The organism is Streptomyces sp. NPDC045955 (assembly GCF_056430805.1).
Genome location: NZ_JBWKKY010000010.1, coordinates 171,324 through 228,784 on the forward strand (window position 1 = coordinate 171,324; position 57,461 = coordinate 228,784).

The 57,461-nt window shown below is 71.3% G+C and carries 49 protein-coding genes, 5 tRNA genes and 1 pseudogene (2 of these 55 cut by a window edge); 20 read left to right on the plus strand and 35 right to left on the minus strand.

The features are described 5' to 3' along the window. The 4 genes from AC07F0_RS22220 to AC07F0_RS22235 form a co-directional block, all read right to left on the minus strand. Positions 1–450, minus strand: the start of a protein-coding gene (locus AC07F0_RS22220) for an ATP synthase F0 subunit B (protein WP_478981224.1). 624 nt of this gene lie to the left of the window's left edge; only the first 450 of its 1,074 coding nucleotides appear in the window; the start codon lies at positions 448–450; its stop codon lies off the left edge, out of view. 121 nt (positions 451–571) lie between these two features. Beyond that, positions 572–1,051 (minus strand): pantetheine-phosphate adenylyltransferase, encoded by a 480-nt coding sequence (coaD, locus tag AC07F0_RS22225; protein WP_436726445.1) that lies wholly within the window; start codon positions 1,049–1,051, stop codon positions 572–574. A gap of 26 nt (positions 1,052–1,077) precedes the next feature. Beyond that, entirely contained in the window at positions 1,078–1,698 is a 621-nt protein-coding gene (gene rsmD / locus AC07F0_RS22230; protein WP_478981420.1) for a 16S rRNA (guanine(966)-N(2))-methyltransferase RsmD, read from the minus strand. 75 nt (positions 1,699–1,773) lie between these two features. Beyond that, on the minus strand, positions 1,774–5,025 hold the full coding sequence (locus AC07F0_RS22235; protein ID WP_478981226.1) for a helicase-related protein: 3,252 nt from the start codon (positions 5,023–5,025) through the stop codon (positions 1,774–1,776). A 188-nt stretch (positions 5,026–5,213) separates the two neighbouring features. Here AC07F0_RS22235 and AC07F0_RS22240 point away from each other — a divergent pair, with 188 nt between their 5' ends. Both AC07F0_RS22240 and AC07F0_RS22245 read left to right on the plus strand, forming a co-directional pair. Then, the gene (locus tag AC07F0_RS22240; protein WP_478981422.1) at positions 5,214–7,052 is read left to right on the plus strand and encodes an HSP90 family protein; all 1,839 of its coding nucleotides are present in this window, start codon (positions 5,214–5,216) and stop codon (positions 7,050–7,052) included. Then, the gene (locus AC07F0_RS22245) at positions 7,049–10,039 is read left to right on the plus strand and encodes a tetratricopeptide repeat protein (RefSeq protein WP_478981228.1); all 2,991 of its coding nucleotides are present in this window, start codon (positions 7,049–7,051) and stop codon (positions 10,037–10,039) included. Before AC07F0_RS22240 ends, AC07F0_RS22245 begins: the two co-directional genes overlap by 4 nt. 26 nt (positions 10,040–10,065) lie before the next feature. Here AC07F0_RS22245 and AC07F0_RS22250 read toward each other — a convergent pair whose 3' ends face one another. Beyond that, entirely contained in the window at positions 10,066–11,769 is a 1,704-nt protein-coding gene (locus AC07F0_RS22250) for a DAK2 domain-containing protein (RefSeq protein WP_478981230.1), read from the minus strand. Between the two features lie 248 nt (positions 11,770–12,017). Here AC07F0_RS22250 and rpmB point away from each other — a divergent pair, with 248 nt between their 5' ends. Then, the gene (gene rpmB / locus AC07F0_RS22255) at positions 12,018–12,203 is read left to right on the plus strand and encodes a 50S ribosomal protein L28 (RefSeq protein ID WP_003993230.1); all 186 of its coding nucleotides are present in this window, start codon (positions 12,018–12,020) and stop codon (positions 12,201–12,203) included. A gap of 108 nt (positions 12,204–12,311) precedes the next feature. Here the strand turns inward: rpmB and thiD are convergent, their stop codons facing one another. Beyond that, complete coding sequence (gene thiD / locus AC07F0_RS22260; RefSeq protein ID WP_478981232.1) at positions 12,312–13,103, minus strand: bifunctional hydroxymethylpyrimidine kinase/phosphomethylpyrimidine kinase; 792 nt, start codon at positions 13,101–13,103, stop codon at positions 12,312–12,314. Next, positions 13,100–14,065 carry a thiamine-phosphate kinase gene (locus AC07F0_RS22265; protein WP_307177682.1) on the minus strand — a complete coding sequence of 322 codons (966 nt, stop codon included), beginning with the start codon at positions 14,063–14,065 and terminating at the stop codon, positions 13,100–13,102. Before AC07F0_RS22265 ends, thiD begins: the two co-directional genes overlap by 4 nt. A 206-nt stretch (positions 14,066–14,271) precedes the next feature. On the opposite strand from AC07F0_RS22265, the gene AC07F0_RS22270 reads away from it, so the two are divergent. Together AC07F0_RS22270 and AC07F0_RS22275 are read left to right on the plus strand one after the other, a co-directional pair. Beyond that, the gene (locus AC07F0_RS22270) at positions 14,272–14,505 is read left to right on the plus strand and encodes an Lrp/AsnC family transcriptional regulator (protein WP_003997603.1); all 234 of its coding nucleotides are present in this window, start codon (positions 14,272–14,274) and stop codon (positions 14,503–14,505) included. Between the two features lie 20 nt (positions 14,506–14,525). After that, the gene (locus AC07F0_RS22275) at positions 14,526–15,047 is read left to right on the plus strand and encodes a DUF3515 domain-containing protein (protein WP_478981234.1); all 522 of its coding nucleotides are present in this window, start codon (positions 14,526–14,528) and stop codon (positions 15,045–15,047) included. Positions 15,048–15,076: 29 nt separating this feature from the next. Here the strand turns inward: AC07F0_RS22275 and AC07F0_RS22280 are convergent, their stop codons facing one another. From AC07F0_RS22280 to AC07F0_RS22290, 3 genes are read right to left on the minus strand one after another with little or no spacing between them, the layout of a single operon-like run. Continuing rightward, the gene (locus AC07F0_RS22280) at positions 15,077–16,234 is read right to left on the minus strand and encodes a D-alanine--D-alanine ligase family protein (RefSeq protein WP_436726418.1); all 1,158 of its coding nucleotides are present in this window, start codon (positions 16,232–16,234) and stop codon (positions 15,077–15,079) included. A gap of 59 nt (positions 16,235–16,293) precedes the next feature. Then, positions 16,294–17,304 carry an NAD(P)H-dependent glycerol-3-phosphate dehydrogenase gene (locus AC07F0_RS22285; protein WP_436726419.1) on the minus strand — a complete coding sequence of 337 codons (1,011 nt, stop codon included), beginning with the start codon at positions 17,302–17,304 and terminating at the stop codon, positions 16,294–16,296. Beyond that, on the minus strand, positions 17,301–18,122 hold the full coding sequence (locus AC07F0_RS22290) for a lysophospholipid acyltransferase family protein (RefSeq protein ID WP_436726420.1): 822 nt from the start codon (positions 18,120–18,122) through the stop codon (positions 17,301–17,303). The genes AC07F0_RS22285 and AC07F0_RS22290 overlap by 4 nt, the downstream gene beginning before the upstream one ends. Before the next feature lie 158 nt (positions 18,123–18,280). Between AC07F0_RS22290 and cofC the strand changes: the two genes are divergently transcribed. After that, a complete protein-coding gene (gene cofC / locus AC07F0_RS22295) occupies positions 18,281–18,919 on the plus strand; it encodes a 2-phospho-L-lactate guanylyltransferase (RefSeq protein ID WP_478981236.1) in 639 nt (212 codons plus the stop codon). Between the two features lie 9 nt (positions 18,920–18,928). After that, positions 18,929–19,132: a hypothetical protein gene (locus AC07F0_RS22300; RefSeq protein ID WP_010044574.1), complete on the plus strand. Its 204-nt coding sequence runs from the start codon at positions 18,929–18,931 to the stop codon at positions 19,130–19,132. Between the two features lie 78 nt (positions 19,133–19,210). On the opposite strand, the gene AC07F0_RS22305 is transcribed toward AC07F0_RS22300, so the two are convergent. The 4 genes from AC07F0_RS22305 to leuC form a co-directional block, all read right to left on the minus strand. Next, positions 19,211–19,849: an HU family DNA-binding protein gene (locus AC07F0_RS22305; protein WP_059421949.1), complete on the minus strand. Its 639-nt coding sequence runs from the start codon at positions 19,847–19,849 to the stop codon at positions 19,211–19,213. Positions 19,850–19,985: 136 nt separating this feature from the next. Continuing rightward, positions 19,986–20,216 (minus strand): SCO5555 family protein, encoded by a 231-nt coding sequence (locus tag AC07F0_RS22310; protein WP_356925915.1) that lies wholly within the window; start codon positions 20,214–20,216, stop codon positions 19,986–19,988. A 276-nt stretch (positions 20,217–20,492) separates the two neighbouring features. Continuing rightward, positions 20,493–21,086, minus strand: a complete 594-nt coding sequence (gene leuD, locus AC07F0_RS22315) for a 3-isopropylmalate dehydratase small subunit (RefSeq protein WP_059421950.1) — start codon at positions 21,084–21,086, stop codon at positions 20,493–20,495. A 5-nt stretch (positions 21,087–21,091) separates the two neighbouring features. Beyond that, positions 21,092–22,522, minus strand: a complete 1,431-nt coding sequence (gene leuC / locus AC07F0_RS22320; RefSeq protein WP_478981238.1) for a 3-isopropylmalate dehydratase large subunit — start codon at positions 22,520–22,522, stop codon at positions 21,092–21,094. Between the two features lie 197 nt (positions 22,523–22,719). Between leuC and ndgR the strand changes: the two genes are divergently transcribed. Continuing rightward, positions 22,720–23,436 carry an IclR family transcriptional regulator NdgR gene (gene ndgR, locus AC07F0_RS22325; protein ID WP_010044585.1) on the plus strand — a complete coding sequence of 239 codons (717 nt, stop codon included), beginning with the start codon at positions 22,720–22,722 and terminating at the stop codon, positions 23,434–23,436. 191 nt (positions 23,437–23,627) lie between these two features. Here the strand turns inward: ndgR and AC07F0_RS22330 are convergent. From AC07F0_RS22330 to AC07F0_RS22370, 9 genes are all read right to left on the minus strand, one after another. Then, positions 23,628–23,700 (minus strand) — tRNA-Glu (locus tag AC07F0_RS22330). A 28-nt stretch (positions 23,701–23,728) separates the two neighbouring features. Continuing rightward, positions 23,729–23,800, minus strand: a tRNA-Gln gene (locus AC07F0_RS22335). Positions 23,801–23,820: 20 nt separating this feature from the next. Further along, positions 23,821–23,893, minus strand: a tRNA-Glu gene (locus tag AC07F0_RS22340). Between the two features lie 39 nt (positions 23,894–23,932). Then, positions 23,933–24,005 (minus strand) — tRNA-Glu (locus AC07F0_RS22345). A gap of 40 nt (positions 24,006–24,045) precedes the next feature. Continuing rightward, positions 24,046–24,117 (minus strand) — tRNA-Gln (locus AC07F0_RS22350). A gap of 91 nt (positions 24,118–24,208) precedes the next feature. Beyond that, entirely contained in the window at positions 24,209–24,940 is a 732-nt protein-coding gene (locus AC07F0_RS22355; protein ID WP_478981240.1) for an HAD family hydrolase, read from the minus strand. 134 nt (positions 24,941–25,074) lie between these two features. Continuing rightward, positions 25,075–26,559: a glutamate--tRNA ligase gene (gene gltX, locus AC07F0_RS22360; RefSeq protein ID WP_478981242.1), complete on the minus strand. Its 1,485-nt coding sequence runs from the start codon at positions 26,557–26,559 to the stop codon at positions 25,075–25,077. Then, a complete protein-coding gene (locus tag AC07F0_RS22365; protein ID WP_478981244.1) occupies positions 26,552–27,328 on the minus strand; it encodes a fumarylacetoacetate hydrolase family protein in 777 nt (258 codons plus the stop codon). Before AC07F0_RS22365 ends, gltX begins: the two co-directional genes overlap by 8 nt. Before the next feature lie 173 nt (positions 27,329–27,501). Further along, on the minus strand, positions 27,502–27,693 hold the full coding sequence (locus tag AC07F0_RS22370) for a hypothetical protein (protein ID WP_356925928.1): 192 nt from the start codon (positions 27,691–27,693) through the stop codon (positions 27,502–27,504). Positions 27,694–28,294: 601 nt separating this feature from the next. Here AC07F0_RS22370 and AC07F0_RS22375 point away from each other — a divergent pair. The 8 genes from AC07F0_RS22375 to AC07F0_RS22410 all read left to right on the plus strand — a co-directional run bounded on the left by AC07F0_RS22375 (position 28,295) and on the right by AC07F0_RS22410 (position 38,973). Next, positions 28,295–32,107, plus strand: a complete 3,813-nt coding sequence (locus AC07F0_RS22375) for a sensor histidine kinase (protein ID WP_478981246.1) — start codon at positions 28,295–28,297, stop codon at positions 32,105–32,107. A gap of 9 nt (positions 32,108–32,116) precedes the next feature. After that, positions 32,117–32,530, plus strand: a complete 414-nt coding sequence (locus tag AC07F0_RS22380) for a roadblock/LC7 domain-containing protein (protein WP_020271453.1) — start codon at positions 32,117–32,119, stop codon at positions 32,528–32,530. 110 nt (positions 32,531–32,640) lie between these two features. Then, entirely contained in the window at positions 32,641–33,036 is a 396-nt protein-coding gene (locus tag AC07F0_RS22385; RefSeq protein WP_010044602.1) for a DUF742 domain-containing protein, read from the plus strand. Next, the gene (locus tag AC07F0_RS22390) at positions 33,017–33,592 is read left to right on the plus strand and encodes a GTP-binding protein (RefSeq protein ID WP_020271455.1); all 576 of its coding nucleotides are present in this window, start codon (positions 33,017–33,019) and stop codon (positions 33,590–33,592) included. The genes AC07F0_RS22385 and AC07F0_RS22390 overlap by 20 nt, the downstream gene beginning before the upstream one ends. 377 nt (positions 33,593–33,969) lie before the next feature. Further along, the gene (locus AC07F0_RS22395; protein ID WP_478981248.1) at positions 33,970–37,308 is read left to right on the plus strand and encodes a sensor histidine kinase; all 3,339 of its coding nucleotides are present in this window, start codon (positions 33,970–33,972) and stop codon (positions 37,306–37,308) included. A gap of 10 nt (positions 37,309–37,318) precedes the next feature. Then, a complete protein-coding gene (locus AC07F0_RS22400; protein WP_004983065.1) occupies positions 37,319–37,732 on the plus strand; it encodes a roadblock/LC7 domain-containing protein in 414 nt (137 codons plus the stop codon). A gap of 94 nt (positions 37,733–37,826) precedes the next feature. Beyond that, the gene (locus tag AC07F0_RS22405; RefSeq protein ID WP_045297456.1) at positions 37,827–38,411 is read left to right on the plus strand and encodes a DUF742 domain-containing protein; all 585 of its coding nucleotides are present in this window, start codon (positions 37,827–37,829) and stop codon (positions 38,409–38,411) included. After that, positions 38,392–38,973, plus strand: coding sequence for a GTP-binding protein (locus AC07F0_RS22410; RefSeq protein WP_014675207.1), 582 nt, complete (start codon positions 38,392–38,394; stop codon positions 38,971–38,973). The genes AC07F0_RS22405 and AC07F0_RS22410 overlap by 20 nt, the downstream gene beginning before the upstream one ends. 149 nt (positions 38,974–39,122) lie before the next feature. On the opposite strand, the gene AC07F0_RS22415 is transcribed toward AC07F0_RS22410, so the two are convergent. The 4 genes from AC07F0_RS22415 to AC07F0_RS22430 form a co-directional block, all read right to left on the minus strand. Further along, positions 39,123–39,317, minus strand: coding sequence for an acyl-CoA carboxylase subunit epsilon (locus AC07F0_RS22415; RefSeq protein WP_086560316.1), 195 nt, complete (start codon positions 39,315–39,317; stop codon positions 39,123–39,125). Between the two features lie 35 nt (positions 39,318–39,352). Beyond that, a complete protein-coding gene (locus AC07F0_RS22420; protein ID WP_478981250.1) occupies positions 39,353–40,936 on the minus strand; it encodes an acyl-CoA carboxylase subunit beta in 1,584 nt (527 codons plus the stop codon). A 154-nt stretch (positions 40,937–41,090) separates the two neighbouring features. Then, entirely contained in the window at positions 41,091–43,508 is a 2,418-nt protein-coding gene (locus AC07F0_RS22425; protein WP_478981252.1) for a polysaccharide lyase 8 family protein, read from the minus strand. Positions 43,509–43,602: 94 nt separating this feature from the next. After that, the gene (locus tag AC07F0_RS22430; RefSeq protein ID WP_478981254.1) at positions 43,603–44,454 is read right to left on the minus strand and encodes an SDR family NAD(P)-dependent oxidoreductase; all 852 of its coding nucleotides are present in this window, start codon (positions 44,452–44,454) and stop codon (positions 43,603–43,605) included. A 276-nt stretch (positions 44,455–44,730) separates the two neighbouring features. On the opposite strand from AC07F0_RS22430, the gene AC07F0_RS22435 reads away from it, so the two are divergent. Continuing rightward, positions 44,731–45,330 (plus strand): YceI family protein, encoded by a 600-nt coding sequence (locus AC07F0_RS22435; RefSeq protein WP_478981256.1) that lies wholly within the window; start codon positions 44,731–44,733, stop codon positions 45,328–45,330. Positions 45,331–45,465: 135 nt separating this feature from the next. After that, positions 45,466–46,251, plus strand: coding sequence for a S1 family peptidase (locus tag AC07F0_RS22440; protein WP_399414695.1), 786 nt, complete (start codon positions 45,466–45,468; stop codon positions 46,249–46,251). A gap of 58 nt (positions 46,252–46,309) precedes the next feature. Here the strand turns inward: AC07F0_RS22440 and AC07F0_RS22445 are convergent, their stop codons facing one another. Then, positions 46,310–46,882, minus strand: coding sequence for a YdeI/OmpD-associated family protein (locus AC07F0_RS22445; RefSeq protein WP_478981258.1), 573 nt, complete (start codon positions 46,880–46,882; stop codon positions 46,310–46,312). A 39-nt stretch (positions 46,883–46,921) separates the two neighbouring features. After that, positions 46,922–47,470, minus strand: a complete 549-nt coding sequence (locus tag AC07F0_RS22450; RefSeq protein ID WP_478981424.1) for a TetR/AcrR family transcriptional regulator — start codon at positions 47,468–47,470, stop codon at positions 46,922–46,924. A 139-nt stretch (positions 47,471–47,609) separates the two neighbouring features. On the opposite strand from AC07F0_RS22450, the gene AC07F0_RS22455 reads away from it, so the two are divergent. Then, positions 47,610–48,548 carry a DMT family transporter gene (locus AC07F0_RS22455; RefSeq protein ID WP_478981426.1) on the plus strand — a complete coding sequence of 313 codons (939 nt, stop codon included), beginning with the start codon at positions 47,610–47,612 and terminating at the stop codon, positions 48,546–48,548. A gap of 156 nt (positions 48,549–48,704) precedes the next feature. Beyond that, positions 48,705–49,878 (plus strand): annotated as a pseudogene (locus tag AC07F0_RS22460) (Cmx/CmrA family chloramphenicol efflux MFS transporter). A gap of 578 nt (positions 49,879–50,456) precedes the next feature. On the opposite strand, the gene AC07F0_RS22465 reads toward AC07F0_RS22460, so the two are convergent. From AC07F0_RS22465 to AC07F0_RS22490, 6 genes are all read right to left on the minus strand, one after another. Beyond that, positions 50,457–51,800: a hypothetical protein gene (locus AC07F0_RS22465; protein ID WP_478981260.1), complete on the minus strand. Its 1,344-nt coding sequence runs from the start codon at positions 51,798–51,800 to the stop codon at positions 50,457–50,459. A gap of 142 nt (positions 51,801–51,942) precedes the next feature. Continuing rightward, on the minus strand, positions 51,943–53,547 hold the full coding sequence (cimA, locus tag AC07F0_RS22470) for a citramalate synthase (RefSeq protein ID WP_478981261.1): 1,605 nt from the start codon (positions 53,545–53,547) through the stop codon (positions 51,943–51,945). Positions 53,548–53,848: 301 nt separating this feature from the next. Then, complete coding sequence (locus AC07F0_RS22475) at positions 53,849–55,096, minus strand: TolB family protein (protein ID WP_478981262.1); 1,248 nt, start codon at positions 55,094–55,096, stop codon at positions 53,849–53,851. A gap of 125 nt (positions 55,097–55,221) precedes the next feature. Beyond that, complete coding sequence (locus tag AC07F0_RS22480) at positions 55,222–55,821, minus strand: TetR/AcrR family transcriptional regulator (protein ID WP_478981263.1); 600 nt, start codon at positions 55,819–55,821, stop codon at positions 55,222–55,224. A gap of 15 nt (positions 55,822–55,836) precedes the next feature. Next, positions 55,837–56,913 carry an agmatine deiminase family protein gene (locus tag AC07F0_RS22485; RefSeq protein WP_478981264.1) on the minus strand — a complete coding sequence of 359 codons (1,077 nt, stop codon included), beginning with the start codon at positions 56,911–56,913 and terminating at the stop codon, positions 55,837–55,839. A gap of 6 nt (positions 56,914–56,919) precedes the next feature. Further along, positions 56,920–57,461, minus strand: partial view of an urease subunit alpha gene (locus tag AC07F0_RS22490; protein ID WP_478981266.1) — the final stretch only. It continues 1,168 nt past the right edge of the window; 542 of the gene's 1,710 nt are visible here — the last part of the coding sequence; the start codon falls outside the window, past its right edge — the gene reads right to left on this strand; the stop codon is at positions 56,920–56,922.

The window sequence follows — 57,461 nt, forward strand, 5'->3', positions numbered from 1 at the left end:
GCCGGGGCCGGTGCCGAGGAGCTTCTCGCGGCCGCGGCCCACGGAGCCGAGGGTCTTGGTGAGGACGACCTCGAAGTTGGCGAGCTTGGAGTCGACGTACTCGTCGGCCTCGGCGCGGATCTCCTCGGCCTCCTGGCGGGCCTCGGCGAGGATCCGGTCGGCCTCGGCCTGGGAACGGCGGGCGACCTCGGTGTCGGAGATCAGTGAGCCGCGCTCGGCGTGCGCGGCCTGAATGATCCGCTCGGCCTCCTGGCGGGCCTGTTCGACCATCTGCTCGCGGTCGCCGATCAGCTCCTGGGCCTGGGCGAGGGAGCCGGGCAGCGCCGCGCGCACCTCCTCCAGCATGGAGAGCAGTTCGGCGCGGTTGACCACGCACGAGGCCGACATGGGCATGGACCGGGCGCCGGAGACCGCGGCGACGATCTCGTCGAGCTTCTTCTGCACGTCCACCGTGTGCTCGCCACTCTCTACAGATGCGTTGGAGACGGACGGGACGACTGTACGGCCAGGGGGATGCCGGGGAACACCGGGTGACGGCCTGTCAGGGTCCGGTGGGGCGCCCGGGGCGGGTTCAGTCCTGCCTCAGGCGCTCGCCGAGGGCCTGGAGGACCTCCGCCGGAACCAGGTGCGAGACGTCGCCGCCCCAGGTCGCGACCTCCTTGACCAGGGAGGACGACAGGAAGCTGTAGGTGGGGTTGGTGGGGATGAAGAGGGTCTCCACGCCCGAGAGGCCGTTGTTCATCTGGGCCATCTGCAGCTCGTAGTCGAAGTCGCTGACCGCGCGCAGGCCCTTGACGATCGCGGGGATGTCGCGCTGCTTGCAGAAGTCGACGAGCAGGCCGTGGAAGGCTTCGACGCGGACGTTGCCGTACTCGGCGGTGACCCGGCGGATCAGGTCGATCCGCTCGTCGATCTCGAACAGGCCCTTCTTCGACTGGTTGATCATCACCGCGACGTAGACCTCGTCGTACAGCCTGGAGGCGCGGGAGATGATGTCGAGGTGTCCGTTGGTGATCGGGTCGAACGACCCGGGACATACGGCGCGGCGCACTTGTGATCCCTCGCTCTCCGGTCCGGTCATCGTGCGTCTTCGCACGTAGAGGCGGCGCGACCGTACCAAAACGTTCCCTCGCCGTAGCGACGGGCCCGGAGGGCTTCGAAGCCCTCGGGCCAACGGAATTCACCGCCTCTGGTGCTGCGCTCCACGGTGACGAGGGCTTCTTCGGTGAGCCAGCCTTCCGTGCGGAGTGTGAGCAGGATCTCGCGAAGATCGTCGTCCGTGACGGCGTACGGCGGGTCGAGGAAGACCAGGTCGTAGGGGTCGCCGGGGGGTGATGTCCGGATGATCTGTTCCGCTTTGCCTGATCTGACCTCGGCGCCGGGGAGGCCGAGGGACTTCACGTTGCCGCGAACCGTCCTGACGGCCTTGGCGTCGGCCTCGACCAGGAGGGCGTGACCGGCGCCGCGGGAGAGCGCCTCCAGGCCTACCGCGCCGGAGCCGGCGTAGAGGTCGAGGACGCGTTCGCCTTCCAGCGGGCCGCCGAGGAGGGACTGCCAGGTGGAGAAGAGGCCCTCTCGGGCGCGGTCCGATGTGGGGCGGGTTCCTGTTCCTGGCGGGACGGCCAGGCGGCGTCCGCCGGCCGTGCCGGCGATCACGCGGGTCATCTGTGGTCCTTGGTGGTGGGCGGCTTCAGGTATCAGTGTGGCTGGTCACGCCCGCGTGGCGGTAGCCGCATTTGGACTACGGCCCCGCGCCCCTGAGGGCAACTTGCATCACCCCTTTTCCAAGTACTGCTCCCTCTCCTCGTCCAAGAGGGCGTCCAGTGCCGTCCGCAGGGCCGGGAGGTGGGTCAGCTCCGGGTCCTTGGCCACCACCGCTGCCGCCTCTTCCCTCGCCTCGGCGATGATCTCCTCGTCCTCGATGACCGCGAGCATCCTCAGGCTGGTGCGGGCGCCCGACTGGGCCTGGCCGAGGACGTCGCCCTCCCGGCGCTGTTCGAGGTCGATGCGGGAGAGTTCGAAGCCGTCGAGGGTCGCGGCGACGGCGTTCAGGCGCTGGCGGGCCGGGCTCGCCTCGGGCATCTCGCTGACCAGGAGGCACAGGCCGGGGGCCGAGCCACGGCCCACGCGGCCGCGCAGCTGGTGGAGCTGGGAGACGCCGAAGCGGTCGGCGTCCATGATCACCATGACCGTGGCGTTGGGGACGTTGACGCCGACCTCGATGACCGTCGTGGCGACCAGGACGTCGGTCTCGCCGGCGGCGAAGCGGCGCATGACGGCGTCCTTGTCGTCGGGATGCATCCGGCCATGCAGGACCTCGACGCGGAGGCCCTGGAGGGGGCCCCTGGCGAGCTGGTCGGCCACGTCCAGGACGGCGAGGGGCGGGCGCTTCTCCGCGGCGTCCTCCGGGGGCCCGGGGGCCTCGGAGGACTTCTTCTTGCCGGCCTTCTTCGGATCGTCCTCCTCGTCGCCGATGCGGGGGCAGACCACGTACGCCTGATGGCCGTTGCCCACTTCCTCGCGGACCCGTTCCCAGGCGCGGGACAGGAAGTGGGGCTTGTCGGCGGCCGGGACGACATGGCTGGCGATCGGCGAGCGGCCGGCCGGGAGCTGGTCCAGGACGGAGGTCTCCAGGTCGCCGAAGACCGTCATGGCGACCGTGCGCGGGATCGGCGTGGCCGTCATGACCAGGAGGTGCGGGGGCTGTTTGCCCTTGCCGCGCAGGGCGTCGCGCTGCTCGACGCCGAAGCGGTGCTGTTCGTCGACCACGACCAGGCCCAGGTCGTGGAACTGCACCTTGTCCTCGATCAGCGCATGCGTGCCGATGACGATGCCGGCCTCGCCGGTGGTGAGGTCGAGCAGGGCCTGGCGGCGGGCTGCCGCTCCCATGGAGCCGGTGAGCAGCACCACCTTGGTGGCCTGGTCGGCTCCGCCCAGCATGCCGCCCTCGGCCAGCTCGCCCATCATCTCGACGATCGACCGGTGGTGCTGCTGGGCGAGCACTTCGGTGGGCGCGAGCAGGGCGGCCTGGCCGCCGGCGTCGACCACGGCGAGCATGGCGCGCAGGGCGACCATGGTGTTGTGGGTGACGGTGAAGTTGTCGGTGACGTACGCATGGCTCGGGTGGGCGACGCTGATGCACTGGACGGGCTTCCGCCCCACGTACTCGACCGCCCGGATGCCGCGCCGGAACGTGTGGTACTTCGGCCTCGGACGCACGCGTTCTGCTTTGCGGGTGAGCCGGAACGGGGGGTAAGCGTCCGGCAGGGACACCTGCACGTTGTACGCGGCCTTCTTCGGCAGCACTCGCGCCCGGCCGCCCAGAGAACGTACGAGCCATGCGACGTCCTCCGCGAGTCGGCGCGAAGCCGAGCAGAGGGAGATGTTCATGCCGTCGGCTTGGACAGTGCCGTCCGTGTCCAGAAGTCCCTGCAACACAGCGAGACGGTCCTTGATCGGAGCGTTCTTGAAAGCCTGAGGGACGAACTTGTCGTGGGACGTCGTTCCCCAGAGGCCCAACTCGCGCAGGACCTGGATCACTGGGTTGCGCACTCCTCCGGCACGCTGCTTGAGCTGGATCGTGTAGTCGCAGTGCGATCCCTTCACCGGTACCAGCCGGCATTCGGGCGCTACTGCCGCCGCTACCGCGTCATGGATCTCGTCGTCGATGGTGGAAAGACGGAGAGTGTGCCGGAACGAACCGTCCCCCAGCAGCAGTCCGATCAGGTACGGGTCGAGGGGCAGCCCGGTGTCGCCACCGAGATCGACCGGCTTTGCCGGCGGGATGTACCACTTCGACGACCCGTTGGCCTTGAACGTGTCGAGACGGATCTCCCGGGTCGTCATGACCTTGGGAGCCTGGCCACGGTGCCAGCCACAGCTCGTACCGACGATCCAGAGATGCTCGTCGTCGCACTCGACGGAACTCCCGTCGGACAGAACCAAGCGCCACACATCGCGCTCCCCCTGAGGAAAGACGCCATCGATCAGCGCGATGTCCCCGTCCGGCACCACCACCTCGTCGCCCACCCGCAGATCCCCCATGGCTCGGAAGCCCGTGGGTGTGAGCACCAGCGAGTCGAGGGGCTGGGCCTTGCCCGATCCGACCTCCCCCTGCAACAGCCGGTGCATCGGGTGGTCGGTCGCCAGGTCGTCGAAGATCTCCCGGGAGACGCGCTGCTGGCCCTCGGTGAGGGTGAAGGGGAGGCGGGCGTCGAAGGCCGTGAGGAGGCCGTCGGGGCTGGGTTCGCGCGGGACCGCGGGCAGCTGGGCGTCCGCGTGGCGGCGGCGGGCGAGGGCGACCTGGAGGACGAAGGCCTCGTCCCATTTGAGGCGGGCGCGGGCGTCCTCGATGTCCGCCTTGGTGTGCGGGCGGTGGATCTTCAGGAGGGCCTCGGGGAGGGAGACCAGGCCGCGGCCCTCGCGCAGCGAGTCCGGCAGCGGGTCGACCGCTTCCTGGGCGGTGGGCAGGACCGTCTGGAGCGCCTTGCCGATCTTCCAGGACTCCAGCTTGGCGGTGGCCGGGTAGATCGGGATCAGGGCGCCGGCCCATGTCTCGACGGACTCCTCCGGGTCGCCTCGCAGCAACTCGTAGGCTGGGTGGGCCAGTTGGAGGCGGCGGTTGAAGACGGAGACCTTGCCCGCGAACATCGCGCGGGTGCCCGGCAGGAGCTCCTTGTGGGGCTTGTGAACGCCGTTGCCGAAGAAGACGAGTTGGAGGCGGCCGCTGCCGTCCGTGATCGTGACCTCAAGGCGCTGACCCTTGCCGCGCGGGGCCCTGGCGGAGGCGAAGGTGTGCAGGCGGGCGTCGGCGACCTGGGCGACCACTGTGACGTGCTCGTCCATGGGGAGGTCGGCGAGGTGTGTGAGCTGGCCGCGCTCCTCGTATCTGCGCGGGTAGTGGTGGAGGAGGTCGCCGACGGTGAGCAGGCCGAGGTGCTCGGCCATCACCTTCGCGGTGGCGGGGCCGAGCACCGACTTCAGTGGTTGTCGCAGCGGTTCGTGAAGTGCGGGCACGAGATCCATTGCACACCACCCCACTGACAATGCCGTAGAGGCCGTGGCGCAGGTCGCCGTATACGTCCCGGAAATCCCTGGTCAGGCGGCTGGTTCGGGCCTTAGGATGACGCGCTCCCGGCCCTCTTTCGCGGTCACCGCCTCACCGGGACCGCCCGACCCCGCGCCGTCGCGAGTCCCCCACCGGCGCCGTGAAGATGGACTCCCAGACCTCACAGGCATCCCAGGCATCCCATCCGCCCCAGCCACCTCATACGTTCCAGGTCGACCTGCGTGGTCTGGTGGACCTGCTCTCCCACCACCTCTACTCCAGCCCCAAGGTGTACCTGCGGGAGCTGCTGCAGAACGCCGTGGACGCCATCACCGCCAGGCGCACGACGGAACCCGACGCTCCGGCCCGGGTGCGGCTGACCGCGGAGGGCGGCGCCCTGCGCGTCGAGGACACCGGTGTCGGACTCACCGAGGCGGACGTGCACGACCTGCTCGCCACGATCGGGCGCAGTTCCAAGCGTGCCGAGGGCCTTCAGGAGGCGCGTTCCGAGTTTCTCGGGCAGTTCGGCATCGGCCTGCTGGCCTGTTTCGTCGTCGCCGAGCGGATCCGGGTGGTCAGCCGCAGCGCCCGTACGCCCGGGGCGCCGCCGGTGGAGTGGACGGCGTCCGACGACGGCTCGTACACCGTGCGGACGCTTCCCGACGCCGAGCGTCCCGAACCGGGCACGACCGTGCATCTGGTGGCCCGGGCGGGGGCGGCCGAGTGGCTCACGCCCGAGCGGGTCGAGGCGCTGGCCCGGGACTTCGGGTCGCTGCTGCCGTACGACGTCCGGGTGGGCGACGAGCCGGTCACCGACCTCCCGGCGCCCTGGGACCGGTCGTATCCGGGCCCGGCCGCCCGCCGCGTCGCCCTCGCCCGGCACTGCCACGAGCTGTTCGGCTTCACCCCGCTGGACACGATCGACCTGTCCGTGCCGCTGGCCGGCGTCCGCGGGGTGGCGTACGTGCTGCCGTCGGCGGTCAGCCCGGCCCAGCGCGCGGGGCACCGCGTGCATCTCAAGGGCATGCTGCTGACCGAGCGGGCCGAACAGCTGCTGCCCGACTGGGCGTTCTTCGTGCGCTGCGTGCTCGACACGGACAGCCTGCGGCCGACGGCGTCGCGCGAGGCGCTGTACGAGGACGAGACGCTGGCCGCCGTACGGGAGGCGCTGGGCGAGCGGATCCGGGCCTGGCTGACCGGTCTGGCCGCCGGTGATCCGGAGCGGCTGGCCGCGTTCCTGGCGGTGCACCACCTGGGTGTGAAGTCCCTGGCCCGGCACGACCGGGAGATGCTGCGCACGATGCTGCCGTGGCTGCCCTTCGAGACGACCGACGGGCGGCTGTCGCTGGAGGAGTTCGCGCAGCGGCACCCGGTGGTGCACTTCACGCGGACGGTCGAGGAGTACCGGCAGGTCGCGCCGATCGCGTCCGCGCAGGGCATCGGCGTGATCAACGGCGGCTACACGTACGACAGCGAGCTGGTTCAGGCGCTGCCGTCGGTGCGGCCGGGGACCGTGGTCGCCGAGCTGGACGCCGAGACGGTGACCGCGCATCTGGACGCGGTCGACCCGGCCGAGGAGCTGGCCCTGTCCGGCTTCCTGGCGGCGGCGCGGGCCCGGCTCGACCCGCTGGGCTGCGATGTGGTGCTGCGGGCCTTCCACCCGCTCTCCGTGCCCGCGCTGCACCTCGACGACCGCGACGCCCGGCACGAACAGGCCCGGGCGGACGCCGAGGCGCAGGCCGACGACCTCTGGGCGGGCATCCTCGGCTCCCTGCGCGGCAGCGCTCCCCGCGCGCGTCTGGTGCTCAACCATCTCAACCCGCTGGTGAGGCGGATCAGTTCCCTGCACGACCCGGAGCTGATCGGCACCGCCACGGAGTCGCTGTACGGGCAGGCGCTGCTGATGGCGCAGCGGCCGCTCAGGCCCGCCGACTCCGCGCTGCTCAACCGGGCGTTCATCGGCCTCCTGGAGTGGGCCACGCACAGCGAGGACGGTCGGCCATGAGTGAGATCACGGACTTCGACGCCCTGCGCCGGGCGATGGCGGAGAACGCCGAGCAGCCGGAGGGCCCGGCCCGCAACGCGCGCGCGGAGGAGCTGCTGACGGCGGCCGAGAAGCTGAACATCCCGCTCGCCGTGATCGAGGCGCTCGGACACCAGCTGAAGGTCTACAACTACAGCTCCGAGAAAGGGAAGATGTTCGTCCCCTTCGCGCGTCTGCTGCGCATGTGGGACGAGCGGCCCGAGGACTTCGACGAGTACGAGACCCACTCGCTGCACTGGGTCTTCAAGTGGGTGTCGTCCGGCATGCTCGACCAGCCGCACATCCCCCTCGCGTCGATCGAGAAGTGGCTCGGCGAGATGGAGCACCGCTACCGGCTCGCCGGGCACTCCGAGCGGGCCGTGCGCAGCGCCGAGCACAGCGTGGCCGCGCATGTCGGGGACCTGCCGCGGGCCGAGCGGGCGTATGCCGCGTGGCTGGCCGCCGACCGGGACAGCATGGCCGACTGCCACGCCTGCGAACTGCACGGGCAGGGCTGGTGGCAGGCGGAGCAGGGCCGGGACGCCGAGGCCCTGGAGCTGTGGCGGCCGGTGCTGGAGGGCGAGTACGCCTGCGCCCACGAGCCGCACACGGCCCTCGCCTCGTCCCTGGTGCCGCTGCTGCGGCTGGGCCGCCTGGACGAGGCCCGCGCGAACCATCTGCGGGGCTTCCGGCTCGTACGGGCCATGGAGAGCATGCGCGGCGCGTACGCGGAGCACGTGGAGTTCTGCGCGCTGACCGGCAACGAGGCCCGCGGTCTGGAGCTGCTCGCGCAGCGGCCGGCGTATTTCACGGACGAAGGGCAGCCGCAGAGCAAGCTGGAGTTCATGAGCGTGGTGGCCCTGCTCATGGACCGTCTGACCGGGCTGGGACTGGGTGACCGGCAGGTGCCCGGCCCGGCCGGCCGGACGTGGAGCGCCCGGGAACTGGCCACGCACGCGCGTGCGGAGGCCCTCGCCCTGGCGGCCCGCTTCGACGAGCGCAACGGCACCACGTACGTCAGCGAGCGGGCACGCGCGCGGATGGAGCGGCGCCCGCTGGCGGAGCGGCTCCCGCTGGGGCTGCGGTCAGTGCGGCCGGTGCCGGCGCCCGCTTCCCCGGTGGTCACGGCCGCCGCGACCGGGCAGCCGGACCTGCCCGCCCTGCTGGCCGAGGCGCGGCGGCTGTCGGACGCCCTGCGGCCGGGCGCCGTGGAGGCGTGGGCGGCCGTCGCCGAAGCCGCTCAGGGCGTGGAGCTGGACCCGCGCGACCGCGCCGAGATCGCCGACCACGAGGCGATGGGCCTCGGCCCGCAGGGCACGGCGCTCTTCGAACGGGCCGCGGAGCTGTACGCGGCGGCGGGCGACCCCGGGGAGGCCCTGGCTGCACGCGCACGTGCTGCGTACGTACGTGCTCTCGCGGGTGACGTGGACGCGGCGCTCGCGGCCGTCTCCGGCCCCTACGACGAGATCCTCGCGCTGTACGCCGCCGGCGACACGGGGATACGGCAGACGGCGTCCGTCCTGATGGCACGGGCCCGGATCCTGCTGCGCCGGGCGCACGAGGCCGGGGAAGGCCGCGCAGAGGGGGACGCCGAACGCGACGGCCCCGAGGCGGTTCTCGGCGAGGCCGAAACCGCTGTCCGGGAAGTCGTCGCGCTCGTCGAAGGGCGGGCCGGGGAAGACGTGCGGCTGGCCGCGCGGGGCGCCGAGGCGCAGGCGATGCTCGCCGAGCTGGCCGGACTGGGCGGGGACCTGGAGACGGCCGCGCGGCTGTTCGCGCGGGGCGCGGCGGCGTTCGTCGCGGCGGGACTGCCGTGGTACGCGGTGGAGTACGAGGCCCGGCTGGCCTCCCTGGCCCACCACCTCGGCGACATGGCGGAGGCGGAACGGGCACTGCGCGCGGCCCTGGAGCACGGCGGAGCCCAGCTGGAGGCGCCCGGACGGGCCCAGCTGCACCTCCAGCTCGCCGAGTTGACCGGCGGCCGGGGCGAGATCGTCGAGGCCGCCCGGCATGCCCTGGAGGCCGCGCACTGGGCCGACGAGGCGGGCGAGGGCGCGACGTTGGGCGCCTGGGCCCGGCAGCAGCTCGGCGGGTTCTTGCTGCGGCAGGGACGGTGGGCCGAGGCCGCTGAGGTCCTGGAGTCGGCGCTGCCCGACCTGACCGCCGAGACGCACGGCGACGGGGCGGTCGTGCAGACGCAGTGGTGGCTCGGCGACTGCCTGAGCGAACTCGGCGAGCACCGCGCTGCCGCCGAACGGCGGCTCCAGGCCGCCGAGATCGCCCGGCACTGGCCCGAACAGCACGACCACGCGACCCTCGCCCACCTGGCCGGGGAGTCCCTCGGGCAGGCCGGACTGGCCGACGAGGCGGACCGGGCCTACGCACGCGCGGGCGGCCTGTGGCGCGAACTCGGCAACGTCCACGGGCTGGTCCGGGCCCTGCGCGCCCGCGCGTGGCTGGCGTTGCACACGGAGGACGGCCCCGCGGCGGCACGCCTGCTCATGGCGGACGCGGTCCGGGAGTGCGAGGCCGCGCGGGACGAGGCGGCCGACGAGGAGTCCCGGCAGCGGTTCGTCGCCGAACTCGGCCACACCCACCGCCAGTTCGGCGACCTGCTGGCCCGGTCGGCCGAGGGCGACGCTCAGGGTTCGCTCCCGGCCGTGTTCGAGGAGGCGCTGTCCCAACTGCTGCGATCGGCCGACGTGTTCGCCTCGCTCGGGGACGGCGCCCTGCACAGCCGCACCGGCGCCGAACTCACCGCGGGGTGGCTGGAGATCGAGCTGGGCCGTCTCACCGACGCGAGGGCACGCGCGCGTGCGGTGCTGGCGGCATACGACGGTTACGACGGCACCGACTCCGGCGGCACGGGACCCGAGGGGATGGACGACGACGATGACGGCGAGGCGGTGCGAGCCCGGCGGGCAGAGGCCGAGCACATGCTCCGCGTCGCGGCGGAGGACCCGGACTGAATCACCCGGCAGCCGCCCTGTTCGGCCTACTCCACGCCGATGAGCAGCACGGCCCCCTGCCGCCCGCCCCGGTACACGACCGTGTCGACGGCGAGGTACCTCTCGCGGACCCGGCCCTCCAGATGCTCGGCGATGGTGTCGGGGGCCTCGTCGCCGAGCACCAGGGTGACCATCTCGCCCCCGGCCGCGAGCATGCGGTCCAGGACGGTCCGGGCGGTGGCCGTGACGTCCGAGCCGATCACGGCCACATCGCCGTCGATCAGGCCGAGGACGTCGCCGGCCTGGCAGATGCCGGCCATCGTCCAGGCCTGGCGCTCGGCGACGGTGACCTCGGCGTAGCGGGTCGCACCGGCCGCCGAGGTCATCGACACCACGTCCTCGTCGAAGCGGCGCTCCGGCTCGTGCACGGCCAGCGCCGCGATGCCCTGGACCGCCGAGCGGGTCGGGATGAGAGCCACCCGGATGCCCTCGGTACGGGCCTGCTCGGCCGCCGCCGCGGCGGTGTGGCGCAGCTCGGCGTCATTGGGCAGCAGCACGACCTCGCGCGCGTGGGCCCGTCGTACGGCCTGCACGAGCTCGCCGCTCGCGGGCGGCTCCCCGGGGCGTGCGAGCACGGTGGTCGCCCCGGCCTCGGCGTACAGGCCGGCCAGGCCCTCGCCGGGGACCACGGCCACGACGGCACGCTGGGCGCGCTCACGGGGAGGCCGCTCGGCGCCGGTGGTGTGCACGTCGCCGGCGGCGAAGTGCGTGATGCGGATGCGGTAGGGCCGCCCGGCCTCGATACCGGCCTCGACGGCGGCGCCCGCGTCGTCGACATGGACATGGACGTTCCACAGCCCGTCGCCGCCGACCACGACGAGCGAGTCCCCGAGCCCGTCGAGCCGCTCCCGCAACCGCGCCACGGCCGTGTCCTCGGCCTCCAGGAGGTAGATCACCTCGAAGGCGGGGCCGTCCTGGCCTGCCACGGCGACGGTGTCGGCACACTCGCCGTGCGGGCTCGCGTCCTCGCCCGCCCGCGACGCACCCGCCACCGTCGCCGCCCGGTCCCGCGGCCTCTCCCCCGTGAACGTCTCCACCAGCGCCCCGAGCACCGCCACCAGCCCCCGGCCCCCGGCGTCGACCACTCCGGCGCGTTCCAGGACGGGCAGCTGGCCGGGGGTCGCGGCCAGGGCCGCGCGCGCTCCCTCGTAAGCCGCCCTGGCCACCGTCCCGCAGTCGCCCTCGGCGCCGCAGGCCGCGTCGGCGGCGGCCGAGGCGACCGTGAGGACGGTGCCCTCGACAGGGTGGGCCACGGCCTGCCGGGCGGAGTCGGCCGCATGCCGCAGGGCCAGCCGCAGGCCCTGGCCGCCGGCGTGCGCGATCTCGCCGTCGGCGTGCCCGGTCTCGTGGTCGGCCAGCACCTGGGACATGCCGCGCAGCAGCTGGGCGAGGATCGTCCCGGAGTTCCCACGGGCCCCGATGAGCGCCCCGTGCGCCATGGCCCGGACCGCGTCGGCCAGCGTCGGCCCCTCGGGGCCCGACCTCGCCGCATGCCCGGCGAACACGGCCTCGACCGCCGCGACGGCGGACTCCACGGTCAGATACAGATTCGTGCCGGTGTCCCCGTCCGCCACGGGGTAGACGTTGATCGCGTCGATCTCCTCACGCGCCCGCCCCAGCGTCTCGAGTGCGAGACCGCACCAGGTGCGCACCGCGAGAGCATCGAAGAATGTCTGCGGCACCTGCGCCACCACGCCTCCCTGAGCTGCTGGACGTGGCACGCAGCGTAGACCCCGGGGCCGTGCCCACCGGAAGTGGGCCGGGAGGGGGCGTGGGCCGACCATGGTAGTTTCATTGCACGGGCGCAGTCGTTGTATGCTGCTCCGGTTGCCCGATCCACATCGGGCCATTCCCCTGGCAGCGCCACTCAGATCCTCTGATCCGGATCCCGGCATGCCGGGATCAACCGTAAGTGCATCTGAAGTCTTTGGAGTGACCCGTGGCTGCCAACTGCGACGTCTGCGGCAAGGGGCCGGGCTTCGGCAACAACATCTCGCACTCGCACCGCCGTACGTCCCGTCGCTGGAACCCGAACATCCAGCGTGTGCGTACCGTGGTGGGCGGGACGCCGAAGCGCGTGAACGCTTGCACCTCGTGCATCAAGGCCGGCAAGGTCTCGCGCTGACGCTCAGCTAGCGCGCGGCCACTGCTGGTTCGCTTACAGAGCCGGTCCACCTCGGGTGGACCGGCTCTTTGCCGTGTCCTGATGTCCAGGAACGCCGTGTCTCGATCTTCAGGAACCGGCCCGGAACCGCCAGCCGTGATCCACCGGCCCGATGCCCCCGCCGAGCGCGAACCCGGCCGCGATCGCCCCGGTGACGTACTCCTTGGCCGCCGCCACCGCCTCCGGCACCGAGTCCCCCTTCGCCAGCTGTGACGCGATCGCGGAGGCCAGCGTGCAGCCCGTGCCGTGGGTGTGCCGGTTGTCGTGGCGCGGCGCCCGCAGCCAGTGCTCCTCGGAGCCGTCCGTGAGCAGGTCCACGGCGTCTCCGGACAGGTGGCCGCCCTTGATCAGCACCCACCGCGGCCCGTAGCCGAGCACGGCCGCCGCGGCCCGCCGCAGCTGCTCCTCCGACTCGACGCGGACGCCCGTCAGCTGGGCCACCTCGTCGAGGTTCGGAGTGGCGACCGTGGCCACCGGCAGCAGCTTCGTACGGACGGAGTCCAGTGCGGACGTGGCGAGCAGGGAGTCGCCGTGCTTGGAGACTCCCACCGGGTCGACGACCGCCGGGGCGTCCGTGCCCGCGATCAACTCGGCGACCGTCTCCACGAGTTCGGCGGAGGCCAGCATCCCGGTCTTGACCGCCTGGACGCCGATGTCCTCGACGACACTGCGGTACTGGGCCCGCACCGCCTCCACGGGCAGCTCCCAAGCACCCTGCACGCCGAGGGAGTTCTGCGCGGTCACCGCCGTGAGGACGCTCATGCCGTGCACGCCGAGGGCGAGCATCGTCTTCAGGTCTGCCTGGATGCCGGCGCCGCCGCCCGAGTCGGAGCCCGCCACCGTGAGGACGTGGGGAATCATGACTCCATGTCCCCGAAGTGGTCCCAGCCGCCCTTGCTGGTCCACGGCGCCCCGTCGACCGTCACCTGGGGCAGCGCCGAGGGGTTGAGGACCTCGCCGATGACCTTCCAGCGGGCGGGCAGCTTCACGTCCGGCGGGAAGGTCGCCACGATCGCGTGGTCCTCTCCCCCGGTCAGCACCCACTGCATGGGGTCGACGCCGACGGCCTGCCCGATGTCGTTCATCTGGGAGGGGATGTCGATCGCCCCGGAGCGGATGTCGATCCGCACCTTGCTGGCCTCGGCGATGTGCCCGAGGTCGGCGATCAGCCCGTCGCTCACGTCGCACATGGCGGTCGCCCCGAGCCCGGCGGCGGCCGGACCCGCGTGGTACGGCGGCTCGGGCCGCCGGTGGGCCTCCACGAAGGCGCGCGGCGAACGGAACCCGCGCGACAGCACCGCGTACCCGGCCGCCGACCAGCCCAGCCAGCCGGTCACCGCGACGAGGTCGCCGGGCTGTGCGCCCGCCCGCGTCACCGGCTCCTGGTTGCGCAGATCGCCAAGCGCGGTGATCGACACCATGATCGAGTCGCCGCGCACGACGTCACCACCGACCACGGCCGCGCCGGCCACCTGGCATTCGTCGCGCAGGCCGTCCATCAGCTCGCTCGCCCACGTCACCGGCAGCTCGGCCGGAACGACCAGACCGAGCAGCAGCGCCGTCGGTACGGCGCCCATGGCGGCGATGTCGGCGAGGTTCTGCGCCGCCGCCTTGCGGCCCACGTCGTAGGCCGTCGACCAGTCCCGGCGGAAGTGCCGGCCCTCCACCAGGATGTCCGTACTGGCCACGACCCGGCGGTCGGGCGCGGCCACCACGGCGGCGTCGTCGCCGGGGCCGACCCGGACCGCCGGGGTGGTGGTCAGACGGGAGGTGAGCTCCCTGATGAGCCCGAACTCCCCGAGCTCACCAACAGTGCCCTTCATTGCCCTTTCTCCCCTTCTGTCCCTGTCCGTGCCCGGTCGCGAGGCCTCTCGGTCCTCGCTACGGTCGAAGTGACCGTCAAGTTCTGGCGGACCTGCACCCCGGCGCGCAAGACCCGGTCCCCGCAGGTCTCCCCGCGGCGAGCGGCGACGCGATACCGTGGCGTTCCTTTTCCCCACATGATCCTCGTGGCCGCCCTGGAGGTTCCGTGGTACAGGCGTACATCCTGATCCAGACGGAGGTCGGCAAGGCGTCGACCGTCGCAGAGACGATCAGCAAGATTCCTGGGGTCATCCAGGCCGAGGACGTCACAGGACCCTACGACGTGATCGTGCGGGCCCAGGCCGACACCGTCGACGACCTCGGACGCATGGTGGTCGCCAAGGTCCAGCAAGTGGACGGCATCACCCGCACTCTGACCTGCCCGGTCGTCCATCTGTAGCCCCCGTCTACCCTGTGCCGGTGAACTCTTTCCGTCACCGGCACCGTTCTGTGTTCCGTGTTTTCTTCCGCCTGCCCGCTCTCGCGCTGTTGATCACTGCCGCGGGCTGCTCCTCGGCAGACGACAGCGCGTCGGCGGCGGTTCCCAGTCCGGACGCGAAGGCCACGGAACTGTGCCGGAACCTGGACAAGGTACTGCCCACGAAGGTGGACGGAGAGCGTCGCGAGGATCCCGAGCCCACGTCGGCGCTGACGGCGGGCTGGGGCAGCCCGGCGATCATACTTCGCTGCGGTGTGCCGCAGCCGCCCGAGATGGTCGATCCGAAGGTGGCGTCCGGACAGGATCCGGACGCGGTCGCCGGCGGTGTGAACGGGGTCGACTGGCTGATGGAGAAGCAGAACGACGGGGGGTACCGGTTCACCTCGGCGAACCGTGAGGTCTACGTCGAGGTGGCCGTGCCGGAGGGTGTGGACAGCTCGGGGGTTCTCATCGATCTGGCTCCTGCTGTGAAAAAGGCGATCCCCGAGGGGATCGCCTCCTGAGCGTGCCGTGCGGGTCGTCCTGGGCCGGCCTAGCGCAGGCCCGTGGAACGGCGAAGTGCCGCCTGCACCAGACGGTCCACCAGCTCCGGGTAGCTCACCCCGCTCGCCTGCCACATCTGCGGGTACATCGAGATGGGCGTGAAGCCGGGCATCGTGTTGATCTCGTTGATCACGAACTCGCCGTCCTCGGTGAGGAAGAAGTCCGCGCGGACCAGGCCCTCGCAGGACGCCGCCTCGAAGGCGTCGACCGCCAGGCGCTGCACCTGAGCCGTCTCCTCCGGCGTCAGGGGCGCCGGCACGATCCCCGGCGTCGAGTCGATGTACTTGGCCTCGAAGTCGTAGTACGCGTGTGCCTCGGGCGAGGGGATCTCGGCGGGGGCGGAGGCCCGGGGGCCGTCCTCGAACTCCAGGACGCCGCACTCGATCTCGCGGCCCCGCAGCGCGGCCTCCACGAGGATCTTCGGGTCGTGCCGCTGGGCCTCGGCGATCGCCTCGTCCAGGCCGGAGAGGTCGTCGACCTTGGTGATGCCGATCGACGAACCGGCACGCGCGGGCTTCACGAACAGCGGCCAGCCGTGCTCGCCCGCGAAGTCGACGATCTTCTTGCGGGCGCCCGGCTCGTCCTGCTGCCACTCGCGGGGCCTGATCACCAGGTACGGACCCACCTTCAGCCCGAACGAGGTGAACACCCGCTTCATGTACTCCTTGTCCTGGCCGACGGCCGAGGCGAGCACACCCGAACCGACGTACGGGACGCCGGAGAGCTCCAGGAGGCCCTGGAGGGTGCCGTCCTCGCCGTAGGGGCCGTGCAGCACCGGGAAGACCACGTCGACCTCGCCGAGCGCCTTGGGGACCGATCCCGGCTCGCTGTAGACGACTTCGCGGCTGGCCGGGTCGACGGGGAGGATGACTCCGCCCTCGGCGGACTCGGCGAGCAGGTCGACGCTCGGCTGGCGCCGGTCGACGATCGCCATCCGCTCCGGTTCGTCCGCCGTGAGCGCCCAACGGCCGTCCTGAGTGATGCCGATCGGAAGGACGTCGTACTTCGTCCGGTCGATGGCCTTGAGGACGGCGCCGGCCGTGACCACGGAGATCCCGTGTTCGGAGCTGCGCCCGCCGAACACGACGGCCACACGCGGCTTGCGAGGCGGCTGCTCGGGGCTCTGGGGGAGGTTCTCGGTGCTCATATCGCGTTGAGAGTACCCGTTGGTAAGGCCGGGATACAGCGCCCGCGAAGCTGCGTCGCTCAGCGTCGTTCCGGCTTCGCGCTGCGCGACATCAGCTCCTTGAGAGCCACCACCGGAGGCTTGCCCTCGTGCACGATGCCGACGACCGTCTCCGTGATGGGCATGTCGACGCCGTGCCGGCGGGCCAGATCCAGCACCGACTCGCAGGACTTGACGCCCTCGGCGGTCTGCTTGGTGACCGCGATGGTCTCCTGGAGGGTCATGCCCTTGCCGAGGTTGGTGCCGAAGGTGTGGTTGCGGGACAGCGGCGAGGAGCAGGTGGCCACCAGGTCGCCCAGGCCCGCGAGTCCGGAGAAGGTCAGCGGGTCGGCGCCGAGCGCCATGCCGAGCCGGGTGGTCTCGGCGAGGCCGCGGGTGATGAGCGAGCCCTTGGCGTTGTCGCCGAGGCCCATGCCGTCCGCGATGCCGACGGCCAGGCCGATGACGTTCTTGACCGCGCCGCCGAGTTCACAGCCGACGACGTCGGTGTTGGTGTACGGACGGAAGTACGGCGTGTGGCAGGCGGCCTGGAGCCGCTGGGCGACCGCCTCGTCGGTGCAGGCGACCACGGCGGCGGCCGGCATCCGCGCGGCGATCTCGCGGGCCAGGTTGGGCCCGGTCACCACCGCGATGCGGTCCGGGCCGACCTTGGCGACATCGTCGATGACCTCGCTCATCCGCATCGCGGAGCCGAGTTCGACGCCCTTCATCAGGGACACCAGGACCGTGCCGGGGGCCAGCAGCGGCGCCCAGTCGGCGAGGTTGCCGCGCAGGGTCTGCGAGGGGACCGAGAGGACCGTGAAGTCGGCGTCCGCGGCGGCTTCCGCGGGATCCGTGGTGGCCCGGACGTTCTCCGGGAGCTCGACGCCCGGGAAGTAGTCGGGGTTGGTGCGGGTGGAGTTGATCGCCTCCACCACCTCCGGGCGGCGCCCCCACAGGGTGACCTCGCACCCGGCGTCGGCGAGCACCATTCCGAAGGCCGTGCCCCACGAACCGGCGCTCAGGACCGCCGCCTTGACCGGCTTGCTCACTTGCCCAGCCCCTCTTCCGTTGCCGACTGTGCCGAGGACGCCGACTGCACCGGCGATGCCGCCTGCTGCCCGCCCCGCTGTGTCTGCGCCTGGGTGCGGCGCCGCTGTTCGATCCGCTCCCGGCGCGGGTCGTAGGGCGTCTCGGGCGCCTTCTCGCCGCGGATCTCCTCCAGCTGGCGGGTGATGGCGGCCATGATGACCTCCGTGGCCTCCTTCAGGAGGTCCGCGGTCATCTCCCGGTCGTAGAACCGCGTGAGGTCCACCGGCGGCCCGGCGAGCACGCGGTGCGTCTTGCGCGGCAGGAGGTGCGGCTTCTTCGCGTACGGCGGCAGCAACTCGTTGCAGCCCCACTGGGCGACGGGGATCACCGGGCACTTGGTCTGCAGGGCGACGCGCGCGGCCCCGGTCTTGCCGGTCATGGGCCAGCCCGCCGGGTCGCGCGTGAGGGTGCCCTCGGGATAGAAGGCTACGCATTCCCCGCGGTCCACGGCGTCGATAGCGGCCCGGAAGGCGCTCAGGGCGTCCGTGCTCTCGCGGTAGACGGGGATCTGCCCGGTGCCCCGCATCGCGGCGCCGACGAATCCCTTCTTGAAAAGCCCGCTCTTCGCGAGGAATCGCGGGACGCGCCCGGTGTTGTACTGAAAGTGCGCGTAAGCGAAGGGGTCGATGTGCGAATTGTGATTCACCGCGGTGATAAATCCACCCTCGGCCGGAATGTGCTCCATTCCGCGCCAGTCCCGCCTGAGCAGAACCACCAGCGGCGGTTTGCAGATCACCGCGGCGAAGCGGTACCAGAAGCCGATTCTGCGGCGGGGCACGCGGACACCTTCCTCTAGGGCCTGAAGCGGGGGCCACGGGGGGCCGCACAAGTGTCGCCCCAGGCCGCCGGTCTGTCGAGAACACCGTACGCCCCGACACGCCGGGCACCGGCGGCCCCGGGTGACAATGACCGCGACAAGAGAGGGACGGAACACCTGTGCAGTGGACCTTGGTCGTACCCCTGAAGCCCCTGGCCCAGGCCAAGAGCAGACTCGCGGACACCGCGGACGACGGGCTGCGGCCGGACCTGGCGCTGGCCTTCGCCCAGGACACGGTGGCGGCCGCACTGGCCTGCCCGGCGGTGCGGGATGTGGCAGTCGTCACGGACGACGCCCGGGCCGGCCGCGAGCTGGCCGCACTGGGGGCGGCGATCATCCCCGACGAGCCGGGAAGCGGCCTCAACGCCGCCCTCGCACACGCGGCGGGGGCCGTCCGGGCCGCACGTCCCGAAAGCCCGGTGGCCGCGCTGAACGCCGACCTGCCGGCACTGCGTCCGCCGGAATTGGCCCAGGTACTCGATGCCGCCGCTGAATTCCCGCGCGCTTTTCTCCCGGACGCGGCCGCAATCGGTACGACCCTGCTGGCCGCCACCCCCGGCCGGCGATTGTTCCCGGCATTCGGTATCGATTCCCGCGCCCGGCACCGAGCGTCCGGGGCGGTGGAACTGTCCCTCGCCGCCGTGGATTCCGTACGCCAGGACGTGGACACCGGCGACGACCTGCGCACCGCGCTGGCCCTGGGGGTCGGCCCTCATACGGCCGCGGCCGCCGCGCGGTTGCTGATACCCGGGCAGTAGGCTGCGGCCATGCAGGCGACCGCGTACACGTACGACCCCGAAAGCCGCAGCGGGCAGGTGCTGCTGGACGACGGCACCCCGGTGCCCTTCGACGCGGCGGCGTTCGACGCGGGCGGCCTGAGGCTGCTGCGTCCGGGACAGCGGGTGCGGATCGAGGTGGAGGGCGCGAAGGAGGACCTGCGGATCACTCTGGTGACCCTCCAGACCCTCTGAACCCCCTGCCCACTCCTGAACACACCGCGGGCCGGACTCCGTACGGAGTCCGGCCCGGCGCGTGAGTGCCCAGCGCCCTTACTTCTTGCGGGCGGTGGTCTTCTTCGCGGTGGTCTTGCGCGCCGTCGACTTCTTGGCGGGCGCCTTCTTGGCGGTCGCCTTCTTCGCCGGTGCCTTCTTGGCGGTGGTCTTCTTCGCGGCGGTGGTCTTGGCCGTCGTGGTCTTCTTGGCCGGGGCCTTCTTCGCCGTGGTCTTCTTCGCGGCCGCCGTCTTGGTGGTGGCCTTCTTCGCCGGGGCCTTCTTCGCCGTGGTCTTCTTCGCGGCGGCGGTCTTGGCGGTCGCCTTCTTCGCGGCGGCCTTCTTGACCGTCGCACCGGCGCCGCCGGTCAGGCTGCCCTTGGGCGCCTTCTTGACGGAGACCTCGCCGCCACGCGGCAGCTTCTTCGAGCCGCTGACCAGGTCCTTGAAGCCCTGGCCCGCGCGGAAGCGCGGAACGGAGGTCTTCTTGACCCGAACCCGCTCGCCCGTCTGGGGGTTACGGGCGTAGCGGGCCGGACGGTCGACCTTCTCGAAGGAACCGAAGCCGGTGACGGAAACCCTCTCACCAGCGACGACCGCGCGGACGATGGCGTCCAGTACATGGTCGACAGCATCGGCGGCCTGCTGTCGGCCGCCCATCTTGTCGGCAATCGCTTCTACGAGCTGCGCCTTGTTCACGTCTTCCCCTTCGGAGACATCGCCAGAACGAAAGTGTTCAAGCTTTTTCGCACGTTAGGCAGATATATACCGCAAATCAAACACGAAACGGGCTTATCACCCTTGTGCCGCAACGAACTCGGCGGTGTTGTCCGGTTCAGCGTTCCTCGTCGGGGAGACGTCCCTCGTCGAGGTCCGCGGTGAACCGATCCAGCCGCCTTGCCGCGTCGGCGAGATCGTGCTTGGCCGCGGCCGTAATGACCAGCAGCTTCCGGGTCAGCGCCATCCGTACGCCCTCCGGGACTTGCAGTGCGCGCACTTTTGCGTGCGCTTCCTTGAGTTGGTCCGCGACTGCCGCATAGAGCTCGAGTTGGCCGTCGTGTTCCATGCACAGATTGTGCCATCTGGGGCGAGTTGTCGCCTGCGCAGGGGACAACTACCGCCTCAAACGGCCTTCCGGGCGCACACGGAGGTCACGGCTGTACCACTCGCGTACCCCAACAACCACCGGCATAACGTGGGAAGTTGAGTGCCCGGCTCAACCGAGGCAGGGCCGTTCGGGTGCAGAAACGGCTGTACCCCCGATCGGGCTGATCGGGGGTACAGAGGGGTGTTGCGGTGGCCGAAAGTCGCCTTGTTCAGGGGCGGCGGATCGTGCTCCGGATCAGACCGGGAGCGTCCGCGGCTTGAACGACGGGCGCTTCGCCTCGTACGCGGCGATGTCCGCCTCGTTCTGCAGGGTGATCGAGATGTCGTCGAGGCCGTTCAGCAGCCGCCAGCGGGCGTTCTCGTCCAGCTCGAAGGAGGCGGTGATGCCCTCGGCGCGGACCTCGCGGGCGACCAGGTCGACGGTGATCTCGGCCTGCGGGTCCTTCTCGGTGAGCTCCCACAGCGCGTCCACGATCTTCTGCTCCAGGACGACCGTGAGCAGGCCGTTCTTGAGCGAGTTGCCGCGGAAGATGTCGGCGAAGCGGGAGGAGATCACGGCCTTGAAGCCGAAGTTCTGCAGCGCCCAGACGGCGTGCTCACGCGAGGAGCCGGTACCGAAGTCGGGGCCGGCGACCAGGACGGTCGCGCCCTGCCGCTCGGGCTGGTTGAGCACGAACGACGCGTCCTTGCGCCAGGCCTCGAACAGCCCGTCCTCGAACCCGTCGCGCGTGACCTTCTTGAGCCAGTGGGCGGGGATGATCTGGTCGGTGTCGACGTTGCTGCGGCGCAGCGGGACGGCCCGGCCGGTGTGGGTGGTGAAGGCTTCCATGGTTCTCAGACTCCAGCGGGCGTACGGGTGTCGGCGGCGGACAGGTCGGCCGGGGAGGCCAGGTGACCCAGGACGGCGGTGGCGGCCGCGACCTGCGGCGACACCAGGTGCGTCCGGCCGCCCTTGCCCTGCCGGCCCTCGAAGTTGCGGTTGGACGTGGACGCGGAGCGCTCACCCGGGGCCAGCTGGTCGGGGTTCATGCCCAGGCACATCGAACAGCCCGCGTGCCGCCACTCGGCGCCGGCCTCCTTGAAGACCACGTCCAGACCCTCGGAGACGGCCTGGAGGCCGACCCGCGCGGAGCCCGGGACGACCAGCATCCGTACGCCGTCGGCGACTTTGCGGCCCTTGATCAGCTCGGCCGCGGCGCGCAGGTCCTCGATGCGGCCGTTGGTGCAGGAGCCTACGAAGACGGTGTCCACCTTGATGGAGCGCAGCGGCTGGCCGGCCTCCAACCCCATGTATTCCAGGGCCTTTTCGGCGGCGTAGCGCTCCGATGCGTCTTCGTACGAAGCAGGGTCGGGGACGGACGCCGAAAGCGGCGCGCCCTGGCCGGGGTTGGTGCCCCAGGTGACGAACGGCGACAGTTCGGTGGCGTCGATGACGACCTCGGCGTCGAACTCGGCGTCCTCGTCCGTCCTGAGCGTCTTCCAGTACGCGACGGCCGCGTCCCAGTCAGCACCCTCGGGGGCGTGCGGGCGGCCTTTGAGGTACGCGAAGGTGGTCTCGTCCGGGGCGATCATGCCCGCGCGGGCGCCGGCCTCGATCGACATGTTGCAGATGGTCATGCGCGCTTCCATCGAGAGCTTCTCGATGGCCTCGCCGCGGTACTCCAGGACGTAGCCCTGGCCGCCGCCGGTGCCGATCCGGGCGATGATCGCCAGGATCAGGTCCTTGGCGGTGACGCCGTCGGGCAGTTCGCCGTTGACCGTGATCGCCATGGTCTTCGGGCGGGACATCGGCAGCGTCTGGGTGGCCAGCACGTGCTCCACCTGGGAGGTGCCGATGCCGAACGCCAGCGCGCCGAAGGCGCCGTGCGTGGAGGTGTGGGAGTCGCCGCAGACGACGGTCATGCCGGGCTGGGTCAGGCCCAGCTGCGGGCCGACCACGTGCACGACGCCCTGCTCGACGTCGCCCAGCGGGTGCAGCCGCACGCCGAAGTCGGCGGCGTTCTTGCGCAGCGTCTCCAGCTGGATCCGGGAGACCGGGTCCGCGATCGGCTTGTCGATGTCGAGGGTGGGGGTGTTGTGGTCCTCGGTCGCGATGGTGAGGTCGAGGCGCCGGACCTTGCGGCCGCTCTTGCGCAGGCCGTCGAAGGCCTGCGGGCTGGTCACCTCGTGCAGCAGGTGCAGATCGATGAAGAGAAGGTCGGGCTCGCCCTCCGCGCGCCGGACGACATGGTCGTCCCAGACTTTCTCCGCGAGTGTCCTACCCATCGCTGTTCCCTCCGGCCGACGACGGTCCGCCGGCCCAACTAGAGATCTTGAGGAGGCGGGCCCGCGCCCCTGCGTTTCCGGGCAACCGCCGCCAGGCCCGTACGTCACGGGCCGCTGTGACTTCGTGTCTTCCAGAGTGGCGGGTTCCACGAGAATTTGAACTTGCGTTTCACAGAGTGAGACGCGAGTATCGTTTCATGGACAACAGTAGCGGCGTCGGCGTTCTGGACAAGGCGGCCCTCGTCCTGAGCGCTCTGGAGTCCGGTCCGGCCACCCTCGCGGGCCTGGTCGGCGCCACCGGACTGGCACGACCCACGGCCCACCGCCTGGCCGTGGCGCTGGAACACCACCGCATGGTGGCGCGCGACATGCAGGGCCGTTTCATTCTCGGCCCTCGCCTGGCAGAACTGGCCGCGGCAGCGGGTGAGGACCGTCTCCTCGCCACCGCGGGCCCGGTGCTCACCCACCTCCGTGACGTCACGGGCGAGAGCGCGCAGCTCTACCGCCGCCAGGGCGACATGCGCATCTGTGTGGCGGCGGCGGAGCGTCTGTCCGGACTGCGGGACACCGTCCCGGTCGGTTCGACGCTCACGATGAAGGCCGGCTCCTCGGCACAGATCCTGCTGGCCTGGGAGGAGCCGGAGCGGCTGCACCGCGGCCTCCAGGGCGCGCGCTTCACGGCGACGGCCCTGTCGGGCGTACGGCGGCGGGGCTGGGCTCAGTCGATCGGTGAGCGCGAGCCGGGTGTGGCCTCTGTGTCCGCGCCGGTGCGGGGGCCTTCCAACCGCGTGGTCGCCGCCGTGTCGGTGTCCGGGCCGATCGAGCGGCTGACGCGACACCCGGGCCGGATGCACGCGCAGGCTGTGATCGATGCGGCAGGGCGTCTCTCCGAGGCGTTGCGGCGCACCGGCTGAACCGTCTGATCGTCTTCGGAAGAGCAGGCCTCAACGCCGCGGCAGGCTCTTCCCGACCAGGCGCCATGGCAGCTTGCGATGTCATGCCGAGTGCCGGCCGTACGCGGCCGATCGCGCAGTTCCCCGCGCCCATGAAGAGCAGGGACATGCACAGGAGGCCCTCCACCGAAGTGGAGAGCCTCCTGTATGCGTACCCCCGACCGGATTCGAACCGGCGCTACCGCCTTGAGAGGGCGGCGTGCTAGGCCGCTACACAACGGGGGCGTGGACTCTGCGTTTCCGCAGGTCCGAGCTGGTCTACCTGGACTCGAACCAAGACTAACTGAACCAGAATCAGTCGTGCTGCCAATTACACCATAGACCAATGTGGTTTAGACCAGTCAGTACCCCCGACCGGATTCGAACCGGCGCTACCGCCTTGAGAGGGCGGCGTGCTAGGCCGCTACACAACGGGGGCCCTAGCAGTCCCGAGATGATCGTCGATCTTTCGGAACCGTACCCCCGACCGGATTCGAACCGGCGCTACTGCCTTGAGAGGGCAGCGTGCTAGGCCGCTACACAACGGGGGCTTGCGGATCGGAATCCGCTGGTGCAGATGAGCTCTGCGAGCTGGCCTACCTGGACTCGAACCAAGACTAACTGAACCAGAATCAGTCGTGCTGCCAATTACACCATAGGCCACTGGAACGCAAGCCCCCTCGGGGGATTTTGTTCTAGTAGTGCGCCTGAGGTTCCTGCCTTCCGGCCCGCTCCCCGCGGCGCAGGAAGAACATTACCTGAAGGTGGACGGGGCTCCAAAACGAGTATCCGCGCCGAGCAGAGACGGCAGTTCGGCGAGGGAGGCGATGCGGTGCGGCCCGACCGGCGGCTCGATCGTGGCGTACGCGCGCCCGCGGTCGATCCACACCGACAGCAGCCCGGCGTCGGCGGCGCCCCGCCCGTCGATCTCCGGGTGGTCGCCGACGTAGGCGACCTGGTGCGGTGGCAGGGCGAGGGCCTCGCAGGCCGCGAGGAACGCCCCGGCCTCGGGTTTGGAGACCCCGAGCTCGGCCGCGCACAGGATGCTCTCGAAGCGGTCGTGGACGCCGAGGACGCGCAGTTTGCGGTCCTGGACGTGGATGCTGGAGTTGGACAGCACGGCGTGCCGGTGGCTGGCGGCGAGGGCGTCGAGGACGGGCAGGACGTCCGGGAAGAGGGCCCAGACCGCCTCGTAGTGCGCGCGGTACCGCTTGAACCACGCGTCGGCTTCGGCATCGGTGAGGTCCTGGCCGAGGAAGACCCTTACGCGGTCGCGCCGCTGGTCCTCGAACGTGGCCTCACCGGCCGCGTAGCGCGCCCATTGCAGGTCGGTGATCTCCCGCCAGCGGGTGATGGCCTGCTCGACGGTGTCGTAGTCGTCGAGCAGGCCCTCGGCCGTCAGGTGGGCGCGCATGCCGAGGCGGTCGGCGGTGGTGTAGTCGAAGAGGGTGTCGTCGACGTCCCAGACCACGGCATGGATGCTCATGGTCCGACCGTACCCACTGCCCGGTGTTCTCAGCCCAGGGTGAGCGGTGGGTCCCGTCCCCGGTGACGGGGGTACGGAAGGCGGAAGGCGGCGCCCGAAACCGGACGCCGCCCTCGCCATGCGGGTGCTGCGCGTTACGCGGCCAGCTTCGCCAGCGCCGCGTCGATGCGGGTCAGGGTCTTCTCCTTGCCCAGGACCTCCAGCGACTCGAAGAGCGGCAGGCCGACCGTGCGGCCGGTGACGGCGACACGGACCGGGGCCTGGGCCTTGCCGAGCTTGAGGCCATGGGCCTCGCCGGCGGCCAGGACGGCCTCCTTCAGCGACTCGGCGGAGGTCCAGTCGGCGGCCTCCAGCTTCTCGCGGGCCGTGCGCAGCAGGGCGTCCGAGCCCTCCTTCATGGCCTTGTTCCAGGAGGCCTCGTCCTCCACCGGCTCCGGCAGGAACAGGAAGTCGACGTTGTCGGTGATCTCGGAGAGCACCTTGAGGCGGGTCTGGGCGTGCGGGGCGATGGCCTGCCACTTGGCCTCGTCGAAGGCCTCGGGGGCCCAGGGGGCGAACGGCGCCTGGAGCCACGGGCGGCAGCGCTCGGTGAAGTCCTTCACGTCGAGCATGCGGATGTGGTCGCCGTTGATGGCCTCGCACTTCTTCAGGTCGAAGCGGGCCGGGTTGGGGTTGACGTCCTCGATGTCGAAGGCCGCGATCATCTCGTCGATCGTGAAGACGTCCTGGTCGGCCGAGAGGGACCAGCCGAGCAGCGAGAGGTAGTTGAGCAGGCCCTCGGGGAGGAAGCCGCGCTCCCGGTAGAGGTTGAGGGACGACTGCGGGTCGCGCTTGGAGAGCTTCTTGTTGCCCTCGCCCATCACGTACGGCAGGTGGCCGAAGGCGGGGATCTGCTTGGCGATGCCCAGCTCGATCAGCGCCTTGTACAGGGCGATCTGGCGCGGGGTGGAGGAGAGCAGGTCCTCGCCGCGCAGGACGTGGGTGATCTCCATCAGGGCGTCGTCGACCGGGTTGACCAGCGTGTAGAGCGGGGCGCCGTTGGCGCGGACGATGCCGTAGTCCGGGACGTTCTCCGGGGTGAAGGTCAGCTCGCCGCGGACCAGGTCGGTGAAGGTGATCGTCTCGTCGGGCATGCGGAAGCGGACGATCGGCTCCCGGCCCTGGGCCTGGTACTCCTCGACCTGCGCGTCGGTCAGCTCGCGGCAGTGGCCGTCGTAGCCGGAGGGCCTGCCGGCGGCGCGGGCGGCCTCGCGGCGGGTGTCCAGCTCCTCCTGGGAGCAGTAGCAGCGGTAGGCGTGGCCGGCGTCCAGGAGCTTGGCCGCGACGTTCTTGTAGAGGTCCATGCGCTGCGACTGGCGGTACGGCGCGTGCGGGCCGCCGACCTCGGGGCCCTCGTCCCAGTCGAAGCCCAGCCAGCGCATCGAGTCGAGCAGCTGGGTGTACGACTCCTCGGAGTCGCGGGCCGCGTCGGTGTCCTCGATGCGGAAGACCAGGGTGCCCTGGTGGTGCTTGGCGAACGCCCAGTTGAACAGGGCGGTGCGCACCAGGCCCACGTGGGGGTTACCGGTGGGCGACGGGCAGAAACGGACGCGTACGGGAGTGCCGGATGCGCTATCCACGCTTGACAACCTTGTTAGTGAGAGTGCCGATGCCTTCGATGGTGACGGCGACCTCGTCGCCGACGTTGAGGGGGCCGACCCCAGCCGGGGTGCCCGTGAGGATCACGTCGCCGGGGAGCAGCGTCATGGCCTCGGAGATGTTGACGATCAGGTCCTCGATGGAGTGGATCATCTCGCTGGTGCGGCCCAGCTGGCGCTGCTGGCCGTTGACCGTGAGCTGGATGGTGAGGTCGGCCGGGTCCAGGTCGGTCTCCACCCAGGGGCCGAGCGGGCAGGACGTGTCGAAGCCCTTGGCCCGGGCCCACTGCTTCTCGCGCTTCTGGACGTCGCGGGCGGTGATGTCGTTGGCGCAGGTGTAGCCGAAGATCACGTCCTTGACGCGCTCGCGAGGGACCTCGCGGCACATCCGGCCGATCACCACGGCCAGCTCGGCCTCGTGGTGCACCTCCGCGGAGAAGGAGGGGTACTGGATCTCGTCGCCGGGGCCGATCACCGAGGTGGACGGCTTGAAGAAGGCGAAGGGGTCCTGCGGGACCTCGTTGCCCAGTTCCTTGGCGTGCTCGGCGTAGTTGCGGCCGAAGGCCACGACCTTGTTGGGGAGCACCGGCGGCAGCAGCCTGACCTTGCCGACCGGCACCTTCGTGCCGGAGAGCTCGAAGTCCGCGAACGGGATGCCCTTGATGATGTCCAGGACGAGCTCGTCCTGCTTCTCGCCCTCGATGGCGCCGAAGGCGACGTTCCCGTCGATGGAGAATCTGGCGATGCGCACGGGATGCTTTGCCCCTTGACTGAAGCGGCTGGAGTCTGACGCTCCAGGCTAACGCGGGGAGGGGTCCGGGCCGCGCGCATTACGCAGGGGCGCCACCGTCGCCGGCGGCGCCCCTGGAAGTTCCCGTCCCGCCGCCTTGAGCATCCGGCGGCCGGTGCGCGTATTACCCGGTGTCACTCCGCGGCAGCGGCGGCCGCGACGGGGACCTCGGTGAGGATGGTGCGCTTGGGGTTGGCAGTCTGGGTGGGGAGTTCGACGCGGTGCTCCTGCTGTTCCGGCGTCTGCAGTTCGTCGGCGTCGTCCAGGTGCGCCAGCGTCGTGCGTCGCGGGTTGGCGATCTTGTGGAACATCGTCGTCGTCTTCACTGTTTACTTGACCCTGTTCTGTGACGGGCGCCGGGAGGGCACGTAGGCCCTCGCCCGGGCGCGGGTTGTCGGTTTTGCCAACTCTGTAAAGCGTCAGGCTAAACATGGGATTCCCGGCGTAATCGCGAGGAGACCATGATCAGCATGTGAGTTTTCTCACGACTCAGGGGGCAAATCGGTCAATTCACGCTTGCGTTCCAACCCAACGAAACGGACATTGACCCACTGAAGCACTCATTCCGCTGCTGATCATGGCGACTGGGACACCCATTGCACCGCGGCGACTCGCGGACATACGTCCGAAATGGGTGAACTCACTTTCTACATCCCGTGATTCGTCACTCACGTGGTGTCACCTATGTCACGGCCTGGCCTACGAGCCTTGTTGGAGATCCTGTGCTGTGCTGGAATGCCACGGACCGCCGCGGGATCGAGCCGGCGCACAGGGGGCGCACAGACGCGCCGAGTGGCGGCCAGAAGGGGGAGCCAGCGCCGGTCACTCAAGACCACCACGGGGGCGTACTCAGGGCGTCCCCAGAACGCCGACACCGTGCCCCGCCGTTCACACGATGGGGCGCCTGGTCCAGAGGTTGCGACGCTAGTGCAGGGACGTTTCAAGAGGGATGGCAGCGCTTCGGCGGAGCCGGAGCCGCACGGCGGGACCGACCGAGGTCCCTCGGCCCAGCACGCCCAGAACCAGGGTCCGGCGGGTGACGGCGGGGAGCGCCCCGGCGCGTCGGCCCCCACGGGGCCCGTGAGCCCGGCTCCGGCCCTGAAGCCGCCGGCGGGTCCGGCAGGCCCCGGCCCGCGAATAGCCCTGCGCAACTGGCGCATCTCCACCCGTCTGGTGTCGCTGCTCGCGCTCCCGGTGGTCGCGGCCACCTCGCTCGGCGCGCTGCGCATCAACCAGTCCATGGACGACATCCAGCAGCTCGACAACATGAAGCTGCTGACGGACATGACCAAGCAGGCCACCGAGCTGTCCGCCGCCCTCCAGGAGGAGCGCGACCAGTCGGCCGGCCCGCTGGCGCACGGCGGCAAGGCGACCGACTTCACGGTCAAGGGCCTGCGGGAGAAGACCGACCGGGCGAGGAAGAACTTCCTCGACAGTTCCGAGCAGATCGACAGCGCCAGCAAGGACGGCAACCTCAAGGGCGTCCGCGAGTACCTCATCCAGCTCGCCGGCGAGCTGGGCGACCTGGAGCAGATCCGCAAGGGCGCCTACACCTCCGAGGGCAACTCCACGCAGACGATCGAGGCGTACCACCGTCTGATCGAGAACCTGATCGACCTCTCCCAGGACATGGCCGAGGCGACCAGCAACCCGGACATGATCCAGCGCACCCGCGCCCTGGCGGCGTTCAGCTCCGCCAAGGAGTACTCCTCGATCCAGCGCGCGGCCCTCGCGGCGGCGCTGCCCGCGAGCAACACCACGACCGGCAAGCTCTCGCCGAACGACCGGCTCTACGCCGAGTCAGCCCTGGAGAGCCAGAAGTCCGAACTCCGCAGCTTCAAGAGCATCTATGGCGAGGACTCCGCCGCCGAGCTGCTCAAGCCCATCGAGGACGGCGGCAACTCCACGATCAAGGCGACCGACACCTACGCGGGTCGGGCCCTGGTCTCCGCGAGCGGACTCGCGCAGCAGGACAAGCGGTCCTACCGCGACTGGCTGGACGACAGCTCCACCAAGATCCAGCAGATGAAGAACATCGAGCACACGCTGCTCGAGGAGATGGAACAGAAGGCCCGCGAGCTGCGCAGCGCCACCGAGCGCGACGCGATCATCTCCGGTGCGCTGATCCTCATCGTGCTCGGTGTGTCGCTGGTCGGCGCCTTCGTCGTGGCCCGCTCCATGATCCGCTCGCTGCGCCGTCTGGAGGAGACCGCGACCAGGGTCGCCTCCGACCGGCTGCCCGAGCTGGTCAAGCAGCTGTCCGAGTCCGACCCGCAGGACGTCGACACGTCCGTGGAGTCGGTCGGTGTGCACTCCCGGGACGAGATCGGCCGGGTGGCCGCGGCCTTCGACGACGTGCACCGCGAGGCGGTCCGCCTCGCCGCCGAGCAGGCCCTGCTGCGGGGCAACGTCAACGCGATGTTCACCAACCTCTCGCGCCGCTCCCAGGGCCTCATTCAGCGCCAGCTGTCGCTCATCTCCGAACTGGAGTCCCGCGAGGCCGACCCGGACCAGCTGTCCTCGCTGTTCAAGCTCGACCACCTCGCCACGCGCATGCGCCGTAACGGTGAGAACCTCCTCGTCCTCGCCGGTGAGGAGCCCGGCCGCCGCTGGACCCGCCCGGTCCCGCTGGTCGACGTGCTCCGCGCCGCCGCGTCCGAGGTGGAGCAGTACGAGCGCATCGAGCTGGCCTCCGTGCCGACCACCGAGGTGGCCGGCCGGGTCGTCAACGACCTCGTGCACCTGCTCGCCGAGCTGCTGGAGAACGCGACCTCGTTCTCCTCGCCGCAGACCAAGGTCAAGGTCACCGGTCACGCCCTGCCCGACGGCCGGGTGCTGATCGAGATCCACGACACCGGTATCGGTCTGTCGCCGGAGGACCTGGCGGCGATCAACGAGCGACTCGCCTCTCCCCCGACGGTGGACGTCTCCGTCTCCCGCCGCATGGGTCTGTTCGTGGTCGGCCGGCTGTCCCAGCGGCACGGCATCCGCATCCAGCTGCGCCCGTCCGACTCCGGTGGCACGACCGCGCTGGTCATGCTGCCCGTCGATGTCGCCCAGGGCGGCAGGAAGCCCCAGCCCAAGCAGGGCGGTCAGCCGCCGGTCGGCGGTGGCGGTCCCGCCGCCGCGCAGGCCGCCGCCGGTGCCGCCGCGGCCCGGCGTGCCGCCGGTGCCGGCCAGGCGGGCGGCGGTGCCCTCGGGGCCGGCGCGTCCGGCGGCGGTGGCTTCGGCGGCGGTGCGTCGTCCGGCGCCGGCCGGCTCGGTGCCGGCCAGGGCCCGCGGGCCGCGCTGCCCGGGCGGGACGCGGACGGTGGCCGTCCCGGCGGCGGGCGTGGACCCCAGGGTGCCGACAAGGCCCCGTCGCTGTTCGAGCAGAGTGGTCCTCCCGCGCCGCCGCAGGGCCGTCCGGCTCCCGCCGGCGCCGGGTTCGGGCAGGCGCCCGGCGCTCCGCAGGGTCTGCAGGCCGCGGGCACGAACGGGCCGCAGGGCCAGGACGGTTACGGCGGTGGCCGGGGCTCCCAGCGCCCGGGCAACTCCGGGCAGGGCCAGGGCCGTACGCCGCAGCTGCCGCCGCGCGGCGGTCCGCGGGCCGAGCTGCCCGGCAGCGGTGACGCGCAGCAGCGCGTGCCGAGCTGGAGCGACGAGAACGCCCAGCCGCCGGTGCCGCGTGCCTCCCTTGACTCCCCGCGCGGGCACGAGGAGCCGGACGTCTCCCGGACCTCTCAGATGCCGCGGATCGACGACCGGCAGGGCCCGGGCTCGACCGCGGAGATCCCCGCCGTCCCGCGCGACGACGACCGGCAGGGCCCCGGCTCTCCGGCCGACTTCTCCGCGCGCGGCCCGCAGCACGCGGACCGGTTCGGCCTGCCCGGCTCGGACGACTCGCAGGGTTCGGGCCAGTTCGTCCGCCCGGACGTCTTCGGCGCCCCGGGCGGTCGCCGCGACCCGTCGTCCGCAACCGGCCAGTACCCGGCACCGCAGTCCTACGACAACGGCTCGACCGGCCAGTACCCCGCGCCCCGCCAGGACAGCGGCTCGACCGGGCAGTACCCGGCTCCGCAGTCCTACGACAACGGCTCGACGGGCCAGTACCCGGCACCGCGCCAGGACAGCGGCTCCGGCCGGCCCACCCTCCCCGGCCCGGCCACCCCGGCCGACCCGACGGGCACGGGCCAGTTCGAGCGGCCGCAGGTCAACGGCGCCCGGGGCCCGGCCGACTTCGGCGCCCCGCGTCCGCCCGCCCCGCAGGCACGGCCGGCGCGGCAGGAGCCCGAGGCCCTGCCGCCGGCGACCGGCCCGGGCGACGGCCGTACGCCGCTGTACGACACGCTCGAGACCAACTGGTTCCACGGCCAGCAGGAGCAGCAGCAGCCGTCGCAGGGCAACGGCTCGGCTCCGGCCCCGCAGCAGCCGGAGGGATCCGGCGGTCCTCAGCGGTCCGCCTCCGCCGGCTGGCGCAGCTCGCCGAACGACGACCTCGTCCGCCAGGCCGAGCGCGTCCGCCAGCCCGCCGCCGGCGGTGTCACCACCTCCGGCCTGCCGCGCCGGGTGCCCCGGGCGAACCTCGTTCCGGGCACGGCTCAGCAGCAGCCCCAGCAGAGCGGTCCGCAGATCTCGCGTGCCCCCGATGACGTACGCGGTCGGCTGACCAATCTCCGCCGCGGTATTGCACAGGGTCGTCAGGCCGGGTCCACCCAGACCGGCAGCTTCCCTCGGCCCTCTCACCAGCAGGAGCGTTAGTTGAGTCCGATGAGCCAGGCGGCACAGAATCTCAACTGGTTGATCACCAACTTCGTGGACAACACCCCAGGGGTGTCCCACACCGTCGTCGTGTCCGCCGACGGACTCCTCCTGGCGATGTCGGAGGGCTTCCCGCGCGACCGCGCGGACCAGCTCGCGGCCGTCGCCTCGGGTCTGACGTCCCTGACGGCAGGCGCCTCCCGGATCTTCGAGGGGGGCGACGTCGCGCAGACGGTCGTGGAGATGGAGCGGGGATTCGTCTTCCTCATGTCCGTCTCGGACGGCTCGTCGCTCGCCGTCCTCGCTCACCCCGAGTGCGACATCGGCCTCGTCGGCTACGAGATGGCGCTCCTGGTCGACCGCGCGGGCGCAGTCCTGACCCCCGACCTGCGAGCTGAGCTCCAAGGCAGTCTGCTCCATTGATCGGCCCCGGCACCACCCGTCTCACCACATCACCGTCCGGCCGCCACACACCCCACACAGGCCTCGTCAGACGGCTCGACTGACCGCTTGCTGTCCCGCCCGGAGGACCCATGACCCCGCCCCCCGCCTCTCATGATCCGTACGCGGAGCCGTACGAGGACGAGGGCGACCAGCCGCTGGTCCGGCCCTACGCCATGACCGGTGGCCGGACCCGGCCGCGTTACCAGCTGGCCATCGAGGCACTGATCAGCACGACCGCCGATCCCGCGGCGCTCATGGGGCTGCTCCCGGAGCACCAGCGCATCTGCCATCTGTGCCGTGAGGTGAAGTCGGTCGCCGAGGTCTCGGCGCTGCTCAACATGCCGCTCGGTGTGGCCCGGATCCTCGTCGCGGACCTGGCGGAGGCCGGTCTCGTCGCGATCCACCAGCCGGGCGGCGACGAGGCCACCGGCGCACCGGACGTGACACTGCTCGAAAGGGTGCTCAGTGGACTTCGCAAGCTCTGACGCGGGTCGTTCCACCACCTCCGCGAAGATCGTGGTGGCGGGCGGCTTCGGCGTGGGCAAGACCACGTTCGTCGGCGCCGTCTCGGAGATCAACCCGCTGCGCACGGAGGCCGTGATGACCTCCGCCAGCGCGGGGATCGACGACCTCACGCACACGGGGGACAAGACCACCACCACGGTGGCCATGGACTTCGGCCGTATCACCCTGGACCAGGACCTGATCCTGTACCTCTTCGGTACGCCGGGCCAGGACCGCTTCTGGTTCATGTGGGACGACCTGGTGCGCGGCGCCATCGGCGCCGTCGTGCTGGTGGACACCCGCCGTCTCGCCGACTGCTTCCCCGCGGTCGACTACTTCGAGAACAGCGGCCTGCCCTTCGTCATCGCCCTCAACGGCTTCGACGGCCAGCAGCCCTACACCCCCGACGAGGTCCGAGAAGCTCTCCAGATCGGCCCCGACACCCCGATCATCACGACGGACGCCCGCCACCGGGCCGACGCGAAGTCGGCACTGATCACGCTGGTCGAGCACGCCCTGATGGCACGGCTGAGGTAGCACCCAATTCAGAAGCGCCATACGGCAGTTGTCGTAGATGTACCGGAGCCGACTGTGTCCTTTGACACGGTCGGCCAAGGTGTTCATAACGTTTCGGCAGAGGAATCAGGTGGTACGGCCACGCGTCGCGCACATCCGGTCTCGCTGCGCGCACAATCGCCCCGCCTTTTGGCGGGGCTCGCTCTTTATGACCGTTTTATCTGGGGCTTACATCCCTCGGAATCCCCACCTCGGACTGTTTGGAAGAGCGCAGGTCGTCGTGCTGGAATGCCTGAACTGCCCAATAGTCAATGGCGTACACGTCAGTCGATGGCGTACCGGGCTCTGAGAAACTGCGGCACAACGTTGGTGCCGACCGCCGAGAGGTTGTTGGTCGAGTGAGGCGAAGCAAGAACAGTCCCGAGCCGTCGGCCCGGGGCAACTTCACCCCGCCGCCGCGCACAGCGGCGCCCGCCCCCGTGCCCGGTTCGGAGCCGACGGCCGCGCCCGCCCAGAGCGGTGGCCGTCTCTCCCCGCGCAACTGGCGTGTGGCGACCAGGCTCAACGCGATCCTGCTCATACCCGTGCTGGTCGGCCTCGTCATGGGCGGCTTCCAGGTGAAAAGCTCGATCGACACCTGGCAGGAGGCCGAGGACGCGGAGAACACCGCGCGTCTGGTACGGGCCTCACTGCTGTACGCCAATGCCCTCTACAACGAGCGCGACACCTCCGCGGCGCCCCTGCTCAAGGGCAGCGCCCAGACCTCCCAGGACAAGGCGACCGTCGCCCAGGTCCGCAAGGCCACCGACGAGGCGGCCGACGCCTTCGACGCCGCCGCCCAGAGCATGCCGGCCAAGCCCGGCCTGGAGCGCCGTCTGAAGCTGTTCCGCGAGGCGGAGCCGAAGCTCCAGACCCTGCGCCAGGTCGCGTACACCTCCAAGCTCAAGGGTGTGCAGACCGAGGAGGGCTACGTCGAGGTCGCCCACCCGCTGACGGAGTTCGCCAACGAGCTGGGCCTCGGCACCGGCAACATCACCAGCTACGGCCGGACCGTCTACGCGATCGAGCTCACCAAGGCGGCCCTGTCGCTCCAGCGCTCCATCGGCATGCACATCCTCACGAAGCCGGGCCCGGACGAGGGCAACCTCGCCAGCCAGCGCATCGCCCTGTCCTCGTACGCCTACCTCGAGCGCATCGCCATGCAGGAGTACGTCGGCGGTGGCACCGAGCAGGACGTGGCCAAGCTCAAGGCCGCCGAGGCGAAGATGAAGACCGACGGTGCCGCGATGGCCCGGGAGGCCAAGGCCAAGAACCCGGACTACGTCGCCCCGCCGTCCAAGCCGGAGACGATGGTCTCGGCCGTCGCGACGCTCCAGACGACAGACCCGAGCGCCCGCGCCGCCCTCGCCGAGCAGGGCGTCACCGCCGAGAACTGGTGGGCGGTCAACACGCTCAAGTTCAACGCCTACGAGAAGATCGAGACGGACCTGGCCGACAAGGCCGTGAGCGAGGCCTCCGACATCGCCGACGGCGCCCAGCGCGACGCCTACATCACCGGTGCCGCCGTCGTGGTCGCCCTGCTCCTGGCCTTCATCCTGGCCGGCGCGGTCGCACGCCAGATGAGCCGCTCGATGCGCCAGCTGCGCAACGCCGCGTTCGGCATCGCCGAGCAGCGCCTGCCGATGCTGGTCGACCAGCTCTCACGCACCGACCCCGGTCGTGTCGACACGCGTGTCCAAGCCATCCCGATCACCACCACGGACGAGATCGGCGAGGTCGCCCGCGCCTTCGACCAGGTCCACCGCGAGGCCGTCCGGCTCGCCGCCGAGCAGGCCCTGCTGCGGGGCAACATCAACGCGATCTTCACCAACCTGTCGCGCCGCAACCAGTCGCTGATCGAGGGCCAGCTGACCCTGATCACCGACCTGGAGAACAACGAGGCCGACCCGGACCAGCTGGAGAACCTCTTCCGGCTGGACCACCTCGCGACCCGTATGCGCCGCAACGGCGAGAACCTCCTGGTCCTCGCCGGCGAGGAGCCCGGCCGCCGCTGGGACCAGCCGGTCCCGCTGGTCGACGTGCTGCGCGCCGCCTCCTCCGAGGTGGAGCAGTACGAGCGCATCGAGCTGTCCGGCGTCCCCGAGGCCGAGATCCACGGCCGGGCCGTGACCGACCTCGTGCACCTGCTCGCCGAGCTGCTGGAGAACGCGACCACGTTCTCCTCCCCGCAGACCAAGGTCCGCGTCACCGCGACCCGTCTCCCCGACGGCCGCGTGATGATCGAGATCCACGACAAGGGCATCGGCCTGACCGCCGAGGACTTCGCGGACATCAACCACAAGCTGGCCAACCCACCGACCGTGGACGCCGCGATCTCGCAGCGCATGGGCCTGTTCGTGGTCGGCCGACTGTCCGACCGGCACGGCATCCGCGTCCAGCTGCGCCCGTCGGGCGAGCAGGCCGGCACCACCTCGCTGGTCATGCTGCCCGACGCGATCACCCACGGTGGTGGCGGCGAGCAGCACGTGGACCGGGACGAGTTCACCGTCTCGCAGATCATCCCGGAGCAGAACTTCGGCGGCGAGAACTTCAACCAGCAGCCGATGCGCACGGCGGCGGAGCTCGGCTTCGACGACAGCCGGTACGCCGACGTCCCCGACGACATACGCGAGCTGGACCCCGTCGGCCGCTCCCTGATGCGCGAGGAGCGCCGGGCGGCCCTGGAGGCCCAGTCGCCCCAGCAGCCCGAGCTCCCCGGCCGCCAGAGCAACCAGGAGCCCACCGAGGCCCCCGGATACGCCGACGAGTACAACGGACAGCAGGGCTACGACACCGGCCAGGCCTACGACACGGGCCAGACCGGCTACCCGGAGCAGCAGCCGTCCGCGTACGACCGTCAGGCGCCGTACGAGGACCAGCAGGCGTCGTACCAGGAGCAGCAGGGGTCGTACCAGGAGCAGCGGCAGACGTCGTACGAGGAGCCGCAGCGGGCCGCGTACGACGAGCAGTACTACGCGCCGAACGGCGGTCTGCCGCAGCACGACACCTTCTCGCCGAACGGCGGCTACCCGGACCCCTCCTCCTATGCGGAGCCGGCCCAGGAGGAGCCCTCGGCACAGGGTGCGGGTTCGCCCGGCAGCTTCGCCGCCTTCGAGCAGCGGCGCCACCAGGACGACTGGCCCCAGCAGGACGGTTACCAGAACGGCTACCCGAGCCAGTACCCTTCTCAGGCCCAGGAAACGGAATCTGCGCAGGCCGCTGACGCGAGTGAGCAGGACCGCGTAGGCTTCGACCGTCCGGGACAGGCCCAATCCGCCGCACCCTCGCTGACCGACGCCGGGCTTCCCCGCCGTGGGGCCGCCGCGAGCGGTGCGAACGGCGCGGGCGGCGCCCGGCACGCGAGCCAGGAGCCTCCGGCCTCCACCCCGGAGAGCGACGGCGACCGCGACTGGCGCTCGGCGAACGACGAGCGGTGGCAGCAGGCCTCGCAGCTCCGCAAGCCCAAGGCGGGTGGGGTCACCTCCTCCGGCCTGCCGAGGCGGGTGCCCAAGGCCAACCTGATCGAGGGTTCCGCCGAGAGCACCCCCCAGGGAGGCCCGCAGGTCTCCCGCGCCCCGGAGGACGTCCGGGGCAGGCTGAGCAACCTGCGCCGCGGCGTACAGCGTGGTCGCAGCGCAGGCAGTGAAACGAACGGCCAGGGCTTCGGTCCTGACAGCACCTACAACCAGGAGCGTTAGTGTGAGCCCGATGAGCCAGGCGGCACAGAACCTGAACTGGTTGATCACCAACTTCGTGGACAACACCCCGGGGGTGTCCCACACGGTGGTGGTCTCCGCCGACGGACTCCTTCTGGCGATGTCCGAAGGCTTCCCCCGCGACCGCGCCGACCAGCTCGCGGCCGTCGCCTCCGGTCTGACGTCTCTGACGGCAGGCGCCTCCCGGATCTTCGAGGGTGGAAGCGTCAATCAGACGGTTGTGGAGATGGAGCGGGGATTCCTCTTCATCATGTCCATCTCCGACGGCTCGTCGCTCGCGGTTCTCGCACATCCGGAGGCGGACATCGGCCTCATCGGATACGAGATGGCGCTGCTCGTCGACCGAGCCGGTACGGTCCTGACACCGGACCTTCGCGCGGAGCTCCAGGGGAGCCTGCTCAACTAACAGACGGACGGTGCGTTTTAGCGTCCCGGGGCCGTAAGGTTTCGGGACGCGGCTCCACAGCGATGGGTGCCCGGCACAGTCGGAGGAGGAGAAAGTGGCAACACCCCCAGGCGGTTCGTCTTCGGGCAACTGGTCGTACGGCCCTGCCCAGGGCCAGGGCGACGGTGGACAGAACCCGAACCGTTACAACTTCCCCTCCGCACCGAGCCACCGGCAGCCGTACGCGCCACAGGGCCCCGGCCCGTCGCCGTACGACCAGCCGCCGGCGCCGCGCATCCAGCCCGTGCAGCCGCAGCGCCGCACCCCAGAGCCGGCGCCCGGTGGGGCGTCGAACAACCACAACCCGTTGGTGCGTCCGTACGCCATGACCGGTGGCCGGACCCGCCCGCGTTACCAGCTCGCCATCGAGGCGCTGGTGCACACCACCGCGCAGCCGCACCAGATGCAGGGCCAGTTGCCCGAGCATCAGCGGATCTGCAACCTCTGCCGGGAAATCAAGTCGGTCGCCGAGATCTCGGCGCTCCTCACGATCCCTCTCGGCGTGGCCAGGATCCTCGTCGCCGACTTGGCGGAGGCGGGACTGGTCGCCATCCATCAGCCCGGCGGCGACGAGAACGCCGGCGGCCAGCCAGACGTGACACTGCTCGAAAGGGTGCTCAGTGGACTTCGCAAGCTCTAGCGGAGGGCCTTCCCGCTCCACCACGTCCGCGAAGATCGTGGTGGCTGGCGGCTTCGGCGTGGGCAAGACCACGTTCGTCGGCGCCGTCTCGGAGATCAATCCGCTGCGCACAGAGGCCGTCATGACGTCCGCTTCTGCGGGGATCGACGACCTCACCCACACCGGGGACAAGACCACCACCACGGTGGCCATGGACTTCGGCCGTATCACCCTGGACCAGGACCTGATCCTGTACCTCTTCGGTACGCCGGGCCAGGACCGCTTCTGGTTCATGTGGGACGACCTGGTGCGCGGCGCCATCGGCGCGATCGTGCTGGTGGACACCCGCCGTCTCGCCGACTGCTTCCCCGCGGTCGACTACTTCGAGAACAGCGGCCTGCCCTTCGTCATCGCCCTCAACGGCTTCGACGGCCAGCAGCCCTACACCCCCGACGAGGTCCGAGAAGCTCTCCAGATCGGCCCCGACACCCCGATCATCACGACGGACGCCCGCCACCGGGCGGACGCGAAGTCGGCACTGATCACGCTGGTCGAGCACGCCCTGATGGCACGGCTGCGTTAGTTCTCTCGCTGTGGGACAGCCCCTGGCGGCCTCTGGGCTGCCGGGGGCTGTCGTATGCCGGGTGCGGGTCGTATGCGGCTTGTCGCGCGATTCCTCGCGCCCCACAAAAAGAAGGCCCCTCCATGAGGGGCCTTCTTTTTGGTTCGGGGTCAGCGCCAGCTGTGCGGGGCGCGGAAGCCCGGCTCGCGTTCCAGGCGGCGCCAGCCCGCCTTCACGCGGCCGCGGTGCGTCGGGGTCGGGTCCGTGGGGCGGGCGGCGGCGCGGGCCAGGAGGATCGCCGTGATGGCGGCGACTTCCTCGGGCTCGGCGTGGCCCTTCTCGACGCGGATGTCAGGGATGTCCATGGGTCTCAGTCTCCATGAGAGAGATGTCCGCCAGGTTACTGCGGAGGGTTGCCGTGCTTGCGGGAGGGCAGGTCGGCGTGCTTGGTCTGGAGCATCGCGAGGGACTTGATCAGCACCTCGCGGGTTTCCGCCGGGTCGATGACGTCGTCGACCAGGCCACGCTCCGCCGCGTAGTAGGGGTGCATCAGCTCGGACTTGTACTCCTTGACCATGCGGGCCCGCATGGCCTCGGGGTCCTCGGCGTCGGCGATCTGACGGCGGAAGATGACGTTGGCCGCACCCTCCGCGCCCATGACGGCGATCTCGTTGGTCGGCCACGCGTAGGTGAGGTCCGCACCGATCGACTGGCTGTCCATGACGATGTACGCACCTCCGTAGGCCTTGCGCAGGATCAGCGAGATCCTCGGCACGGTCGCGTTGCAGTACGCGTAGAGGAGCTTCGCGCCGTGGCGGATGATGCCACCGTGCTCCTGATCGACGCCCGGGAGAAAGCCGGGGACGTCCAGAAGAGTGACAATCGGGATGTTGAAGGCATCGCACATCTGGACGAAGCGGGCCGCCTTCTCGGAGGCCTCGATGTCCAGGACACCGGCGAGCACCTGCGGCTGGTTGGCGATGATGCCGACGACCTGGCCGTCCATCCGGCCCAGCGCGCAGATGATGTTGCGGGCCCAGCGCTCGTGGACCTCCAGGTAGTCGCCGTCGTCGACGATCTCCTCGATGACCTTGGTCATGTCGTACGGCCGGTTGCCGTCCGCCGGGACCAGGTCGAGCAGGACGTCCGAGCGGCGATCGACCGGGTCGGAGGCCTCCGCGCGGGGCGGGTTCTCGCGGTTGTTCTGCGGCAGGAGGGTGAGGAGGTAGCGGACCTCGGCGATGCAGGTCTCTTCGTCGTCGTAGGCGAAGTGGCAGACGCCGGACGTCTCGGCGTGCACGTCCGCGCCGCCCAGGCCGTTCTGCGTGATCTCCTCGCCGGTGACCGCCTTGACGACGTCCGGGCCGGTGATGAACATCTGCGAGGTGTCGCGGACCATGAACACGAAGTCCGTCAGGGCCGGGCTGTAGGCCGCGCCGCCCGCGCACGGGCCGAGCATCACCGAGATCTGCGGGATGACCCCGCTCGCCTTGGTGTTGCGCTGGAAGATGCCGCCGTAGCCGGCGAGCGCCGAGACGCCCTCCTGGATGCGGGCGCCCGCGCCGTCGTTCAGGGAGACCAGGGGCGCACCGGCCGCGATGGCCATGTCCATGATCTTGTGGATCTTCGTGGCGTGGGCCTCGCCCAGCGCGCCGCCGAAGATGCGGAAGTCATGGGCGTAGACGAAGACCGTCCGGCCCTCCACCGTGCCCCAGCCGGTGATCACACCGTCGGTGTACGGCTTCTTGGCCTCCAGGCCGAAGCCCGTGGCCCGGTGCCGGCGCAGTTGCTCGACCTCGCGGAAGGAATCGGGGTCGAGGAGAAGGTCGATGCGCTCCCGCGCGGTCAGCTTGCCCTTGGCGTGCTGCGCTTCGGTCGCCTTCTCGCTCGGTCCGGCCACTGCCTGCGCACGGATCTCGTGCAGTTCGGCCACGCGTCCGTGCGCGTCGGTCGGCTCACTCGGCGCCTCATCCAAAACGGTCATGTAGCGACCTTACGAAGCCAACCAAGGATTGCGGGCCGTCGACTCCTCACAGTCTCCGGCGTGTTTTCCTGGTGCCCCTGAACAGAACCACGGCGGGGTGCAGCCCTTCTGACTGCTCAGGGGGCGTGTCGCTTGTGGGGGTCCGACAAAGCCATCAGCCGAGAGTCACCTCACAGACGTGGGTGGCACATGCCTTCCCGGGGGTGACGCGCACGCGCAGCCGGCGGCCTGTGGAGAGTACTTCGACCGTCTCGTCCGCGTGGGTGACGTGGCGGACCGGGCGGTTCCAGGTGATCTCCAAAGGTTCGCCCGTACGGGGCGGTTCGCTCAGGCAGAGGGTGGCGGCACGGCCCCGGCGGACGGTCAGCACGCTCGCGCCGGCGGAGGCGGTGAGCGGGCCCGCCGTGCCGGCCTGCCAGAAGTTCGCGGCCGTGAGGCCGAGGGAGGGCACGCTCACCGCCTGGCGGCCGGCGTCGTTGGCGAGGACCGACATCCAGTGGCGGTCGGCGGCACGGCACGCGACCGCACGGCGGGACGCGCCGGGCATGAGCACGTAGGCGTACGTGGCGTCCTCGGGATCGGTGCCGTGGTCGAGCCGGAGGGTCTGCCAGCGGCGGGTGCGCCGCTCCGGCGTGCCGCCGGTGTTGATGTCGGACCAGGCACCGGTGCGGTCCTCGCGCAGCGCCTTCGGCTCGCCGTCGAGCAGGACCCAGCCGCCGTGACCCTCCAGGTGCGCCCAGCCCGGGCCTTCCGCGAAGGTCTGGGTGCCGGACTCGCCGAGGTTGCGGTTGTCGACGATCGTCTCCACCGGGACGCCGTCGGCGCAGCTGATCCCGGCGCCCAGGCAGATCACCGCGTCCGCGACGCAGAACCAGGACTTGCGGGCCCGGAGGGTGGAGCCGAGGCCCTTGAGGTGCTGGCCGAGCGCGGCGTACGCGCCGTCGGTGGTGCCGCCGACCCACCGCGCGTCGGGGCGCGCCGTGCCCCACTCGCCGCCTTCCCGGTCGGCCAGGCGCTTGGTGGAGACGGTGGTGCCGGGCAGGCGGTACCAGTCCACGGTGGGCCAGAACCAGTCCGTGTACTGGTCGCTCGCACCGGCCCACCAGGTGACCATCCCGGCACCGGTGTGCCAGCCGCGCGGGTTCTCGCCGTTGCCGCACTCGTAGTGGGCGATGCGGTCGCTGGCCATCGCGATGCTCACGGTGAAGCCGGGGCGGCGGTGGACGGCGCGGTCCATGGCGGCGAAGAGGCGGTGGCCGGTGGGTTCGGGTGCGGCCGGGAGGGGCGAGGCGGCGATCGTGTGCAGCCGGGCCAGCTCGGCGACGCCGTACTGGCGGGCCGTCAGGATCGGGGACACGCTGTCCCGTTCGATCCAGCCCTTGATCCGGGCGTGCCAGCGGTCGCGTTCCGCGGGGGTCGCGCCGGCCGCGAGGAGGGCGATGGCCGCGATGAGCTGCTGGCCGTGGAAGTGGTCGCTGCGCATGACCTGGCGGTCGTCGGCGGTGAGGAGACCGCGGCTGATGGCCCGGCCGTTGACGCTGTCCATGACGAGTCCGTCGTGGATGAGCGGGGCGTAGGCGTGCTCGACGCTGTCGAGGACGATCTGCCGGTTCGGGTCGGTGACCTCCCAGCCGGATCCGGCGAGCAGGGCGAAGAGCCGGCCGAGGCCGTCGAGCACGACCTGGCCGTACGTGCCCGAGTAGGCGACCCAGGTGTGCTGGACGAAGGAGCCGTCGGCGTAGAGCCCGTCGCCCCGGGTGACGTACGGGAAGACCGGGGAGAGCGCGTCGCGGGCCAGGGCGATCCTGTCCGGGTCGCGGCCGAGGATGCCGCGCAGGGCGACGGAGCGGCACAGGTCGACCCGGTTGGCGCCGGTGGACGTGCCGGAGTAGTCGCCGAGGGCCGAGTCGGGCACGAAGTGGTCGACGGCGGCGCAGGCGGCCCGGATCCGGGCGTCGCCGAGCCGGTCGTACAGGGCGGCCGTGATGTCCATGAGCAGGCGCGGGCTGCCGATCTGCCACTCCCACCAGTTGCCGTAGCGGGTGGTGGAGGGGTTGTAGACGGTGGCGGAGAGGTGGTCGAGGCCGCGCAGGATGCCGGCGAGGAGGTCCGGGTCGGCGGTCGAGCCGGTGCCCTGCTGGACGTGGGCCCGGGTCATGGTCCACAGGCGGCTGTAGCTCAGGGTGATGCCGGCCGGCGGGTCGAAGGGGTGGCCGGGCCACAGGGAGTCCGCTGCCGGGGCCATGGCCGCGTGCAGGGCACGGGCGAGTTCGCCGGTCTCGGCGAGGCGGGAGGCGTACGGCTGCGCGGCCGGGTCGTATCCGGTGCCGAGGGCGATGCCGAGCCAGCGCCGGCGGAGGGTGTCGTACGGGTCGGTGTCGGGGCCGTGAGCGCCGAGGCCCTCAGCGTCCTGCGCGCCGGCGTCCTGTGCGCCGGTGCCGCGGGGCGTGGGCCTCGCGGCACCGGTCGCCGCCAGGGCCGCGGCCGCGAGCAGCAGGGCGCGGCGGCCGGGGCGGGGCGGGGCGGCGGCCTCGGCCGTACGGCGGGAGAAGACGCGACGCGGGGGAGCCATGCCCCTGCCCTACCACGGGGAGACGGTCACCTGAACGGAGGATCCGGCCGGAGTGACCGGAACGGCGCAACGACACCCCGGATGCGAGGCGGCGTCAGCCGAAGCGGTTCAGCAGGCGTCTGGACATCCCCGGCGCCAGGGCGCGCAGGCGGTCCGGGAGGGCCAGCCAGGCGGGGACGTAGACCTGGTCGCGGTCGTCGCGTACGGCCTCCCAGAGAGCGTCGGCGACGCGGCCGGGCGGGACCCGCCGGGGGTGGGACCGGTCGTGGGGCCTGTCGCGGCGGGCGTGGAAGGGCGTGTCGACGGGGCCGGCCACCACGAGGGTCACGCCCACGCCCGTGCCGCGCAGTTCCCGGCGCAGCGCTTCGGAGAAGGCGGCCAGCGCGGCCTTGGCGGCGGAGTACACCGCTTCCTCCCGTACGCCCACGCAGCCCGCGACGGAGCCGAGCAGCACCACCCGGCCGTGCCCGGCGGCGATCATGGCGGGCAGCACCTCGCGCACGAGGTGGAGCGTGGCGTTGAGGTCCAGGGCCAGCACGCGGTCGATGTCGGTGTGCGGCATGCCGGCGAACGGGCCCGCCCAGCCGATGCCCGCCCCGGCGACGAGGACGTCGACCCGGCCGGTCGTGTGCAGCGCGGACCGGGCCAGCAGGCGCGGGCCGTCCGGGGCGGCGAGGTCGGCGGGCAGCACGACGGCCGTGGTGCCGAAGGCCGTCTGCTCCAGGCGGCGCCGGTCGCGGCCGCTGAGGAGCAGTTGCCAGCCGTCCGTGGCGAAGCGCCGTGCCGTGGCCGCCCCGATGCCCGAGGAGGCCCCGGTGACCAGAGCCACGCGCTGGTCCAGGCGCCGTGGCGGGCCGTGCTCGCGCGCCGGAGAGGGGGCGGCGGAACGGCGTGGGGCGGCGCCCGCCGGTGGGTCGTGGGCCGAGCCGGAGCCGGTGAGTGTCATCGGTCGGTCTCCCTGCGCTGTCCGTCCGCCGTGGTCTCGGCTGTCTCCTGCCGTTGCCGTGAAGTGGAACCTCGCCTTCCAGGCCCTCCGCACAGGATGCGACAGGACCACCCCCGCGTGCCGCCCGGTGCCGCCATGCGGCGGTATCGGCGCCATGTCGCGACACACCCGCCAAAAATATTGAACGTTGAACCGGAATAGGTCTACGGTGGGTCGCGTTCAGGTAGTACAACGTTCAACATTCCAGGCGAACGCAGAACGCAGGAGGAGTACCCCATGAGCATCTTCAGCCGCAAGGACACCGAGACCGTCACGACCGACGCCGTGCGCCCGGAGCTGGCCGCCCTGACCGGCGACTACACGATCGACCCCGCGCACTCGACGATCGGCTTCGTCGCCCGGCACGCCATGGTCACCAACGTCAAGGGCAGCTTCCAGGACTTCACGGGCACGCTCCACCTCGACGGCACCGACCCCTCGCGGTCCACCGCCTCCCTGGACGTCGTGATGGACAGCATCGAGACGGGCAACGCCGACCGCGACGGCCACCTCAAGAGCTCGGACTTCTTCAAGGCGGACGAGTTCCCGGCCATGACGTTCCGCTCCACGCGGGCGGAGGCCCTCGGGGGCGACGACTACCGCATCACCGGTGATCTGACGATCCTCGGCACGACCCGCCCCTTGACCATCGACCTCGAGTTCAACGGCGCCGCGAAGGACCCCTTCGGCAACGAGCGCGTCGGCTTCGAGGGCAAGGCGGAGATCCTGCGCTCCGAGTGGGGCCTGACCTGGAACGCCGCGCTCGAGACCGGCGGTGTCCTGGTCTCCGACAAGATCAAGCTCAACTTCGACATCTCGGCGATCCGGAACGCGTGAGCCCGGTGCGGCCGGCCCGGTGACATACCGCCGGGCCGGTTCTGGCCGGTTCCCGCCTTCCGTTATTGTCATGTGCTCGTCAATCTGATGCTTCGGTTGCACCTCCCCAGTCAACCCCCCACGGAAGGCATCACGTTGAAGAGACTCCTCACGGCCCTCAAGAGATGCGCGGTCCTCGGGGCCGCCGCCCTCGCGGTCGCCAGCCTTCAGCCCGTCACCGCCGCGCAGGCCGCCCCCTCGCCCGTCGTCGGCGGGACGCGGGCCGCGCAGGGCGAGTTCCCGTTCATGGTCCGGCTCTCCATGGGCTGCGGCGGCGCGCTGTACACCCAGCAGATCGTGCTCACGGCCGCGCACTGCGTGGGAGCCTCCGGCAACAACACGGGCATCACCGCCACCGCGGGGGTCGTCGACCTCCAGTCCACCAGCGGCCGGGTCCAGGTCCGCTCCACCAAGGTGCTGCGCGCCCCCGGCTACAACGGCACCGGCAAGGACTGGGCGCTCATCAAGCTCGCCCAGCCCATCAACCTGCCGACCCTGAAGATCGCCACCACCGCGCAGTACAACACCGGTGATTTCACCGTCGCCGGCTGGGGCGCGAACCGGGAGGGCGGCTCCCAGCAGCGCTATCTGCTGAAGGCGACCGTGCCGTTCGTCGGCGACGCCGCCTGCAAGGCCTACGGCGGCCTCTACAGCGGCCTCGTCGCGAGCGAGGAGATCTGCGCCGGCTTCGACGCGGGCGGTGTGGACACCTGCCAGGGTGACTCCGGCGGCCCCATGTTCCGCAAGGACAACGCCGGCGCCTGGATCCAGGTCGGCATCGTCAGCTGGGGTGAGGGCTGCGCCCGGCCCGAGGCCCCCGGCGTCTACACGGAGGTCTCGACGTTCGCCTCCGCCATCGCCTCGGCGGCGTCGACACTCTGACCCCGCCGCACACGGCTTGCGGGCCCGGTGCCGTACGGTGCCGGGCCCTGCCCGTGCCTCACCTGGTCTTCCGGCCGGCCTCCAGCTTCGCGACCGCCGCCGCCACCTGCGCCGCCCGGCTCCTCGGGGTCCGGGCGCGGAGCACGCCGAGCATCGCCAGGTACCGGTCCGTCCGGCCCAGCGCCTCGAAGGCGGCGGCGGCCCGCGGGCTCGCCTCCAGTGCCGCCGCGAGGTCCTGCGGGACCTCGGCCTCCTGCTGGGACGCGTACGCCGCCTCCCACCGTCCGTCCGCCCGTGCGGCCGCCACCTCAACGAGGCCGCCGGGCCGCATCCGCCCCGCGGCGGTCAGCTCCTCGACCCGGCGGACATTGACCATGGACCAGAGGCTGCCGGGGCGCCGCGGGGTGATCCGCTGGAGGTAGTACGACTCGTCGAGGCCCTTGCGCTGCCCGGTGATCCAGCCGTGGCACAGTGCCACGTCGTTGACGTCGGCGGCGCTGACGGAGGGGATGCCCGAGCCCTTCTTGGCGACCTTGACCCAGAGGCCGGGGTGCGGGGCGGGGTGTGCCGCCAGCCAGGAGTCCAGGTCGGCGGCGGCCGCGCAGGAGAGGGCGTCTGAGGAGGCGGTCATGACACCACCGTAGAGACCGGCTGGGACGGATGCCGTCCGCTATGCCAGCAGCGCGCGGGCCTGTTCGCGGGCGTGGGTGATGGCGTCCGGGAAGATGCCGAGGCCGTGCGCGACGAGCCCGCCCTCGTGCAGCAGCATCAGCGCCCGGGCCAGGACGTCGGCCCTGCCCGGGTCGATATCCGAGGCGAGGCGGGTGAAGAGGGCGAGCATCCACTGCTTCTGCCCGGTGATGACCGGGTGGGCCGGGTGGGCGGGGTCGCTGATCTCCGCATGCGCGTTGACCATGCTGCACCCCTTGGGGCTTCGCTCCGCCGCCCACGCGCGCGAGGCGTCGAAGACCGCCAGGACCTGCTCCCCGGGCTGGGGCGGCGCCGCGTCGAGGTGTTCTGCGAGGAAGACCCGCCAGCGCTCGTCGCGGTCCGCGAGATACTCCACGACGATCTGCTCCTTGGAGCCGAACCGGTCGTAGAGGGTCTTCTTCGTCACCCCGGCCTCGGCGGCGATGAGGTCGACGCCGACGGCGTGGATGCCGCGCTCGTAGAACAGCCGGGCGGCCGCCGCCAGGACGCGGCGGGCGGCGGGCGTCATCGTGATCCGGCGCGGGGGGCCGGACCGCGGGTGCTCGGAACGCGGGTGGTCGGCGGTGGTACCCATGACAGCCGAGTATACCGATCTGTATAGTGAGGGAGGAACGGGTATACCGATCTGTCTACTGGTTGTGATGTCGGTGAACGTCCTTCTCTCCGTCGCCTTCGTCCTCTGCTGGAGCTCCGGGTTCATCGGGGCCAAGCTCGGAGCGGACAACGCGTCCGCGATCACGGTCCTGATGTGGCGGTTCCTGCCGCTGGCCGTCGTCCTCGTCGTGGTCGCCGCGCTCACGCGCACGGCCTGGCGGGGGCTCACCGCCCGGGACGTGGCCCGGCAGGCCGTCATCGGCGTGCTGTCGCAGAGCGGCTATCTGCTCAGCGTCTACTACGCCATCCAGCTCGGCGTCTCCAGCGGCACGACGGCCCTGATCGACGGTGTCCAGCCGCTGGTCGCCGGGGCCCTCGCGGGACCGCTGCTGGGGCAGTACGTCTCGGGCCGGCAGTGGATCGGCCTGGCTCTGGGGCTGGGCGGCGTGTCGGTGGTCACCCTGGCGGACGCGGCGGCCGGGACCGGCGTGCCCTGGTGGGCGTACGCCGTCCCGCTGCTCGGCATGCTGTCGCTGGTCGCGGCCACGTTCCTGGAGAGCCGGTCCCGCTCACGGGTCGCCCCCTCGGTGTCGCTGACCGTCCACTGCGCCACCAGTGCCGTCCTCTTCTCCGTGCCGGCGCTGGCCACCGGGACCGCCGTGCCGCCCGCCGAGGGCGGTTTCTGGGTGGCGGTCGCCTGGCTCGTGGGGCTGTCCACGTTCGGCGGGTACGGGCTGTACTGGCTCATCCTGAAGCGCTCCGGGGTGACGAAGGTGAACACGCTGATGTTCCTCATGGCCCCGGTCACGGCCGTCTGGGGCGCGCTCGTGTTCGGTGAGCCGTTCGGCGTGCAGACCGCGCTCGGCCTGGCCGTCTGTCTCGTGGCCGTGGTCGTCGTCCACCGCGGTGGCGGCCGGAAGGACACGGCCGTGACCGCGGCCCGAGCCGAGCCGGAGGAAATCCGGTGGACCCGGGCACCCGGCTCCGCCTAACGTCTCCGCCATGTCCAGCCCCGAGGCGTCCAGAGTGCGGCCACCGGCTCTCCGGTGGCTGTTCGTGACGCCGGGCCGCTGAGCCCGCTCGCTCCGCTGCCGGAAGCCGTCCGACCTGTCGTGTCCGACGTCGACTTCGGGGTGCGGAGTTTCTTCATGCCGTTCGCTCTTCTCTTGCTGGGCCTTGCCGTGTTCGCGCAGGGAACGTCCGAGTTCATGCTGTCCGGTCTCGTGCCGGACATCGCGCGGGATCTGGGGGTGTCCGTTCCCGCGGCAGGGGCGCTGACCTCCGCCTTCGCGGTGGGAATGGTCGTGGGGGCGCCGCTGGTGGCGGGGCTCGCGCGGCGCTGGCCGCGGCGGGGTGCGCTGCTGGCCTTCCTCGTGGTGTTCCTCGCCGTCCATGTCGTCGGTGCTCTCACCGGCAGTTTCGAGGTGCTGCTCGCCACGCGGGTCGTGGGGGGCGCTCGCCAACGCCGGGTTCCTCGCCGTCGCCCTGGTGGCCGCCGTGGACATGGTCCCGGCGGACGCGAAGGGGCGGGCCACGTCCACGCTGCTGGGCGGGGTGACGCTGGCGTGCGTGGCCGGGGTGCCCGCCGGGGCCGTGCTGGGCGGGCTGTGGGGCTGGCGTGCGGCGTTCTGGGCCGTGGCGCTGGTGTCGCTGCCGGCGCTGGTGGCGGTGGCGAGGTCGGTGCCGGGCGGTTCGGTGGGGGGCGCGCCGCCCGCGCTGGGCGGTGAACTGCGGTCGCTGCACAGCCCCCGGCTGGTCGTCACGCTGACGCTGGGCGCCCTCGTCAACGGTGCGACGTTCTGCACCTTCACCTATCTCGCACCGCTGGTCACCGAGGTGACGGGGCTCGGCAGGGCCTGGGTTCCCGGGGTGCTCGCGCTGTTCGGGGCCGGGTCGTTCGTGGGTGTGACGGCCGCAGGGCGGTTCGCCGACCGGCACCCCGTCCCGGTCCTGGCCGGCGGGGCCGTCGCGGCATGCCTGGGCTGGTGCCTCCTGGCACTCGGAGCCGGACACCCGGCTCTGGCACTCGGGCTCGTCTTCGCCCAGGGCGCACTGTCCTTCGGCGTCGGCTCCACGCTGATCGCCCAGGTGCTCTACGCGGCACCGGACGCGCCCACCCTGGCCGGCGGCTTCGCCACGGCAGGCTTCAACGTGGGCGCGGCACTGGGCCCTTGGGCCGGCGGCCTGGCGATCGGCGCGGGGTTCGGGTACCGGTCGCCGGTGTGGGTCAGCGCGACCCTGGTCGCACTGGCGGGCGTGGTGGCCGGGGTCGCCTGGGGACAGCGGGAACGGGTTCTGCGGCGGGAAGGGGCGAGGCGCTGACGCCGGTTCGGGCACTGGCGCCGTGACCGGGAAGCGGCCAGGTGCTGCACGCCGGCTCGATGCCGGGGGCTGAGGGGCGTCGGCCGAGGACCGAGGACGGCGACCGCGACCGGGCCTGGCGGCAACGGCAACGGCAACGGCAACCTGGACCGGGAAGCGGCCAGGCGCTGAACTCCGGCTCGGGCGCCAGGGCTGAGGGCAGCAAAAGAGCCGGGCCAAGCGACAGGGGCAGCAGGTCCTGGACCGGAAAGCGGTTGGGCGTCGGCCTTGGCTCGGGTGCCGGACCCTGACCCGGAGCGGATGCCGGACGCTGACCCAGCGCGAATGCCGGACCTGACCCAGCGCGAATGCCGGACCCTGACCCAGCGCGAATGCCGGACCTGACCCAGCGCGAATGCCGGACCCTGACCCAGCGCGAAAGCCGGACCTGACCCAGCGCGAATGCCGGACCCTGACCCGGCGCGGATGCCGGAGTGGGGCGGAGGCGGTGACCAGGGCCGGGCTGGGCGCACCGTGCCCGGTCTGCTCGTGCACAGGACACGGGACGGACTCGGGTCCGGGGACCGTCGCCCGTCCGGTCAGAAGCCGCCCCCGAAGTCCCCTCCCCCGCCGAAGTCGCCGCCGCCGAAGCCCCCGTCGCCGAAGCCGCCCCCGAAGTCGCCCGAGTCGAAGTCCGCGCCGGAGACGTCGCCGCCGCCGAAGTCGCCGTAGCCGGAGCCGTAGTCGGACGCGTAGGCGGGGGCGGCCATCATGCTGCCGAGCATGGTGCCGACGAGGAGCCCGGGCAGGAGGCCGCCGCCGAAGTAGCCGCCGGCCCAGGGGCCGTACGCGGGGCCGGCCTCCCAGTACGGGCGGCGGCCGAGTTCGGTGTCGACCTCGCGGATCACCGGGTCCCGGCCCTCGGCGAGCCGGGTCCGGTCGGCCGCGCAGACGGGGACGTCGCGCGTGGCGCCGCCCAGGGGTGTCCAGCTCGTGTCGGCGACCGAGGGGCCGTGGCGGGGGTCGAAGAAGCAGGGCGGGCGGCGCTCCGGCAGCGGGGCGCCCTCGCGGCGGGCCGCGAGTCGCGCCAGGGAGAACCGGCCGTCCTCCACGGCCTGGGTGACGGCCCGCACGTCCTCCGGTCTGGTCGCGGCGGCCATCAGGGACTTCGCCTGCTCGTAGGCGTCCAGGGCGTGCTCGTAGTCGGCGCGCATCGTGTCGTCGGCGCCGGGTTCGCCGGGGTGGAAGTCGAGGCGGTCGAGTTCCTCGCCGAAGGCGGTGATGTCCTCGTCGACCACCACGCGCAGCTTCTCCAGCGCGGCCCGCTGCTCCTCCTCGTGGCGGCGGCGGTTGCGGCGGACCAGCGCGTAGGCGCCCGCGCCGCCAGCCGCGATCAGTGCGCCGACCGTGACCAGGCTGCCGACCGGCACGTCACTGCCCGAGCCGTCGCTCCAGCTGCTGGGCGCCGAGCCGCGCACGTTGCGCAGGGCGTCGTCGACGAAGTCGTTCAGCTGGGCCTTGGCGTCTCCCGTGCCCTGTACGGCCGTGACCAGGTTGGACACCGCCTGGCTGCTCATCACCGCGCTGTCCGCACGGGCGTCGAACCGGTCTCCGAGGCGGATGCCGTACAGGCCGGTGACGCCGGTCTCGGTACGGAGGTTCCGGAAGAGGTCCTCGGTGGGGAAGCCGGCCGGGAGGACCGCCACGAAGACGGGCTTGTCCGCGTCCTTGATCTTGTCGGCGAGCGCCTCGACGTCCGACGCGGCCAGCTGGCCGCGGGCGGCCGGATCGACGTAGACCGGGTTCTCGCGCAGTTCCGCGGCGACCTTCGACAGGTCGGTGGCCGCCTGCGCACCGGGCGCACCGGCCATCAGCGCCGCCAGTACGGCGACGACCGGCACGATCAGCAGACGTACGACGGTACGCACCAGTGCGGCCTTCATATGTTCGAAGCTACCCGAATCGGGACAGAAAGGGATGTCGGCCGCAGTACGGATTTCGGAACGCCGCCGGCGACGACGGCGACGGTGACGGTGCGGAAGGCGCCGTCACCACCGCCTGCCTGGAGGTATCCGTCACGTCCCGCTACTCGGCCGGGCTCACTCCCGCCCGCAGCAGCCCGTACGTGTACGCGTCCTCCAGGGCCTGCCAGCTCGCGGCGATGACGTTGTCGGCCACGCCCACCGTCGCCCACTCGCCCGTGCCGTCGGACGTGGAGATCAGCACGCGGGTCGTCGAGTTGGTGCCGTGCTTGCCCTCCAGGATGCGGACCTTGTAGTCCACCAGTTCCAGCTTGGCGAGCTGCGGGTAGATCTTCTCCAGGCCCACGCGCAGGGCCCGGTCCAGCGCGTTGACCGGGCCGTTGCCCTCGGCCGTGGCGACGATGCGCTCCCCCTTGGCCCAGAGCTTGACCGTGGCCTCGTTGGCGTGGGAGCCGTCGGGCCGGTCCTCGACGATGGCACGCCAGGATTCGACCTCGAAGTAGCGCAGCGGCCTGCCCTGGACCTCGGTGCGCAGGAGGATCTCGAAGCTCGCGTCGGCCGCCTCGTACGTGTAGCCCCTGAGTTCGCGTTCCTTCACCCGCTCGACCACCCGGCCGACCAGCTCGCGGTCGCCGCCGAGGTCGATGCCGAGTTCCTTGCCCTTGAGCTCGATGGAGGCGCGGCCGGCCATGTCGGAGACCAGCATCCGCATGGTGTTGCCGACCTGCTCGGGGTCGATGTGCTGGTACAGGTCCGGGTCGACCTTGATGGCCGAGGCATGCAGGCCGGCCTTGTGCGCGAAGGCCGAGAGGCCCACGTAGGGCTGGTGCGTGGAGGGCGTGAGGTTCACGACCTCGGCGATCGCGTGCGAGATGCGCGTCATCTCGCGCAGCCGGCCCTCGGGCAGGACCTGCTTGCCGTACTTCAGCTCCAGGGCCGCCACGACCGGGAAGAGGTTGGCGTTGCCGACGCGTTCGCCGTAGCCGTTGGCCGTGCACTGGACGTGCGTCGCGCCCGCGTCGACGGCGGCCAGCGTGTTCGCCACCGCGCAGCCCGTGTCGTCCTGGGCGTGGATGCCGAGCCGGGCGCCGGTGTCGGCCAGGACGGTGCCGACGACCGCCTGGATCTGCGCCGGGAGCATGCCGCCGTTGGTGTCGCACAGGACCACCACGTCCGCGCCGGCCTCCGAGGCGGTACGGACGACCGACTTCGCGTACTCGGGGTTCGCGCGGTAGCCGTCGAAGAAGTGCTCGCAGTCGACGAAGACCCGGCGGCCCTGCTCCTTCAGGAAGGACACCGTGTCGCGCACCATCTCCAGGTTCTCGTCCAGGGTGGTGCGCAGGGCGAGCTCGACGTGCCGGTCGTGGGACTTGGCGACCAGCGTGATCACCTCGGCACCCGACTCCAGCAGTGCCTTGACCTGCGGGTCCTCAGCCGCCTTCGCTCCCGCGCGGCGGGTCGCCCCGAACGCGACCAGCTGCGCGTGCCGGAAGTCGATCTCCTGCCGGGCACGGGCGAAGAACTCGGTGTCCCGGGGGTTCGCGCCCGGCCAGCCGCCCTCGATGAAGCCGACGCCGAAGTCGTCCAGGTGCCGCGCGATGGCCAGCTTGTCCGCGACGGTGAGGTTGATGCCCTCCCGCTGGGCACCGTCGCGCAGAGTGGTGTCGAAGACGTGGAAGGAATCGTCGAGCTCGCTGGTAGCGGTCATGGTGTCAAGGCTCCTGAGGATTGGATCTCGGTCGTACCGGAATGACCGGCTCCACCGCCCCCACATACTCCCTCGCGCTCTCGCTCCTGACTGCGGGTGGGCCAGAAATGCGAAAAACCCCTCGCGGGTGCGAGAGGTCTGCGCGCGGGTCGAGGACGACGGTGTCCGCCCGTACCTGGTCGTACGTGGCGGTCACTGCGGACCGGCGCGCCTGCTGCCAATAATCATGGCGAACGAGAGCACGGGGGCAGTCTGGCACAACCCCCGTGCCCGGCTCATGGTTGTCTCAGGATGCGGTCGGTCACTTCATGTGACGGATGTAGACGTGCGAGGTGTCGTACGTGTCGTCCGGGACGAGGTCGGGTGAGGAGCTGCTGAAGGCGACCGTGCGGCCGTGCCGGTCGACGACCGGGGCGGACACGCTCTGGTCGTTCGGCCCGCCCTCGGCGTCCGGGCTGGCGAGGACCGTGCGCCCGGTGCGCAGGTCGCGGACGTACGCGCGGGTGGTGTGGTGGGTGTCGCCCGGGTCGGCCGAGACGAAGGCCAGATACCGGTTGTCGGCGCTGAGCTGCGGATACGCGGTGAACGCGGCCGGGTCGGCGGCGTCGATCCGGCGCAGGCCGCCCGTCTTCAGGTCGCGGACGAAGACGTTGTGGCCCTCGTTGGTGTCGCCCGGGGTCAGCTGCGAGTCGAGGGAGTTGAAGACCGCGTACCGGCCGTCGGCGCTGATCCGCGGGAACTCGGTCTGCCCGTCGGGCTTCAGACCGTCCGGCGCCCGGTCGGCGTGGAACAGCTCGCCGCTCGGCACGTCACGGACGTAGGCGTCGCTCCAGTCGCCCGCGGCCGGGTGCGGGACGAAGAACTGGTAGCCGACGCGCTTGCCGTCGGCGCTGATGGAGGGGCGGGCGGCGGCGGTCTTCCGGTCGCCGGCGGCGGGCACCTGGCTGACGCGGACGGCCTCGCCGCTGGTGCGGTCGACCCGGTAGACGCGTGCCCAGCGGTCCTCGCCCGCCCCTGGTGCGGACTGCTGGGCGATGAAGGCGACGTAGCGGCCGTCGGCGCTGAGGGCGGGCTGCCGGCCGGAGTCGTAGCCCGTGTCGACCGTGTCCTCGATGCGCTGAAGCCCGCCGGTCTTCAGGTCCTCGACCCAGATGTGGCTGCGGCCGTCGCCGGTGGCCGTGGCGCCGAACGCCAGGTAGCGGCCGTTGCCGCTGAGGGCGATGTCGTCGACGGGGCCGATGTCCGCCGCGGTACTGGCCAGCCGGGTCGTGCCGGTCCTCAGGTCGCGCACGAAGGCGTCGGCGGCGCCGTCGGTGTCACCGGCGACGAGGTTGTCGGCGCTGGAGACGAAGGCCAGGCGGCGGCCGTCGGCGCTCAGGCTCGGCCCGCCGGAGGCGCCGTCGCCCTCGGTGCCGTCCGGGGCGACGCTCACCTTCTCGGTCCGCGGCAGCGCCTCGGCGGCGGTCACGGGCAGCGCGGCGATGCCGCCGAGCGTGATGGCCAGGGCCACGCCGAGCGCGCCGGACGTGGCCCTCCTGATGCTGGTCATGTGCTTCCCCCTGTGTTCCCCGTTGACGCTTCTCCCCCGGCCCCGCGCCGAGGGCTCCCCCAGAGCCAACAGCACCACGGACCACAGGGTCAATCCGTCATATCAAGTACAACCCGGGCAGGGGTTCAGGCGTCCGCGAGGAGGCTGTCGGCGAGGAACTCGTGTACGTGCCGCAGGACTTGGGACCGGTCGGTGCCGCGCAGGCCGATCGCCACATGGATGGCGAAGCCGTCCAGCAGCGCCCGCAGACGGGCGGCGTACCGGTCCGGGTCGACGCGGCGGAACTCGCCCCGCGAGATGCCCTCGGCGAGCAGGGCCACCAGGTCGCGGTGCCAGACGCCCTCGATGGCGGCCTGCCGGTCGCGGGCCTCCTCGTCGGCGTTCTGCGAGCGGTTCCAGACCTCCAGCCACAGGGTCCAGTGCGGGTCGCGGTGGCCGTCGGGGACGTACAGGTCGACGTAGGCGCCGAGGCGTTCGCGGGCGGGGGCCGCGCGGGCCAGCAGCCGTCCGCGCTCGGCGCCCAGCCGGCCCTCGCTCCACTCCAGGGTGCGAAGCAACAGCTCGTCCTTGGAGCCGAAGTAGTAGAGCAGGTGACCGCTGCTCATGCCGACCTCGCGGCCGAGCGCCGCCATGGTGAGCTGCTCCAGGCCGCGCTCGGCGATCATCTCCATGGCGGCGGCGAGCACGTCCTCGCGGGGCGGGGCCTGCCTGCGCCCACCGGCCATCTGCTGCTCCCGGGTCTAGATCCTCGGCTGCTGCTGGGTGATGCAGTGGATGCCTCCACCGCCGGCAAAGATCGTACGGGCGTCCACCAGTGTCACGGTCCGCTCCGGCAACAGGCGGCGGAAGATGCTGGCCGCGAGTTCGTCGCGCGGGTCGTCGAAACCGCACAGGACCACGCCGCCGTTGCAGAGGTAGTGGTTGATGTACGAGTAGTCGGCCCAGTGGCCGTCGGCCTCCAGGACGGTGGGAGCGGGCACCTCGACGACCTCCAGGCGGCGGCCGCGCGCGTCCGTCTGCGACCTCAGCAGGCCGATGATCTCCTTCGTCACCTCGTGGTCGGGGTGCCCCGGGTCGGGCTGCGTATGGGCCACGACCACGCCGGGGCGGGCGAAGGCCGCGACGATGTCGACGTGGCCGAGGGTGCCGAAGCCGTGGTGGGGGTACCCCCCGCTCGAGCGCAGCCGAGAGCTTGGGGGAGGGTAGTCGCCGGTCAGGCCGCGCGGGAGCCAGATCGCCTTGCGGGTGCCGAGCAGGGAGTGGATCTCGGCCTCGACCTCCTCCCGCGTCCAGCCGGGGTTGCGCTCGGGGCCCAGCTGCACGGTCTCGGTCAGCAGGACCGTCCCCTCGCCGTCCACCTGGATCGCCCCGCCCTCGTTGACGAGCCGCGAGGCGTACGTCCGGGCCCCCGCGAGGTCCGCGACGTGGGCGCCGATCTTCGCGTCGTGCTCCCAGCGGGCCCAGCTCTGGGCGCCCCAGCCGTTGAACGTCCAGTCGACGGCGGCCAGTCCGCCGCGCCCGTCGGTCAGGAAGGTCGGGCCGATGTCACGCATCCAGGCGTCGTCGAGGTCGCGTTCGACCGTCTCGATCCCCTCGCCCAGCAGGGTGCGGGCCTGCGCCGACCGGCCGGGGCCGCACACCACCGTCACCGGCTCGAACCGGCGGACCGCGCGGGCCACCGAGGCCCAGGCGATCCGGGCCGCTGCCAGGTCCTCCGGGTCGTCGAAGGTGGGGTTCGGGCCCGGCCAGGCCATCCAGGTGCGCTCGTGCGGGGCCCACTCGGCGGGCATGCGGAAGCCGTCGGCTGCTGCGGACATGGAACCTCAGAGGAAGTAGAGACGGTTGAGGGAGACGGACTCGGCCGGTTCGGAGCGCAGCGGCTCTCCGTCGAGGGTGACGAGGCCGGTGCGCTGGTCGACGTCGACGGCCCCGGTACGGGAGTTGAGGCGCAGCTCGGCCGGGCCGATCCCGCGCGTGCCGCGCACGGCGACCCTGCGGCGGCGGGTGGGCATGGTGTCGCGCCCCTGGTCCAGGGCGGCCCGCGCGACGAAGGCCACCGAGATGTCGGCCGGCGTCGCCCCGTGCGCCCCGAACTGCGGCCCCAGCACCAGGGGTTCGCAGGTGTCGGTCGCCGCGTTCGGGTCGCCGGTCACGCCGTACGCCGGGAAGCCGGCCTTCAGCACGAGCTGCGGCTTGGCCCCGAAGTACTCCGGCCGCCACAGCACGATGTCGGCGAGCTTGCCGGTTTCGATGGATCCGACCTCGTGCGAAAGCCCGTGTGCGATGGCCGGGTTGATGGTCAGCTTGGCCATGTAGCGCAGGACGCGTTCGTTGTCGTGGTGGTCGGGCGCGCCGAATTCGGCCT

Coding starts and splice junctions, on each gene's coding strand:
- AC07F0_RS22450 (WP_478981424.1), bottom strand. CDS start 47,470: ATGACGCCCGCCGCCCGCCGCGTCCTGGCGGCGGCCGCCCGGCTGTTC.
- AC07F0_RS22245 (WP_478981228.1), top strand. CDS start 7,049: ATGAGTGAGATCACGGACTTCGACGCCCTGCGCCGGGCGATGGCGGAG.
- AC07F0_RS22240 (WP_478981422.1), top strand. CDS start 5,214: ATGGACTCCCAGACCTCACAGGCATCCCAGGCATCCCATCCGCCCCAG.
- AC07F0_RS22310 (WP_356925915.1), bottom strand. CDS start 20,216: ATGGAACACGACGGCCAACTCGAGCTCTATGCGGCAGTCGCGGACCAA.
- AC07F0_RS22380 (WP_020271453.1), top strand. CDS start 32,117: ATGAGCCAGGCGGCACAGAATCTCAACTGGTTGATCACCAACTTCGTG.
- AC07F0_RS22425 (WP_478981252.1), bottom strand. CDS start 43,508: ATGGCTCCCCCGCGTCGCGTCTTCTCCCGCCGTACGGCCGAGGCCGCC.
- cimA (WP_478981261.1), bottom strand. CDS start 53,547: ATGACCGCTACCAGCGAGCTCGACGATTCCTTCCACGTCTTCGACACC.
- AC07F0_RS22265 (WP_307177682.1), bottom strand. CDS start 14,065: ATGAAGGGCACTGTTGGTGAGCTCGGGGAGTTCGGGCTCATCAGGGAG.
- AC07F0_RS22475 (WP_478981262.1), bottom strand. CDS start 55,096: ATGACCAGCATCAGGAGGGCCACGTCCGGCGCGCTCGGCGTGGCCCTG.
- AC07F0_RS22445 (WP_478981258.1), bottom strand. CDS start 46,882: ATGACCGCCTCCTCAGACGCCCTCTCCTGCGCGGCCGCCGCCGACCTG.
- AC07F0_RS22280 (WP_436726418.1), bottom strand. CDS start 16,234: ATGAGCACCGAGAACCTCCCCCAGAGCCCCGAGCAGCCGCCTCGCAAG.
- AC07F0_RS22235 (WP_478981226.1), bottom strand. CDS start 5,025: ATGGATCTCGTGCCCGCACTTCACGAACCGCTGCGACAACCACTGAAG.
- AC07F0_RS22435 (WP_478981256.1), top strand. CDS start 44,731: ATGAGCATCTTCAGCCGCAAGGACACCGAGACCGTCACGACCGACGCC.
- leuD (WP_059421950.1), bottom strand. CDS start 21,086: ATGGAAGCCTTCACCACCCACACCGGCCGGGCCGTCCCGCTGCGCCGC.
- leuC (WP_478981238.1), bottom strand. CDS start 22,522: ATGGGTAGGACACTCGCGGAGAAAGTCTGGGACGACCATGTCGTCCGG.
- AC07F0_RS22355 (WP_478981240.1), bottom strand. CDS start 24,940: ATGAGCATCCATGCCGTGGTCTGGGACGTCGACGACACCCTCTTCGAC.
- AC07F0_RS22420 (WP_478981250.1), bottom strand. CDS start 40,936: ATGACCGTTTTGGATGAGGCGCCGAGTGAGCCGACCGACGCGCACGGA.
- AC07F0_RS22385 (WP_010044602.1), top strand. CDS start 32,641: ATGACCCCGCCCCCCGCCTCTCATGATCCGTACGCGGAGCCGTACGAG.
- AC07F0_RS22415 (WP_086560316.1), bottom strand. CDS start 39,317: ATGGACATCCCTGACATCCGCGTCGAGAAGGGCCACGCCGAGCCCGAG.
- ndgR (WP_010044585.1), top strand. CDS start 22,720: ATGGACAACAGTAGCGGCGTCGGCGTTCTGGACAAGGCGGCCCTCGTC.
- AC07F0_RS22465 (WP_478981260.1), bottom strand. CDS start 51,800: ATGAAGGCCGCACTGGTGCGTACCGTCGTACGTCTGCTGATCGTGCCG.
- thiD (WP_478981232.1), bottom strand. CDS start 13,103: ATGATTCCCCACGTCCTCACGGTGGCGGGCTCCGACTCGGGCGGCGGC.
- AC07F0_RS22400 (WP_004983065.1), top strand. CDS start 37,319: ATGAGCCAGGCGGCACAGAACCTGAACTGGTTGATCACCAACTTCGTG.
- AC07F0_RS22300 (WP_010044574.1), top strand. CDS start 18,929: ATGCAGGCGACCGCGTACACGTACGACCCCGAAAGCCGCAGCGGGCAG.
- AC07F0_RS22485 (WP_478981264.1), bottom strand. CDS start 56,913: ATGTCCGCAGCAGCCGACGGCTTCCGCATGCCCGCCGAGTGGGCCCCG.
- AC07F0_RS22480 (WP_478981263.1), bottom strand. CDS start 55,821: ATGGCCGGTGGGCGCAGGCAGGCCCCGCCCCGCGAGGACGTGCTCGCC.
- AC07F0_RS22430 (WP_478981254.1), bottom strand. CDS start 44,454: ATGACACTCACCGGCTCCGGCTCGGCCCACGACCCACCGGCGGGCGCC.